54 protein-coding genes (1 of these 54 running past the window's edge) are annotated in these 57,671 nt (G+C 50.4%); 37 read left to right on the forward strand and 17 right to left on the reverse strand.

Annotated features, from left to right (window positions below):
- Positions 1-6,232 (forward strand): cadherin-like domain-containing protein (locus LG219_RS12705; protein ID WP_226764857.1); only part of this gene is annotated, 6,232 nt, incomplete at its 5' end.
- A gap of 127 nt (positions 6,233-6,359) precedes the next feature.
- Here LG219_RS12705 and LG219_RS12710 read toward each other — a convergent pair.
- Both LG219_RS12710 and LG219_RS12715 read right to left on the reverse strand, forming a co-directional pair.
- Positions 6,360-8,267: a bifunctional diguanylate cyclase/phosphodiesterase gene (locus LG219_RS12710; protein WP_226764858.1), complete on the reverse strand. Its 1,908-nt coding sequence runs from the start codon at positions 8,265-8,267 to the stop codon at positions 6,360-6,362.
- 4 nt (positions 8,268-8,271) lie between these two features.
- Positions 8,272-8,958 carry a transglutaminase-like cysteine peptidase gene (locus LG219_RS12715; protein WP_226764859.1) on the reverse strand — a complete coding sequence of 229 codons (687 nt, stop codon included), beginning with the start codon at positions 8,956-8,958 and terminating at the stop codon, positions 8,272-8,274.
- A gap of 137 nt (positions 8,959-9,095) precedes the next feature.
- On the opposite strand from LG219_RS12715, the gene LG219_RS12720 reads away from it, so the two are divergent.
- Entirely contained in the window at positions 9,096-10,907 is a 1,812-nt protein-coding gene (locus tag LG219_RS12720; protein ID WP_226764860.1) for a TolC family outer membrane protein, read from the forward strand.
- Here LG219_RS12720 and LG219_RS12725 read toward each other — a convergent pair.
- On the reverse strand, positions 10,885-11,046 hold the full coding sequence (locus LG219_RS12725; RefSeq protein WP_226764861.1) for a hypothetical protein: 162 nt from the start codon (positions 11,044-11,046) through the stop codon (positions 10,885-10,887). The genes LG219_RS12720 and LG219_RS12725 overlap by 23 nt on opposite strands.
- Positions 11,047-11,351: 305 nt before the next feature.
- Here LG219_RS12725 and ccmA point away from each other — a divergent pair, with 305 nt between their 5' ends.
- From ccmA to LG219_RS12780, 11 genes are all read left to right on the forward strand, one after another.
- Entirely contained in the window at positions 11,352-11,975 is a 624-nt protein-coding gene (gene ccmA, locus LG219_RS12730) for a cytochrome c biogenesis heme-transporting ATPase CcmA (protein WP_226764862.1), read from the forward strand.
- A complete protein-coding gene (gene ccmB, locus LG219_RS12735) occupies positions 11,972-12,646 on the forward strand; it encodes a heme exporter protein CcmB (RefSeq protein WP_226764863.1) in 675 nt (224 codons plus the stop codon). Before ccmA ends, ccmB begins: the two co-directional genes overlap by 4 nt.
- 25 nt (positions 12,647-12,671) lie before the next feature.
- Complete coding sequence (gene ccmC / locus LG219_RS12740; protein WP_226764864.1) at positions 12,672-13,445, forward strand: heme ABC transporter permease CcmC; 774 nt, start codon at positions 12,672-12,674, stop codon at positions 13,443-13,445.
- A gap of 8 nt (positions 13,446-13,453) precedes the next feature.
- The gene (ccmD, locus tag LG219_RS12745; protein WP_226764865.1) at positions 13,454-13,663 is read left to right on the forward strand and encodes a heme exporter protein CcmD; all 210 of its coding nucleotides are present in this window, start codon (positions 13,454-13,456) and stop codon (positions 13,661-13,663) included.
- Complete coding sequence (ccmE, locus tag LG219_RS12750; RefSeq protein WP_226764866.1) at positions 13,660-14,139, forward strand: cytochrome c maturation protein CcmE; 480 nt, start codon at positions 13,660-13,662, stop codon at positions 14,137-14,139. Before ccmD ends, ccmE begins: the two co-directional genes overlap by 4 nt.
- Positions 14,136-16,103, forward strand: coding sequence for a heme lyase CcmF/NrfE family subunit (locus LG219_RS12755; RefSeq protein WP_226764867.1), 1,968 nt, complete (start codon positions 14,136-14,138; stop codon positions 16,101-16,103). Before ccmE ends, LG219_RS12755 begins: the two co-directional genes overlap by 4 nt.
- Entirely contained in the window at positions 16,100-16,618 is a 519-nt protein-coding gene (locus LG219_RS12760; RefSeq protein WP_226764868.1) for a DsbE family thiol:disulfide interchange protein, read from the forward strand. The genes LG219_RS12755 and LG219_RS12760 overlap by 4 nt, the downstream gene beginning before the upstream one ends.
- Positions 16,615-17,097, forward strand: a complete 483-nt coding sequence (locus tag LG219_RS12765) for a cytochrome c-type biogenesis protein (RefSeq protein ID WP_226764869.1) — start codon at positions 16,615-16,617, stop codon at positions 17,095-17,097. The genes LG219_RS12760 and LG219_RS12765 overlap by 4 nt, the downstream gene beginning before the upstream one ends.
- Positions 17,084-17,953, forward strand: a complete 870-nt coding sequence (ccmI, locus tag LG219_RS12770; RefSeq protein WP_226764870.1) for a c-type cytochrome biogenesis protein CcmI — start codon at positions 17,084-17,086, stop codon at positions 17,951-17,953. Before LG219_RS12765 ends, ccmI begins: the two co-directional genes overlap by 14 nt.
- A 163-nt stretch (positions 17,954-18,116) precedes the next feature.
- Positions 18,117-18,818 (forward strand): phosphatase PAP2 family protein, encoded by a 702-nt coding sequence (locus LG219_RS12775; RefSeq protein WP_226764871.1) that lies wholly within the window; start codon positions 18,117-18,119, stop codon positions 18,816-18,818.
- Positions 18,811-20,439 carry a phosphoethanolamine transferase gene (locus tag LG219_RS12780; protein WP_226764872.1) on the forward strand — a complete coding sequence of 543 codons (1,629 nt, stop codon included), beginning with the start codon at positions 18,811-18,813 and terminating at the stop codon, positions 20,437-20,439. Before LG219_RS12775 ends, LG219_RS12780 begins: the two co-directional genes overlap by 8 nt.
- Before the next feature lie 474 nt (positions 20,440-20,913).
- Here LG219_RS12780 and narL read toward each other — a convergent pair whose 3' ends face one another.
- Together narL and LG219_RS12790 are read right to left on the reverse strand one after the other, a co-directional pair.
- On the reverse strand, positions 20,914-21,561 hold the full coding sequence (narL, locus tag LG219_RS12785) for a two-component system response regulator NarL (protein ID WP_221021551.1): 648 nt from the start codon (positions 21,559-21,561) through the stop codon (positions 20,914-20,916).
- Positions 21,562-21,572: 11 nt separating this feature from the next.
- Positions 21,573-23,411: a HAMP domain-containing protein gene (locus LG219_RS12790; RefSeq protein WP_226764873.1), complete on the reverse strand. Its 1,839-nt coding sequence runs from the start codon at positions 23,409-23,411 to the stop codon at positions 21,573-21,575.
- A 323-nt stretch (positions 23,412-23,734) separates the two neighbouring features.
- On the opposite strand from LG219_RS12790, the gene napF reads away from it, so the two are divergent.
- From napF to LG219_RS12825, 7 genes are all read left to right on the forward strand, one after another.
- Positions 23,735-24,214: a ferredoxin-type protein NapF gene (gene napF / locus LG219_RS12795; protein WP_226764874.1), complete on the forward strand. Its 480-nt coding sequence runs from the start codon at positions 23,735-23,737 to the stop codon at positions 24,212-24,214.
- The gene (locus LG219_RS12800; protein WP_226764875.1) at positions 24,211-24,474 is read left to right on the forward strand and encodes a chaperone NapD; all 264 of its coding nucleotides are present in this window, start codon (positions 24,211-24,213) and stop codon (positions 24,472-24,474) included. Before napF ends, LG219_RS12800 begins: the two co-directional genes overlap by 4 nt.
- A 2-nt stretch (positions 24,475-24,476) precedes the next feature.
- Positions 24,477-27,020 (forward strand): nitrate reductase catalytic subunit NapA, encoded by a 2,544-nt coding sequence (napA, locus tag LG219_RS12805; protein ID WP_226764876.1) that lies wholly within the window; start codon positions 24,477-24,479, stop codon positions 27,018-27,020.
- Positions 27,021-27,084: 64 nt separating this feature from the next.
- Positions 27,085-27,834, forward strand: coding sequence for a ferredoxin-type protein NapG (gene napG, locus LG219_RS12810; RefSeq protein WP_226764877.1), 750 nt, complete (start codon positions 27,085-27,087; stop codon positions 27,832-27,834).
- On the forward strand, positions 27,831-28,655 hold the full coding sequence (napH, locus tag LG219_RS12815; protein WP_226764878.1) for a quinol dehydrogenase ferredoxin subunit NapH: 825 nt from the start codon (positions 27,831-27,833) through the stop codon (positions 28,653-28,655). The genes napG and napH overlap by 4 nt, the downstream gene beginning before the upstream one ends.
- Before the next feature lie 12 nt (positions 28,656-28,667).
- Entirely contained in the window at positions 28,668-29,108 is a 441-nt protein-coding gene (locus LG219_RS12820) for a nitrate reductase cytochrome c-type subunit (protein WP_226764879.1), read from the forward strand.
- Between the two features lie 25 nt (positions 29,109-29,133).
- Entirely contained in the window at positions 29,134-29,826 is a 693-nt protein-coding gene (locus LG219_RS12825; RefSeq protein ID WP_284691692.1) for a NapC/NirT family cytochrome c, read from the forward strand.
- Between the two features lie 67 nt (positions 29,827-29,893).
- Here the strand turns inward: LG219_RS12825 and LG219_RS12830 are convergent, their stop codons facing one another.
- Positions 29,894-30,574: a type 1 glutamine amidotransferase domain-containing protein gene (locus tag LG219_RS12830; protein ID WP_226764880.1), complete on the reverse strand. Its 681-nt coding sequence runs from the start codon at positions 30,572-30,574 to the stop codon at positions 29,894-29,896.
- 120 nt (positions 30,575-30,694) lie between these two features.
- Between LG219_RS12830 and LG219_RS12835 the strand changes: the two genes are divergently transcribed.
- The 4 genes from LG219_RS12835 to LG219_RS12850 all read left to right on the forward strand — a co-directional run bounded on the left by LG219_RS12835 (position 30,695) and on the right by LG219_RS12850 (position 33,821).
- On the forward strand, positions 30,695-31,489 hold the full coding sequence (locus tag LG219_RS12835; RefSeq protein ID WP_373314873.1) for a ferritin-like domain-containing protein: 795 nt from the start codon (positions 30,695-30,697) through the stop codon (positions 31,487-31,489).
- Between the two features lie 280 nt (positions 31,490-31,769).
- Entirely contained in the window at positions 31,770-32,129 is a 360-nt protein-coding gene (locus LG219_RS12840) for a GntR family transcriptional regulator (RefSeq protein WP_226764882.1), read from the forward strand.
- Positions 32,126-33,001 carry an ABC transporter ATP-binding protein gene (locus tag LG219_RS12845; protein WP_226764883.1) on the forward strand — a complete coding sequence of 292 codons (876 nt, stop codon included), beginning with the start codon at positions 32,126-32,128 and terminating at the stop codon, positions 32,999-33,001. The genes LG219_RS12840 and LG219_RS12845 overlap by 4 nt, the downstream gene beginning before the upstream one ends.
- Positions 32,988-33,821: a hypothetical protein gene (locus LG219_RS12850; RefSeq protein ID WP_226764884.1), complete on the forward strand. Its 834-nt coding sequence runs from the start codon at positions 32,988-32,990 to the stop codon at positions 33,819-33,821. The genes LG219_RS12845 and LG219_RS12850 overlap by 14 nt, the downstream gene beginning before the upstream one ends.
- Positions 33,822-34,098: 277 nt before the next feature.
- Here LG219_RS12850 and LG219_RS12855 read toward each other — a convergent pair whose 3' ends face one another.
- The gene (locus LG219_RS12855; RefSeq protein ID WP_226764885.1) at positions 34,099-35,403 is read right to left on the reverse strand and encodes a carbohydrate-binding protein; all 1,305 of its coding nucleotides are present in this window, start codon (positions 35,401-35,403) and stop codon (positions 34,099-34,101) included.
- A 122-nt stretch (positions 35,404-35,525) separates the two neighbouring features.
- Here LG219_RS12855 and LG219_RS12860 point away from each other — a divergent pair, with 122 nt between their 5' ends.
- The 4 genes from LG219_RS12860 to LG219_RS12875 all read left to right on the forward strand — a co-directional run bounded on the left by LG219_RS12860 (position 35,526) and on the right by LG219_RS12875 (position 39,035).
- Positions 35,526-36,419: a helix-turn-helix transcriptional regulator gene (locus LG219_RS12860; protein WP_226764886.1), complete on the forward strand. Its 894-nt coding sequence runs from the start codon at positions 35,526-35,528 to the stop codon at positions 36,417-36,419.
- A 161-nt stretch (positions 36,420-36,580) separates the two neighbouring features.
- Entirely contained in the window at positions 36,581-36,826 is a 246-nt protein-coding gene (locus LG219_RS12865) for a hypothetical protein (protein WP_226764887.1), read from the forward strand.
- Positions 36,827-36,936: 110 nt separating this feature from the next.
- Positions 36,937-38,247, forward strand: a complete 1,311-nt coding sequence (gene paeA / locus LG219_RS12870) for a polyamine export protein PaeA (RefSeq protein WP_226764888.1) — start codon at positions 36,937-36,939, stop codon at positions 38,245-38,247.
- Positions 38,248-38,474: 227 nt separating this feature from the next.
- Positions 38,475-39,035, forward strand: coding sequence for an RBBP9/YdeN family alpha/beta hydrolase (locus LG219_RS12875; RefSeq protein ID WP_226764889.1), 561 nt, complete (start codon positions 38,475-38,477; stop codon positions 39,033-39,035).
- A 72-nt stretch (positions 39,036-39,107) separates the two neighbouring features.
- Here LG219_RS12875 and LG219_RS12880 read toward each other — a convergent pair whose 3' ends face one another.
- The 5 genes from LG219_RS12880 to LG219_RS12900 form a co-directional block, all read right to left on the reverse strand.
- Complete coding sequence (locus tag LG219_RS12880; protein ID WP_226764890.1) at positions 39,108-39,638, reverse strand: YfaZ family outer membrane protein; 531 nt, start codon at positions 39,636-39,638, stop codon at positions 39,108-39,110.
- 104 nt (positions 39,639-39,742) lie between these two features.
- Complete coding sequence (gene cyoE, locus LG219_RS12885) at positions 39,743-40,642, reverse strand: heme o synthase (RefSeq protein ID WP_226764891.1); 900 nt, start codon at positions 40,640-40,642, stop codon at positions 39,743-39,745.
- The gene (locus tag LG219_RS12890) at positions 40,639-41,643 is read right to left on the reverse strand and encodes a COX15/CtaA family protein (protein WP_226764892.1); all 1,005 of its coding nucleotides are present in this window, start codon (positions 41,641-41,643) and stop codon (positions 40,639-40,641) included. The genes cyoE and LG219_RS12890 overlap by 4 nt, the downstream gene beginning before the upstream one ends.
- A gap of 97 nt (positions 41,644-41,740) precedes the next feature.
- Entirely contained in the window at positions 41,741-42,178 is a 438-nt protein-coding gene (locus tag LG219_RS12895) for a hypothetical protein (RefSeq protein ID WP_226764893.1), read from the reverse strand.
- 13 nt (positions 42,179-42,191) lie between these two features.
- The gene (locus LG219_RS12900) at positions 42,192-42,923 is read right to left on the reverse strand and encodes an SURF1 family protein (RefSeq protein ID WP_226764894.1); all 732 of its coding nucleotides are present in this window, start codon (positions 42,921-42,923) and stop codon (positions 42,192-42,194) included.
- Between LG219_RS12900 and LG219_RS12905 the strand changes: the two genes are divergently transcribed.
- Complete coding sequence (locus LG219_RS12905) at positions 42,907-43,095, forward strand: DUF2909 family protein (RefSeq protein WP_226764895.1); 189 nt, start codon at positions 42,907-42,909, stop codon at positions 43,093-43,095. The two genes, LG219_RS12900 and LG219_RS12905, sit on opposite strands and share 17 nt — an antisense overlap.
- A gap of 60 nt (positions 43,096-43,155) precedes the next feature.
- On the opposite strand, the gene LG219_RS12910 is transcribed toward LG219_RS12905, so the two are convergent.
- The 5 genes from LG219_RS12910 to coxB form a co-directional block, all read right to left on the reverse strand.
- Positions 43,156-44,022, reverse strand: coding sequence for a cytochrome c oxidase subunit 3 (locus LG219_RS12910; RefSeq protein ID WP_226764896.1), 867 nt, complete (start codon positions 44,020-44,022; stop codon positions 43,156-43,158).
- Complete coding sequence (locus LG219_RS12915; RefSeq protein WP_226764897.1) at positions 44,019-44,204, reverse strand: DUF2970 domain-containing protein; 186 nt, start codon at positions 44,202-44,204, stop codon at positions 44,019-44,021. Before LG219_RS12915 ends, LG219_RS12910 begins: the two co-directional genes overlap by 4 nt.
- Positions 44,201-44,704, reverse strand: a complete 504-nt coding sequence (locus LG219_RS12920) for a cytochrome c oxidase assembly protein (protein WP_226764898.1) — start codon at positions 44,702-44,704, stop codon at positions 44,201-44,203. The genes LG219_RS12915 and LG219_RS12920 overlap by 4 nt, the downstream gene beginning before the upstream one ends.
- Positions 44,705-44,822: 118 nt before the next feature.
- Complete coding sequence (gene ctaD, locus LG219_RS12925; RefSeq protein WP_308444086.1) at positions 44,823-46,445, reverse strand: cytochrome c oxidase subunit I; 1,623 nt, start codon at positions 46,443-46,445, stop codon at positions 44,823-44,825.
- Positions 46,445-47,560, reverse strand: a complete 1,116-nt coding sequence (gene coxB / locus LG219_RS12930; RefSeq protein WP_226764900.1) for a cytochrome c oxidase subunit II — start codon at positions 47,558-47,560, stop codon at positions 46,445-46,447. The genes ctaD and coxB overlap by 1 nt, the downstream gene beginning before the upstream one ends.
- A 79-nt stretch (positions 47,561-47,639) precedes the next feature.
- Between coxB and LG219_RS12935 the strand changes: the two genes are divergently transcribed.
- From LG219_RS12935 to LG219_RS12970, 8 genes are all read left to right on the forward strand, one after another.
- A complete protein-coding gene (locus LG219_RS12935; protein ID WP_226764901.1) occupies positions 47,640-48,512 on the forward strand; it encodes a DUF2189 domain-containing protein in 873 nt (290 codons plus the stop codon).
- Positions 48,513-48,663: 151 nt separating this feature from the next.
- On the forward strand, positions 48,664-50,262 hold the full coding sequence (locus LG219_RS12940) for an ABC transporter substrate-binding protein (RefSeq protein ID WP_226764902.1): 1,599 nt from the start codon (positions 48,664-48,666) through the stop codon (positions 50,260-50,262).
- Between the two features lie 92 nt (positions 50,263-50,354).
- Positions 50,355-51,365 carry an ABC transporter permease subunit gene (locus LG219_RS12945; RefSeq protein ID WP_226764903.1) on the forward strand — a complete coding sequence of 337 codons (1,011 nt, stop codon included), beginning with the start codon at positions 50,355-50,357 and terminating at the stop codon, positions 51,363-51,365.
- 6 nt (positions 51,366-51,371) lie between these two features.
- On the forward strand, positions 51,372-52,277 hold the full coding sequence (locus LG219_RS12950) for an ABC transporter permease subunit (protein WP_226764904.1): 906 nt from the start codon (positions 51,372-51,374) through the stop codon (positions 52,275-52,277).
- 8 nt (positions 52,278-52,285) lie between these two features.
- Positions 52,286-53,269 (forward strand): ABC transporter ATP-binding protein, encoded by a 984-nt coding sequence (locus tag LG219_RS12955; protein WP_226764905.1) that lies wholly within the window; start codon positions 52,286-52,288, stop codon positions 53,267-53,269.
- Complete coding sequence (locus LG219_RS12960) at positions 53,262-54,242, forward strand: peptide ABC transporter ATP-binding protein (protein ID WP_226764906.1); 981 nt, start codon at positions 53,262-53,264, stop codon at positions 54,240-54,242. Before LG219_RS12955 ends, LG219_RS12960 begins: the two co-directional genes overlap by 8 nt.
- Positions 54,243-54,463: 221 nt before the next feature.
- Complete coding sequence (locus tag LG219_RS12965) at positions 54,464-57,532, forward strand: glycoside hydrolase 5 family protein (RefSeq protein ID WP_226764907.1); 3,069 nt, start codon at positions 54,464-54,466, stop codon at positions 57,530-57,532.
- Positions 57,529-57,671 carry the start of a glycoside hydrolase family 125 protein gene (locus LG219_RS12970; protein ID WP_226764908.1) on the forward strand. Its footprint extends 1,258 nt past the window's final position, so the window shows 143 of its 1,401 coding nt (coding positions 1-143); the start codon lies at positions 57,529-57,531; the stop codon falls past the right edge of the window. The genes LG219_RS12965 and LG219_RS12970 overlap by 4 nt, the downstream gene beginning before the upstream one ends.

The raw sequence follows: 57,671 nt of genomic DNA on the forward strand, positions 1-57,671 counted from the left end.
GAACGGTAGCTACACCTATACGCCAAACCTCGACTACATCGGTAGCGACAGCTTTACCGTCACCGTCTCCGACGGCAAAGGCGGTACCGCCTTGGCGACGGTGAACATCAACCTCACGCCCGCCTCTGATCCAGCGATCATCGGTGGGGTGAAGCAAGGTGAAGTCACTGAAGACGTCGCAGTTGTCGGCAATGAAATCAAAACCCAAGGTCAGTTAACCATTACCGACCCGGATGCCGGCGAAGCCGTATTCCAGACCCAAAATACCACGGGCAAGTATGGCCAGTTTGCCGTCAATGACGCTGGCTTGTGGACGTATACCGTCGACAATAGCCAAGGCATTGTGCAAGGCTTGGACGATAAAGAATCCCTCACTGAAAGCTTCACGGTCTTGTCCAAAGACGGTACGCCAGTGACGATTACGGTCGTGGTGAATGGCACGAATGATGCGCCTGTCGCAACCGCTGCAACGCTCAATGTGAAAGAAGACGACGCGCTGGTGAATGGTCAATTGATCGCCACCGACGTGGATGTTGAGAAACTCACCTTCGCCGCTAAAAACCCATTGCCTGCAGGCTTAACGCTCAACGCCGACGGCAGCTACAGCTTTAACCCAGCCGATCCTGCGTACAACAGCCTCAAAGCCGGTGAAGAACTTAAAATCACCGTACCGTACACCGTCACCGATGGCACAGTGACGGTGGATAGCACCTTGTCACTGACCATTACCGGCACCAACGACAAACCGGTGGTCACCCCACCGACTGAACCAGTACCACCGACGGTTAACTTCGACCCGAACACCGGTACCTATACGCACAATGTGCCGGAAGACACGATTGTGATCGGTAAAGTCAACGGCACCGATGTGGATGGCGACACCTTGTCGTTCACGCAAGCGAGCAACCCAGCGCACGGTACTGTGGTGCTCAACCCGAACGGTAGCTACACCTATACGCCAAACCTCGACTACATCGGTAGCGACAGCTTTACCGTCACCGTCTCCGACGGCAAAGGCGGTACCGCCTTGGCGACCGTCAACATCAACCTCACGCCCGTTGACGACGCCAGTATCTTACGGGCCGATAGCCAAACGGTCCTTGAAGACACGCCAGCCACCGGCAATGTGCTGACCAACGATCGCGATGTTGATAATGCTTTAACCGTCGCGACCTTCTCGGTAGACGGCCGCAACTACACCGCAGGCCAAACCGCAACGATCGCCAATGTCGGTACATTGACCCTTGGCAGCAACGGTGAATACACCTTTAGCCCTGCGCCAAACTGGAATGGCGTGATGCCGCAAGCGACTTATGTTACCAACACCGGCAGCAGCAGTACGCTCGACGTGAAAGTGACCCCGGTTGACGACGCCAGTGTCTTGCAAGCCGACAGCCAAACTGTCCTTGAAGACTCGCCAGCCACCGGCAATGTGCTGACTAATGATAGCGATGTTGATAGCGCTTTAACCGTCGCGACCTTCTCGGTAGGTGGCAGCAATTACACTGCGGGACAAACGGCAACGATTGCTAACGTAGGTACATTGACCATTAGCAGCAACGGTGAATACACCTTTACCCCAGCGCCGAATTGGAATGGCGCGATGCCGCAGGCGACTTATGTCACCAACACCGGCAGCAGCAGTACGCTCGACGTGAAAGTGACCCCTGTCAACGACGCACCAACGCTCGATCTTGATGCCAGCATGGAAGATACGAGTTTTATTACCACGTATACCGAAAATGGGAGTGGTATTCCGATTGCAGACATCGATAGCTTGATTAACGATGTGGACAACGCCAATTTACAAAGCGCGAAGATTGTCTTGACCAACGCTCAGTTGGGCGATGTATTGACGACCGTCGGTTTACCCAATGGGATTGTTGCAGCACAAAGCGTCGTTAATGGGCAAATTGTATTAACGCTCACGGGCAATGCCTCTAAAGCGGATTACGAGACCGCCATCGAATCGATTCGCTTTAGCAGCACCAGCGAAAATCCGAGCACGGTTGATCGTATTTTAAATGTGACCGTGAATGATGGCCTAGCCAATAGCAATACTGCGATTAGTACGGTTCATGTTGTGGCGGTAAACGACGCACCAGAAACCAATGCAACCACCGCGACTGGTGATGAAGACACCCTCATCGCCGTCAACCTCAGCGGTAGTGACGTTGATGGCAGCGTCGCCAACTTCAAAGTGACGGCCTTGCCAGCAAACGGCACGTTCTATAGCGATGCAGCCGGTACCATTGCGATCACAGCGGCCAGCGTGATTACGGCGACCAATAATGGCGCAACCATCTACTTCAAACCCAATGCCAACTGGAATGGCGATACAACATTCCAATACGCTGCGACGGATAATTCGGGTTTGGCCGATAGCACCCCGGCCAATGGCAAAATCACCGTTAAAGCAGTGAATGATGCGCCCGATGCCATCGATGATCCTGCGACAACGACCGGCCTTAAATCCGAATATTTCGTGTATCACGAAGGCAGCAATCTTGATGGCAGTAATTTAACTTCGCTAGCGATGGTGAAGGCTTTTATTGATAGCCACAGTGCTGCGGCGGTCTTTACGGCGAAAACTTTTAATTACAATCTTGGCAATGGTGATTTGGGCGGGAATAATAATCTACAAACCTTCCTTGGTAGTGATGCGGCATCACTCAATACCGATCCTGAGAACTCCTCTGATGCCATCATTCGCATGACCGGCAATATCACTTTGGCAGCTGGGACTTACAACTTTAAAGTCCTCGCCGATGATGGTTATGTAATTTATGTTGATGGTAAAAAAGTCGCTGAAGTTGATAAGATTCAATCACCAACCGGTACTGAGCATGCTTCATTTACCATCGCGACGGGCGGTAATCATACGATTGAGATCGTATATTGGGATCAAGGCGGCCAAGCCGTATTTAAGCCCGAACTACGTCAAGGCGCAGACGCTTACCAATCTTTAGGCAACTTCATTCTTACTAGCCCGGTACCTTACTCAACAGTAGAAGATACGCGGCTGACCATCACTAGTGCGGCTTTACTCGCTAATGATAAAGACCCTGATGGCGATGTATTAACGATTACCTCCGTTCAAGGTGCGACTAACGGTAGCGTGGCGCTCGTTAATGGCAATGTGGTGTTTACTCCGGCACCGAACTACACCGGCCCAGCAAGTTTTACCTACACCATTAGCGATGGTAAGGGCGGGGTAGATACAGCGACGGTTTCACTGCATGTCACGGCAGTGAACGACGCGCCAGATACCGCGATGATTACGGCCAGCGGTGCAGAAGACACCTTAATTACCGTTAACCTCAGCGGCAGTGATGTGGATGGCTCGGTGCGCAGTTTTAATCTGACGACCTTGCCAAGCAATGGCACTTTTTATAGTGATGCGGCAGGTACGGTGGCCATCACCGCAGCAACGGTGATTGCCGCAACCGCGAATGGCGCAACGATTTACTTCAAACCCAATGCAAATTGGAATGGCATTCAAACTTTCGAATATGCCGCAAAAGATGTTTATGGGCTGGTTGATACAACGCCAGCGACTGGCACAATCACCGTGAATCCGGTCAATGATGCCCCCACTTTTGTTTCTAGCACGCCAGTCACCGTTTCAGAAGAAGGCTTGAAAGGCGGCATTGCAGATACCACAGGCACATCAGATACAAGCAATGCCACCACTGCAATAGGAACGGTGATCTTTAATGATGTCGACAACACCGCACTCACCTACACCTTAACTGCGCCAACAGGTTTAACCTCAGGTGGCCAAGCGATTAATTGGAGCGGCAATGGCACAGGTGCGCTGGTTGGCACGGTTGGCAATCAAACGATTGCCACGATCTCGATTGATGGCACGGGCAAATACACCGTGACGTTATCGGGCCCAGTTGATCATGTCGATAAAACCGCTGAAGACGTGAAATCGTTCAATGTAACGGTGAGTGCATCAGATGGTAAGTTATCAAGTTCGGGTCAAGTTACGATCAATATTGAAGATGATGCGCCGGTAGGCCAAAGCACGACGGCAACGGTGCAAATGCCATACATCAATACCAATTTAATCCTGACTTTGGATACCTCGGGCAGCATGGCCGATGCGAGCGGAATTGCGGGCAAAACTCGCTTACAAGTGGCTAAAGAGGCGTTAACACAACTCATCAACGATTACGATAATGTGGGTGACGTTAAGATCATGTTGGTTGGCTTTAGCTCAACGGCCACCACCCAACTCGCTAATGGCAATACTTGGCTTACCGCTGCAGAGGCCAAAGCCATATTGGCAAACTTTACTGCAGATGGCGGAACCAATTACGACGCTGGCGTTGCTCAAGTCATGACGCATTTTGACGATGCTGGCAAACTGGTCGGTGGCCAAAACGTCGGGTATTTCTTCTCTGATGGTGTGCCTGGCACAGGTCTTGGTTTAGATAGCACCGAAACAAAAACATGGACTGACTTCTTAAATAGCAAAGACATTAACTCACTGGCGATTGGCTTAGGCACTGGCGTAGCAGGCACCAATCTTGACCCTCTCGCTTACAACGGTACAGGTTCAGGCACCGAAGCCAACTCGATTATCGTCACTGATTTGGCGCAATTGCCACCGATTTTGCGCGACACCATCCTTACGCCAACAGCAGGTAATATCACCGGCGGACTGGTTGGCTCGGCGGTCGCAGGTTTTGGTGCCGATGGCGGTCACATCAACGACATCACGGTCAATGGGGTGAAATACACCTTTAACACTGCGGGCAATAGCATCACCACCACCGCCAATGGCAGCACTTATACCTTTGACCCAGTGAGCCATACTTTAAAAGTCACTACGACCTTGGGTGGACAATTCATCATTGATTTGGATGATGGTAAATACACTTACACGCCGCCAGTGACTTTACAAAGCAATGCCAGCGAGAATATTGGCTTTACCTTGATTGACAACGATGGTGATCTGGATAAATCCAATAGCACATTAACCATCAATGTCATTCCGCCACGCTATAACACCGCGCCGGTACTGGTCGATGACTTTAGCTTTACCAAGGCCAATCAAGCGATTTCACTCGATGTGCTGGCCAACGATAAAGACTTGCAAGGCGATAAATTAACGCTCACTGGCACGCCAACGCTCACGTCTGGGCAAGGTGTGGTCACCATTGATCCGAAAACGGGCTTGCCAGTCTTTACACCAGACGCCAACTTCATCGGTGAAGCCACCATCCGCTACACCGTAAGCGATGGTTTCGGAGGCACATCCAGTGCGATTTGGACGGTCAAAGTAGTCCCCAACAGCAATGTTTTATCTGGTGGCGCAGGTGTTGATTTATTTACGGTTGTTAATGGCAGCGCGGACAGCTCGGGCTTAACCGTAGAAATGAAATCTGCTGGTGATTGGGACTACTCGACCAATCCTCCGACACTTATACCGGGGGTGAATACATCGGTCACTACGGCATCACATGATCAAGTTTTTGTCATGGACTATCGAAATGACCATGTTGAAGCTGGTGCAGGCAATGACCTCATCTATATGGGCGGCACTGAAAATAATGTAACGCAAACTAGTAATACCTTAATGGCACTGGAGATCATGAATATTGCAACGACCGGCATTGAAGGCACAGACTTACGCACACTTTCAAACCTTTCTTCACCAACTCAATCCATTTCGGATTATGCCAATGCGGGCAGTGGTGATGACGTTGTCTTTGGTGAACAAGGTTCAGATGTCCTTTATGGTGGCAGCGGGAATGACAAATTATTTGGCGGCTCTGAAAATGATGCGCTGCGTGGCGGCTTAGGCAACGATTTACTTGTTGGCGGAAGTGGCTCAGATATTCTGCGCGGCGATGCCGGATCAGACACCTTTAAATGGACGCTGGGCGACCAAGGTACTGTTGGCGCACCTGCCCGTGATGTGGTGATGGACTTCAACAACGCCAAATCAGGCAATGCTGTGGGCGATGTGGATAAACTCGATCTGCGCGACTTACTACAAGGCGAAAATAGCGGCAGCCTCACGCAGTATCTGCACTTTGAGAAGTCGGGCACAGACACGATTGTTCACGTCAGCAGCAAAGGTGAATTTAGCAATGGCAATTGGACCACGAAAGAAGACCAAGTCATTACCTTACAAGGTGTTGATCTCACCACGTCAGGTAATGATCAAGCCATCATTAATGAGCTACTGAGCAAAGGAAAATTGATTACAGACTAGGCTCTGTTCACGTTTGGTTTGGCGGTAGGCAAACCCAATGTCAACAGACCCGATGAACTAAAGCAGCAATAAAAAAAGGCCAGAGATTGAATCTGGCCTTTTTTTACATCCAATCGATAGACTTAAATTATTTTAATTTATCTTTAGTAATCAACCCCGTTACACCGCTCAAACCGAGTTCTTTTAATTTACTCCACTCCGCTTCAGTGCGAACTTGTTCTGCAATTGTCAATATGCCCAGGCTATCGGCCATACGAACGACTTCTTTTAATAAGCGTTGATTGCCAGTATGTTGATCAATATCGAGGATATAACTGCCATCAATTTTTAAATACGCCAACGGTAAATCGTATAAGCGCAGCATGCTGCTCACCGCGCGGCCAAAATGCTCAATCCCCACTTTGACATTCAATTGATTCATCTCAGCCGCAAAAGTAGCCAGCGTTTCAAATTCTTGCGTAAAACTATTGCCATTAATATCAAACCACAGGCGAGCACGCGTTTCAGGGCTGAGACCTTGCAAAATTTTGACTAGCTCAGCGCGAAATGGCAGATTGCTCAATGATTCGATATCTAAATTGACCGCAAAATGCGTGGAATGCTGTGTTAATTCTTTGACTGCCAAGCGAACCGCGGCCAAATCTAGCTCTGCAGTTAAGCCAAAACGCTTGGCAAATGGCATAAAGACACCGGCACTCAATAAATGATCACGACCCACCTCAGGCAAACGCAACATCAGCTCTTGATGAATCACCTTGCCCTGCCAATCTAGTGCTGGATATTGCGCAGCAACAAATTGCTGTGACTGCACAGCTTGCTGCAAACATTCGCGCCAATAGGTATTAGGGTGACTCACAAACGCAACATCAATCGTCGCCGCGACAGCACTAATCACGCCTTGGTTTTCTGCTTGCGCCATGGCCGCATCGGTTCTTGCTAGCAAAGCGCCAATCGATTCACCTTGAATAAATTCGCTATAACCGATGTGAATAAAGTTTTCCATGCTACTTAATTCAGTCAACGACGCGAGTAGTTGGGCGACAAATTCGGCTGGATTTTCTAAATCTGGCGTTGTTAAAGCAAAATCACAGCCATTTAATCGGGCAGCCACCCATTCTTCACCTTGATCATCCCAACGCGCCAAACACGTTGCAATCTGGCTGAGTAATTGATCCGTTGCTTGTCGACCTAGATTTTGATTAATCTCAGCCAAATCTTTTAATCGCAATAGCAATAAAAAACCATGGCCACTGCGATCTTCATCATTAAGCAAACCCGATAAACGTCCCATAAAAAAAGCACGATTAACTAAGCCAGTCACTTTGTCTCGATTCACATCTTGATGCAGCTGATCAATGCGCTCTGATTGTTCATCAAACATTTGCTTGATTCGCACCACCATACTATTCATTGCACCAACGACTCGGCGTAATTCAATATACGGTGGCTCGGCAATGGTAATAAATCGCCGCTCGCTAATCGCTTCGGCCTGCGCAATCATTTGAGAAATCGGCTGACGTACTCGATTAAATAGCGCCCACACTAATAAGGCCACCAATACCCCGCCGCCAATAATCCAGAAGAATAATTTAACTACGCCACTCCATAATGACTCGTAAGCGAATTTACTATGCGCACGAACCTCGACAGCACCCGCCTGCTGCCAGCCTTTATTGACTAAAGCTTGCCCCGAAGCCACATCAATCGGAAACAATTGCATAAACCAACTGGGCACATGACTGGGCAGCTCTTTATTTTTGAGTTCGATGATTATTTTTTTATGCGGATCACGAAAACGAATTAATTCAAAATGCCCAGAATCAAACAACGCCGAGGTCATTAACTCAATCATCGCCGGATCTTCAGCCTGCTGCGATAAAGACAAAGCCAAAGACGATGCATTATCACTACTTTGTGTGAATAATTGTTGCTGCAAATAATCTCGCGCGCTCAATGTGCTCACAATTAAACTCACCATAAAGGCCAGCAACGTTGAGATGATGATTAATAATAATACCTGCCGAATTAAAGACACTCTGTTATTCCTTATTGTCAATGCCATCTGCTTGCATACGTAATAAAACATCCTTCCAGCGTGACAAACGATCAATCGATGCTGATGGCTGTTTACCACTTCCTGCAAATACGCCTTCATGATTAAAACTAAATACGGGGGTTAAATCAGGACGGCGACTTGCTGGACGAATTTCAGTAATTAAATTATCCAAAACTAAAGGCTCCGCATCAGGTTCGCTATAATAAGTCAATACCATATGTGCCTGACTAATTGTACTATTATTGCCACCAATTTTGGCTTTTACATAACTCAGCCTTAATTTATCAGTAGAAACCCCAGCATCTTTTAATGCCATATATTTAATAATGGCAAAGTCTTCACAATCACCCGCTGATTTACCCATCATTTCAAGTGGTGTCGCCCAATAATCGGCTTGGTTCCACAAAACCTGATCTTCAACAAACTGAAATCTACGATTGATATACTCATTAATTCTTTTTAGTTTATCGGCTTCAGGCAATGTTTTACTGGCAAGTAATAGTTGCTGCATTTCTGCCACAGTTTTAACCGTATTTGCAGCATAACGTTGCTGCGCCAACTTAAGCAAACGATCAAAATCCCAGGCAGAAAAAACGGGGAATGCCCAAAGCATTGTGAGCAACAGTAAGCTGCAAATCCATCCGTAATCAGGACGCTGCAAATTGAACATTTCGATCTTTTCTCGACGATTTGGCTATAGTAGGAATTGTTAATACTAGAGCATTAATGAAATCATTTAGGTAAACTAGACAACAATCAACGCGCTTATAACTTTAATACATCATCCTAAATTGGACATTGAGAAATATGAAGCTAAAAACAATTGCAATTTTATTCCTTACTCTCAGTAGCGCCACTAGCTTTGCGGCCGCGACATTACGCGATGCCGTCGAACAAACCGTATTACGCAATCCAGAAATTCGCGCTAAATGGCTAGAATTTCGCGCGTCAGGAAAAGAACAAGATGTTGCGCGTGGTGGATACTACCCACAGATCAATATCCAAGGTATTGCAAGCGCAGAAAATCTGCAAGATCCAAAAAATAAAACCGGTAATTTCAATCACCCTAGCTACAATATTGAATTTCGCCAAATGCTGTTCGACGGTTTTGCGACTTCTGAAGAAGTTCGCCGTCTCGGCTATGGTAGCCTCACTCGTTATTATGATTTATTGGCCACCAGCGATGCTGCTGCGCTTGAAACCACCAATGCTTATTTAGATGTATTACGCTATCGCAAATTAGTTGAACTAGCGAGCGACAATTATGCAATTCACAAAGAAACCTACAACCAAATTGTAGAGCGCGTCGAAGCCGGCGTAGGTCGCCGCGTTGATTTAGAAATGGCAACAGGTCGTTTGGCATTAGCCGAATCCAATTGGCTGACCGAATCATCCAATTTACTCGATGTTTCTGCCCGCTATGAACGCCTTACTGGCGTAGCGCCTGATGCAATCATGAATGATGCGCCTGATTTAGGCTCATTTAGCCCAAAAGATTTAAATCACCTTAAAGAGGGTTTACGTAATAACCCGAGTTTTTTAGCGGCGATTTATAATATCCGTGGCGCTCGTGCCGCGGCCACGGCCAAAAAGAGCGGTTTTTATCCACAACTCTATTTCCGCGCCGCGCATGGCTACGATAAAAATCGCGATAATATCGACGGTAATTATCGTGATAGCAAAGCGCAGCTAATCGTTGATTACAATATTTTCCGAGGTGGCAGCGATGTGGCTTTAGCCAGTCAATATGCTGACCAGCTCAATATCACCTATGAATTACGCGATAAAACTTGCCGTGATTTACGCCAAACCACTCAAATTGCGTGGAATGATACTTATCGCCTCACCGAGCAACGTAAATACCTCGATCAACACGTACTCTCAACCGAAAAAGCGCGTGATGCATTCCGCCGACAATTTGATATTGGCCAACGCTCATTACTCGACTTATTAGATACCGAAAACGAGTTATTTGAAGCCAAACGCGCGCTGGTACGCGCTGAATACGATCATCAACTATCGTATGCTCGCGTACTGACTCAAGCGCATGAATTGCTGGCTGCACTGCAAATCTCACCACTGGAAAACATTGCGCCCAATTCTGATCTTGGCGGCGCTGAAGCAGAGGACGACAAAGCTAATTGTTTAGGCGCTTTGATTCCAACCGTGCCACTTGATCGTGAAGCGGCCCTCGCTGGTCGACCACCACGTATTGCCACCCCAGTGATTCCTGCCACACCAGAAACACCTGCGAGCAATAATAGCTGCGATAAATCGATTACCGAGATGGTAGAAAGCTGGCGCAGCCAATGGGCCGAGAAAAAGGTCGATGCGTATTTAGCACAATATGCCAGCCAATTTGAAGCCTCAGGCAAGCGAACTCGCGCCGATTGGGAAAACAAACGCCGTAGCCGCTTAAGTAAAGAAGGTGCGATTACCTTGAAATTTGATAACTTAAGCTGCAGCAATGTCAGCAAAGATCAAGCCAAAGTCACCTTTAAACAAAGCTACAGCTCAAGCAACTATCAAGACAACGTTGAAAAAACCCTTGATCTCGTATCTGAAGGCGGCAAGTGGAAAATCAAACGCGAACAAGTCACCAGCGGACGTAGCGAATAAAGCCAAGTTCACCAGCCAACAGCCCGTTAATCGACGGGCTGTTTTTATTTTTACCTAGGGTCTGTTGACGTTTGGTTTGCCAACCGCGTTTGCGCGGATTTTGGCCTGAGGCAAGGCACGAAGCGCGCAACGTAGTCATTCTACGCCAGCGCTTTGTAACGCAGCATCAGGCCAAAAGCCGCCAAACCCTGCGGGCTGGGCGCTTTTCGCGGCGACTCTGTGTTGTAGCAAGCTCACATAGAATGACTATGCATCGCTTACTACACCTTGATTCGCCGCGAAAAACACTCCAGCGCGGCGGGAAACCAAACGTCAGCAGCCCCTAAGCACTATAAAATACTTTTTTTAACCCGCCGCTTGTATTAAGGACTACCTCTTTGGAGGTGGGTCGAGATAGAACCAAATACCCGCTTGTTCTAAACAGTGAATCCGTATACTAAACCTATGATTTTAATCGACCAAATTGCTGCTCAGCGCGGTGATCGACGCCTGTTTTCGGATCTTTCTTTCGCCCTCCACGCGGGGGATTGCGTTCATTTGCGCGGCGAAAATGGCATTGGTAAAACCAGTTTACTTAAAATGCTGGCCGGTCTTTCGCAGCCTGATCAAGGGCAAATTCTGTGGCAAGGCCAAGCGCTGACTGCGCTTGGCGACGATTACCACTGCCAGCTGCATTATTTGGGTCATAAAGATGCGCTCAAAGACTTGCTCAGTCCATATCAAAATTTACATTGGGCGGCGCAAATCGCTGGAAATCATTTATCAGAGGCGGCAATTTTGCACACTTTGGCCAAAGTGGGCTTATTGCAGCAATGTGATCTACCCGTGCGTAGCTTGTCGCAAGGGCAAAAAAAACGCGCCGCCTTAGCCAGATTACTGGCCACGCCACGGCCATTGTGGTTGCTCGACGAGCCATTTGTCGCGCTCGATACTGCGGCACAAAGCGAGCTGGGTGAATGGATTAACAGCCATTGCCAGCAAGGTGGATTGGTGCTTTTAACTTCGCACCAACAGCTACCCGCCACCATCCAACACGTGACCGAGCTCACCCTGACGAGGCCAGTATGAGTAGCTGGACTTTTTTTAGCACAGTGATCCGGCGGGATTTATTTTTGGCTTGGCAACAGCGCGGCGATTTATTGGTCGGGCTGGTGTTTTTTGTCTTGGTCGCGTGTTTGTTTCCGTTGGCGATTGGCCCTGAGTCCAAATTATTAACGCGCATTGGCCCCGGTGTTTTATGGGTTGCCGCGATTTTGGCCAATTTGCTGGCCTTACCACGGTTATTTCAAGCCGATTGGCAAGACGGCACGCTAGAGCAATTACTGCTCGCCCCCGCGCCAGCGAGCATGATGGTGGCCGGCAAAATTGTCGCCCATTGGCTCACTACCGGTGTGCCGCTCACCCTTATCGCCCCTTTACTCGGCGTGCAATACGGCTTAAGTAGCGATTTATTGTTGATGTTAATGGCGAGCCTATTGATCGGTACGCCGGTACTTAGCGCACTGGGCAGTATCGGCGCGGCGCTGACTTTAGGCGTGCGCCAAGGCGATATGCTGCTGGCGCTGCTGGTCTTGCCGCTGTATGCGCCGGTGTTGATTTTTGGCAGTGGTGCGGTGGCGGCCGTCGCTGGTGGCTTAAACGGCTACGCCGAACTCTCTTTGCTGGCGGCGATTGCCTGCGGGGCACTGTTTTTAGCGCCTTGGCTGGCAGCGATGGCGATTAAATTGGCGGTGGAATAATGCCAAATACAACTTTAGGACTGCAATGAAACCGAATACCGATGGGCCACGTTGGCTCAATATTTTTCATTTTGCTTCGCCATATCAGTTTTACCCTTTAGCCGGTCGCTTGATTCCGCTGTTTGCAACGCTGGCGGTGCTGTTGGCCATGGCGGGTCTGTGGTTGGGCTTTGCGATTGCGCCGGCTGATGCCCAGCAAGGTGAAGGTTATCGGATTATTTTCTTGCACGTGCCGACCAGTTGGATGGCGATGCTGATTTATGTGGCAATGGCTTTTTGGTCGGTGATGCATTTGATTTTACGCACACGGTTATCGGCCATGATGGCGCAAGCCTTGGCACCGACGGGCGCTTTAATGGCGTTTTTATCGCTGTTCACCGGTGCGCTCTGGGGCAAGCCGATGTGGGGAACATGGTGGGTTTGGGATGCACGGCTAACGTCGATGTTGCTGCTGTTTTTCCTGTATCTGGGTTTTATCGCCCTCACCCGCAGTATTGATGAGCCCGATCGCGCGGATAAAGCCGGTTCGGTGCTGGCGATTGTCGGCGTATTTAATGTGCCGGTGATTTATTTCTCGGTGAAATGGTGGAATACGCTGCATCAAGGCGCGTCGATTTCAATGGAAAAAGGCAGCACCATGGCCAGCACCATGCTCATTGCCATGCTGCTGATGTCGCTCGCGGCGTGGATGTATTCAATCACCACCACGCTCAGCCGAGTGCGTAATTTGATTTTGCAGCGCGAAGCGCGCACACGCTGGGTGCAAGAATTGCTCGCCATCCCCGCGCATAAAGCCTAGGAGTTGCTATGTATTGGAATAATTTAAGTGATTTTATAGCCATGGGAAGCCATGGGGTATATGTATGGGGCTCTTTTTTTGCATGCGCTGCAGCCTTATGCCTAGAGTGGGTATTTATTAAAACCCAGCGTCGCAGCATTGTGCGGCAAATCCGCCGAGCGGCGACGATTCAACACATCAACCCAAACCCACCCGCAGTCAGCAAGGATGCATCATGACCCCCAGACGTAAACGCGCCGCATGGATTATCGGCGCGCTCATTGCATTGAGCTTAGTGACTTTTTTTGTTGTGAACGCATTCCGACAAAATCTAGTGTTCTTTTATTCGCCGACGCAAATTATCGCCGGTGAAGCGCCACAAAATAGCGCATTTCGCGTTGGCGGCATGGTGGCCGAAAACAGCCTTGCGCGTGCTGCCGATGGCGTAACCATGCAATTTGTCATCACCGATACCGCGCAAAATATCCCCGTGCAATATCGCGGCATCTTGCCGGATTTATTTAAAGAAGGTAAAGGCGTCGTAGCGCAAGGGCGCTGGGAAAATGGCACGTTTATCGCCAGCGAAGTGCTCGCCAAACATGACGAAAACTATATGCCGCCCGAAGCGCAAGAAGCCGTCAATCAAGCACATCAAGCCGCAGCCAAAAACCGCGCCGCAAGTCAGGCCTCACAGCACAATAAGGAACAACAATGATTGGTGAACTCGGTAGCTTTGCGCTGATCTTGGCGCTGCTGGTGGCAATTGCCCAAGGCACACTCGGTATTTGGGGTGGTATTCATAATAATTTGCCGCTGATGCGCGTTGCGCGGCCGGCGGCGGTCTTGCAGTTGCTGCTCACCAGCATCGCCTTTGCGCTATTGGCGACGGCTTTTTTGCAAGACGACTTTTCGATTCGCTATGTGGTTCGACAATCCAATAGCCTGTTGCCGGTGTTTTACAAATTCGCCGCCGTCTGGGGTGGCCATGAAGGCTCGCTATTATTGTGGGTATTGATGCTGGCAGGCTGGGGTGCGGCGGTCGCGGTGTTTGCGAAAAACTTGCCGCTATCAGTGCAAGCCTTGGTCGGCGGCGTTTTAGGCTGGATTGGCTCGGGGCTGTATTTATTTATTTTATTCACCTCCAATCCATTTACCCGTCAATTGCCTGCGGCGGCTGATGGCGCGGATTTAAACCCACTCTTGCAAGATTTAGGGCTGATTTTCCATCCGCCATTGCTGTATATGGGTTATGTCGGTTTTTCGGTGGCGTTTGCTTTTGCCGTGGCGGCGCTGATTTCCGGGCGCTTAGACGCCAGTTGGGCGCGTTGGAGTCGACCTTGGACTTTGGCCGCTTGGGTTTCGCTGACTTTGGGCATTATGCTCGGCAGCGCTTGGGCGTATTACGAGCTAGGTTGGGGCGGCTGGTGGTTTTGGGATCCGGTCGAAAACGCGTCATTTATGCCGTGGTTAGCCGGTACCGCCTTGATTCACTCTTTAGCCGTGGCCGAAAAGCGCAATGCCTTTAAGCATTGGACGGTGTTGCTGGCGATTGGTACGTTCTCTCTATCATTACTCGGCACCTTTTTAGTTCGCTCCGGCGTTTTAACCTCGGTGCATGCTTTTGCTACTGATCCGGCGCGCGGCTTGTTTATCCTGATTTTCTTATGCTTGGTGATTGGGACTTCTTTGGCGCTGTACGCTTGGCGTGCGCCGCTACTGGAAGGCGGTGGTGCATTTAGCTGGCGCTCTCGCGAGGCTTTATTGCTGGCCAATAATGTGATTTTGATTGTCGCTTGCTCAACGGTGTTTCTGGGCACGCTCTACCCATTGCTGATTGATGCGCTGGGGCAAGGCAAACTCTCGGTTGGCCCGCCGTATTTTAATAGTGTGTTTATTCCATTAATGATGCCGGCGCTCATCCTTATGGGATTGAGTGGCACGGTGCGCTGGAAATACCAAGACGCGCATACTTTATGGCTGGCAATTCAATTGCCGTTGATTTTGGCCTTGGTCGGCGGCGCACTCTTACCACTGTTGTGGGGTGAATGGCGTTGGGGCGTAGCGGTGGCTCTGGCGATTGCGCTGTGGATTGCGCTCACCGCATTGCGTGATTGGAGCTTACGTTTAATCAGCCATCATCGGCATGGCGCTTCTTGGTGGCAAGCGCTGTGCAAAGTACCGGCGGCATTCTCGGGCATGCATATTGCCCATCTGGGGATGGCGGTGTTTGTGGCTGGCGTGACGATTGTATCGAGCTATGAGCACGAAGATGATTTACGCATGGCCATGGGCGATACGCATCCAATCTCAGGCTATACCTTGCGCTTTGACGCGGTGAATTCCGCCCGAGCGAGTAATTATTCAGCCTTGGTTGGGCGATTAACGCTCAGCAAAAATGATCGGGTTGAAAGCGTTTTGCTGCCAGAAAAACGGCAGTATTTCTCCAGCCAAATGCCGATGACTGAAGCGGCGATTCATCACACGCCGATTAAAGATATTTATGTTTCCCTCGGCGAGCCTTTGGGCAAAGATCCGTTTAAAGACGACTGGTTAATTCGCGTTCACTACAAACCGCTGGTGGGCTGGATTTGGTATGGCTGCATTTTAATGGGCTTGGGCGGCATCATTGCGCTGAGTGATCGCCGTTACCGGCAAAAAAAATGGGGTAAAACCGCATGAAGCGCTACCTACCCCTGATGATTTTCTTTAGCTTGGCCGTGCTGCTGGGGATTGGGCTCACGCTCAATCCGCGTGAACTGCCTTCGGTGTTAATCGGTAAACCCGCGCCGCAATTTGAGCTAGATCGACTGGATAAGTCCGGCCAGTTTTCGCCAAGTGAGCTGCAAGGCAAGGCGTGGCTACTGAATGTATGGGCCTCATGGTGCAGCGCTTGTATTCAAGAACACCCGGTACTCAACGACATCGCCAAATCGTATGACTTCCCGATTGTTGGTTTGAATTATAAAGACCAAGATCGCGATGCCAAAGATTGGCTGGCATTGCGCGGCAATCCGTATAGCGTTGTCGTTGCCGACCGTGAAGGCCGCGTTGGCGTGGATTATGGCGTGTACGGCGTACCAGAAACCTTTGTCATCGATAAAGCCGGTCGCATTGTGTACAAACACATCGGTCCAGTCACCCAGCAAGTATTTAAAGACAAACTCTTGCCCGAGCTACAAAAGGCCCAACGATGAAACGCTCTTTTTACTGGCTCATGCCAATATTGCTGGCGCTCTCGCTGACGGTGTCGGCCAAAACCGCCTCATCGATTACCAGCAATCCCATCGCCGAAGCACGACTGGTTGAACTCTCTGCCGAGCTGCGTTGCCTAGTTTGCCAAAACGAAAGCCTAGCCAGCTCGCAAGCACCATTAGCAGAAGACTTGCGCCGCGAAGTGCGCGAGCAAATCGCACTGGGCAAAAATAACTCAGAAATCATCAATTATCTAACCGACCGCTACGGCGACTTTGTCACCTACCGCCCTCCTTTTAAAGCGCGCACGCTGTTGCTGTGGTTGTTGCCGCCGGTGTTATTGCTGATGGGCTTGGTTTTATTGTGGCTACGTCTTCGCCGCGCATCGCCGCCAGCGCCAAAGACCGATGCCGACAGCGATGCCGACGCGATCAAAGCATTACAACAAGAATTTGACGGGAAGAATCATGAACGCGACTAATATTGGCATTTTCACTTTCATCTGCGCGCTACTACTGATTACTTGCTTGCTGATGTTGCTCTGGCCTTTATTGCGTGGCCGCTCTGCCGCCGGTGATATTCGCCGTTCACGCTACGCTTTGCACGAAACGATTTTAGCAGAGCTTGACGACGATTTACGCGATGGCCGTTTAAGCCAAGATGATTTTGCTGCAGCAAAACAAGAAGCCCAAGCACGGCTAGTGGCCGAAGTCGGCCGAGCCGATGCCAGCAGCGCGCAGCAAAAAACCCTCCCCGCAAACAAGATTGCTTTGATTCTGGCCATTGTTTTACCACTGGCGGCAGCGGGGTTGTATTTTAAAATTGGCACGCCTGCGGCGCTCGATCCAAGCACGCATCAAAGCCCGAATGTTGGCCCAGCCGAAGTCGATAGCATGGTGAAAAAACTCGAAGCCAGAATGGCGCTCGAGCCCAATGACACCGCCGGTTGGTTGATGCTGGCACGCAGCTATCGCGCACAAGCGCGTTACACTGAGGCGGCACAAGCGTATGAAAAATCATGGCCTTTGCTCGAAAAAGACCCCGGCGAGCTCGCCCGATTTGCCGGCGTATTGGCAATTGAAAACAATGGCTTTACCGGACGACCGACTGAGCTACTGGTGAAATCACTGGATTTAAATGCCAGCGAGCCCGATGCGCTAATGCTCGCGGGGAGCGCTGCTGTTGAGCGCGGTGATGATGCTTCGGCCATCCGTTGGTGGAACAAATTACTGGCTTTACTCGATCCGGGTTCAGAAGACGAAGTCTGGCTCAAAGGCGAAATTCGCACACTGCAAGATCGCCAAGCCTCTGGCCCCGCCGTTGCGGCTCATCCCTAAAATCAGCGCTATTTCAATGGCACAGCGACCACGCTGTGCCATTTTTTTTGCCCATCCAAATCAGCGTATATTTAGATACAATATTTTTATGACACGCTAGCAACAGTCTCGCTACACTGAGCGCCTCTTTCTTTGCCAAGCTTGGCTGACAAGCCAAATAAATATGCGTCAGCGTCTCCTATTTTTGCCATGGCACTGGCTCATTGCCCTGGTGAGTGGCGTATTTCTCGCCCTGATTTACCCGCAAACGCAATGGGATCATGCGCTCATCGCGCCGTATTTTGACTCGGTGCAACAGCGTTTTTTCCTCAAAGATCAGGCTTTTCTAACCCAATTTATGCATCAAGGGTTAAAAAATCTAATGATATTGCTGGCGCTCATCTTGCTCGCCGCATGGGCCGCGAGCTGGAAATACCCAAAACTACAAACCCAGCGCCGGCGGATTGGCTGGATTTTATGCGGCATGGGGCTAGCCACACTGACCATCTCGATTTTTAAATCTTTCAGCAATCATGCCTGTCCGTGGGATTTAAGTCTTTACGGTGGCGATGCCGCTGAAATTCCTTTGTGGGGCGCACTGCCTATCGGCGCTAAACCCGGGCAATGCATGCCCGGTGGTCATGCATCGGGTGGTTATGCTTTGTTAGCGTTTTATTTTGGCTTACTCGATCTGAATCGGCGCTGGGCTTATGTCGGCTTGGCTGCGGGTTTAATCTTTGGCACGGCCATGGGTTGGGCGCAAATGATGCGCGGCGCGCACTTTTTGTCGCACAATTTATGGACGCTGTGGACCATTTGGGTGGTCTTATTAATTTGGTACTGCGTATGGCCACCGGCACGCAAAATGGAATCAACACATGTTTAAATTTAAAGCCTTAACCAGCGAAAAACTCACCCTGATTGCCACGGTGTTTTTTGTTTTTGCCTGCAATCATGTTTTTTGGCAGCAACTATATACGATACAAAATCCAGATAATGCAGCCGGTTGGCTGTTTATGTTGATTGGCGCGAGCTTTTTAATTTTGGTGCTCAATCTCATACTCACGCTATTGGCACTCCCCTATGTGATGAAGCCCATCTTGAGCGTATTGCTGGTGATTACGCCGCTGGTGGTGTATTTCATGTCGCAATTTGGCATCATGATCAACGCTGGCATGCTGCGTAATGCCGCGCAAACCAATCTGACCGAGACCTTAGATTTACTCACCCTAAAAATGGCCTTGTATTGGCTGGTTTTAGGTGGTTTGCCACTGTATTTACTGTGGAAAACGCCGATTCAATACCGACCATTGCGCCGCGAAGCCATGGTTAAAACCAGTGTGATTGTGGGCAGTATTGTGCTGCTGTTGCTGGTGAGCTTTGGCTTTTATAAAGAATTTGCTTCGGTGTTTCGCAATAACCGCGAATTGCGTTATTTAATTACCCCGATGAATTTTATTCAAGCCAGTTCCAGCTATTTAAAGCACAACGTGAATATCAAGCCGATTGTTGTTGCCGAAATTGGCGCTGACGCCAAGCATACACATCCACCGCAAAGTCGCCCTAAACTCACTATTATCATTGTCGGTGAAACCGCCAGAGCGGCTAATTTTTCACTCAATGGCTATAGCCGAGACACCAATCCGCTGCTGAAACAACAAGCCGGTTTGATTAATCTGCCGCAAGTCAGCTCGTGCGGCACCGATACCGCCGTTTCGCTGCCGTGTATGTTCTCTAAATTTGGCAAAGCCAATTACAACGAAAACCAAGCCAAAAGCCACCAAGGTTTGCTCGACGTGGTGCAAAGAGCCGGTTATCAAGTGCTGTGGCGCGACAATCAATCGGGCTGCAAAGGCACGTGTGATCGGGTTCCCAATGAAACCATGATCGCGACCGCCGACCCCAAACTGTGTAAAGACGGCGAATGCTGGGATGAAGCCTTACTCACTGGGCTGCAAGAAAAAATCGACGCCCAACAACAAGATGCAGTCATTGTGCTGCATATGATGGGCAGCCATGGTCCGGCTTATTTCAAACGCTATCCACCGGCGTTTGCCAAATTTCAACCAACGTGTGATGACAAACAGCTCAATCGTTGCAGCCGAGAACAGATTCTCAATAGCTACGACAATTCGCTGCTGTATACCGACTATGTGTTGTCGAATGTGATTGATCTATTGCGCAAAAACAGCCATCGCGTAGATACCGCCATGATGTATCTGTCTGACCACGGCGAATCTCTTGGCGAGAACGGCCTATACCTACATGGCGCGCCGTATATGCTGGCGCCGAGCGAGCAAACGCATGTGCCTGCGATGCTGTGGCTGTCGCCTGAATTTGCCCAACAAGCCAAGATCGACCTAGGCTGCATGCAAAAGAAAGCGGGCCAAGCGTATTCGCACGACAATCTATTTCACTCGACCTTAGGCTTACTCGACATTAAAACGTCGCTGTATCAAACCGAGCTCGATTGGTTCGCCGCGTGCAAAGCCAAAACCGCGCAATAAATGCGCGGCTTAGGGCGAGTTAACCCAGAGAATAACCAGCTTAAACGTCAGCAGACTCTTGGGTCTGTTAACGTTTGGTTTGCAGCCGCTGCTTATGCGCTTTTCAAGATTGAGGGCGGTAGACACCCATACAAAGCGCGGTATTTGTAGGAGCGGGCTCGCCCGCGAATGCGAGCTCAGAGAACCTTCGCTGGCAAGCCAGCTCCTACGCTGCTCTTCTGTAGCAGAGACATCAACAGCTATATCGTTTCGACGCTGGGTGCAGGGCTCACAAAGGAGCTGGGCGAGATCAAAATCGCCTTTCTTTTCCCCTAACTCTTTGACGAACAAAGAGCTAGGGTTTCCGCCACTGACTGCGACTGTAAACAGCCGTGCCGCAGGCACTTAAACCCATCAACACGCCATCTGAATACTATCGCTTTTTATTAGGTATTTAATCAAAAAGCATATACAGCATGCTCTGCATTTATATACCTACTTAATACCCAACTCCACCGCCCAAATAGCCGCTTCAAGGCGTGAACGAAAGCTGAGTTTTCTGAGCAAGCTTTTTACATGCACCTTGACCGTGCCCTCGGCAATGCCGAGCTCACGGCCAACTAATTTATTCGATAGTCCATGCGCCAAGCACACTAAGATTTCGCGCTCGCGATCAGTGAGAGACGCCAGCATCGCATTGCGCTCACTGCCATCGTCTTCCCGCAAAGCCAAAGCCAACGCGCGGCCCAAGCGTTCTGGAATCGCCATTTGCCCATCAAGTGCTTCGGCCAAACGCGCGACGATTTCTTCTGGCTCCATGTCTTTTAATAAATAACCATCCGCACCAGCGCGCACCGCAGCGACCAAATCGGAGGATTGATCTGATACCGTGAGCATCACAATGCGCGAATCAATATCGAGCTCCTTCATCGCGCGCAGCGTGGCAATGCCGTCCATGCCTTTCATATTCAGATCTAAAATCACTAAATCCGGATTGTGTTCTTGCACCAACAGTAGCCCTTCTGCGCCGCTGGCCGCTTCGCCCACCACGACAAATCGTGGATCGAGTGCCAACAGCTGCACCACCCCTTTACGAAACAGCGGGTGATCATCGATTACGATGACATTAAATTGTTCGTTCATTTTCTCGATTCTCAAGACGATTGCGTTGAATTAGACGCCGCAAACGGCGTAGTCGGAATAAAGCGTAGTTCTATCAGTGTGCCACACGGCTCACGGTGTAAAAATTGTAATTCACCATTTAAATTGGTCGCGCGATCGCGCATGATGCCCAAACCATAATGCTGCTTACGCTCCGGATGATTGGCTAAACCCACGCCATCATCGGCGATTTTGACCACAATCTGCGCATTGTCCCACGCCAAACTCACCCAAGCATGCTGCGCCTCGGCATGGCGCTCTATATTGACTAAGGCTTCACGCACAATTTGCAAAATATGAATTTCTTCATGCGCTGCCAATTCAACGCCGAGTAAGCGGTTATCCAAAATAATGCTGTGCTGCGCCCGTTCGACAAATTCACTGACGGTTTTCTCCAGCGCATCGGCTAAACCACGCTCGTTCATTTGTAAGCGAAAAGTATTGAGTAGCTCGCGCAATTGTCGATAAGCGCCATTTAGGCCTTCACGCAATTCAAACAATGCGGCATTGGCAGTGTCACTGCGCTGCGCTTCAGGAAACTGATTTTGCAAACGCACCACTTGAATTTTTAAATACGACAGCGATTGCGCCAAAGAGTCATGCAATTCCCGCGCAATCACACTGCGCTCGTCATGCAGCGCCAAGCGATGCAAATCTTGTTTGCGTTTGGCATTGGCCAGCGCCGTACCAATTTGCCGCGCGACGGCTTCGAGTAACTGCTGCTGCCAATCGAGCAAGGCTTGCTGCGTTTTGAGCTGAATCGGCATAATGCCGTAATTGTTTAAGCCATCGGTGAGTTGAAACACCGGTTTATTATTCGATTGCGCTGGTGCATTCACCCCTTCAACACAGTTGGCACAATCATCTTTTTCACAGCTTTCTGCTTCCGTGTTCAGCATTAAGGCCAACCGGAACGCTTTTGGGGCTTGCTCGGTTTCGGTAAGGCAAATCGCCGCGTGTTCCAGCTCGATCAAGGCCCCCACATCCACCAACACCTGATCAAACGTCGCTTGATTGGGCTCTTGGTCGGACAATAACTGCTTGGTGCTATACAGCAGCTCTAAGCTGCGCTGATTTTGCGATAAGGCTTGGGTTTTTTCCGCCACCCGCGCTTCAAGCACTTCGATACCAAGTGCTAGCTCAGCCACCATATGATTCATCGCTTGGCCCAATAGCGTAATCTCACCCGCGCCGTCTTCAGGGGCTTGAACGCTTAAATCGCCTTGTTTAATTTTTTTGGCCGCGGCGGCCATCGCGACTAAAGGCCGAGTCACTCGCCGAGTGAGCCACAACAAAGTCAACACAAAGACCAGCGCCATGCTGCCCATCGCAATCCATTGAATCTGCCCCAACCACTGTAAACGTGCCTCGTGTTTGGCTTCGATGGCTTGCACATAGGTATCAATCAAATCCACAAAATGCACTGCTCTAGAGAGCAAATTATCATCGGTGTGCGGTGCGGCTAAAATGCCTTTTACCTCAGTACGCCACGCATTTTCTAGTTGATCATACGCATGGCGCACGGCGTCGCTCGGGTCGGTCGATAAGTTTTTAAGTAATTCGGGGCCGTATAAATTGCGCTCAAATTCTTGCACTGCTTGCTGCAATGCCGGCATATTGCTCGAGACATGCGATGGCGAAGCCAAATGGGTGGCCACAATCAGATAGGTTTGCTTACGCAGCGAGCCGGCGACATTGATCGCAGTGCCCTCTCCTGTCGAATACACCACAGTAACCCAACTTAAAAATAAAGCTAAAAAAGCGGGTAAAACCATAAACAGCAAGGCTTGTGTAATAAATCGCAAAATTGAAGCGTGCCGAAAATAATTCATGATGCGCAAAAACCATACCTCCTAATTTCCATGCTCGCGATAATTGGCGGATTCAACGCCAAAAACAATCGTCAATCTAGATTGCCATTGGCATAAACACTAGCGCTAAAGCGCGATAGCGGCGCTGCCCAAGCATGAGAAGAACAGCAAAACCCAAGTACACCACGTCACTCCACTTTAGGCAAACCGCCAAACCCACCTCACTACCCACAAAGCGGTACTTTCATAGCAAAAAATAAACCCTACCCCCTTAAGGGGATTGTCCGCTTACGCGTCGCCGAATACCCTAATTTTTATCTAATTTAATAGGGTTGGATGCTGCAGTGGATGGATCACGCCGCAATCTATTACGAGGTCGCCGTCCACAAACGTCGATCACACCTGCGCCGCCATGGTCAGCTGAGGACTTTTTTACTCGCTGTACGCGTTGTGGCGACTGCGTCAAGGCTTGCCCCAGTCAGATTATTCAACTGGGCAGCGGTGGTTTTCCGACGATTGATTTTTCACGCGGTGAATGCACTTTTTGTGCTGATTGCACCACAGCGTGCCACAGCAAGGCGCTCGATTTAGATCGTTGCACGCCTTGGCATTTGCGCGCCAGCATTGATGATCGCTGCCTCGCGCAACACGGTGTTGATTGCCGAATTTGCGGCGAAAGTTGTGATGCCAAAGCCATCCACTTTGAACTGGCCATCGGCAAAGTAGCGCAGCCGCGCATTCAAACCGAGCAATGCACTGGTTGCGGTGCGTGCTTTGCACCTTGCCCCAGCCAAAGCATCCAAATAAGGGAGTGTCTTGTATGAATATTTTCAGCCTCGTGATCCGTGCCGTTCCCGGCCAACTTGACGCAGTTAAAGCCGCTGTCATCCAAGTGCCCGGCGTTGAAATCCACGTTGAGCATGAAGGCAAGCTGATTATCACCGTTGAAGACGTACCCGGAGTGCGCTGCACCGAAATGCTAACCCGAATTCAAAACATCCCCAACGTCGCCTCAGCCACGTTGGCCTACGAATATTGCGACGAAGAAAACGCGCCGCCAAAAATATTAAAACAGGAGCAATGAGCATGAGTTTAGATCGCCGTGACTTTATTAAAATATCTGCAGTCGCCGCCGCTGCGGCCAGTGCCGGTATTCCACTAGCACAAGCTGCCCCCGCCAAAACCCTACCTGCAACAGCGGGCGATGGCAAAGACGCCATTCGTTGGGATAAAGCCCCTTGTCGTTTCTGTGGCACGGGCTGTGCGGTCTTGGTCGGCACGCAAAATGGCCGCGTGGTGGCCACTCAGGGCGACCCTGATGCCGAAGTCAATCGCGGCTTAAACTGCATCAAAGGCTATTTCCTTTCTAAAATCATGTACGGCTCGGATCGCTTAACTCAGCCGCTACTGCGAAAGAAAAACGGTAAATACGATAAAAACGGTGAATTCACGCCAGTGAGCTGGAATGAAGCGTTCGACATCATGGAATTGAAATGGAAAGACGCGCTCAAAACCAGCGGTCCAGAATCGATTGCGATGTTTGGCTCTGGCCAGTGGACTGTTTGGGAAGGCTATGCCGCTTCCAAACTCATGAAAGCCGGTTTTCGCAGCAATAATATTGACCCCAACGCCCGCCACTGTATGGCCTCGGCAGTGACCGGCTTTATGCGTACCTTTGGTATGGATGAGCCGATGGGCTGTTATGACGATATCGAAGCGGCCGACGCGTTTGTATTGTGGGGCTCGAATATGGCCGAAATGCATCCGATCTTATGGAGCCGCATTACCGACCGCCGTTTATCTAATCCGAAGGTCAAAGTATCGGTCCTTTCGACTTACGAGCATCGCTCGTTTGAGTTGGCCGACACCGGTTATGGCATGGTCTTCACGCCACAAACCGATTTGGCGATGATGAATTTTATTTGCCATCACATCATCTCGACCGGTCGAGTGAATCAAAACTTTGTTAAAGCGCATTGTAATTTCAAGCTTGGCGTCGATGATATTGGCTACGGCTTGCGTCCAAATAATCCACTCGAAACCAAGGCCAAAGAAAACGGTTATGCCGGGGCCGATGGTCAGCCTAAGGGCAATCCAAATGAGATGAAAGATTACTCATTTGAGCAATTTGCTAAATTTGTTGCTGATTATCCGGTGGATAAAGTCAGTAAATTATGTGGCATTCCGCAAGACCGTTTGATTGCTTTGGCTGAACTCTACGCCAATCCAAAAATCAAAGTGACCTCGTTCTGGACCATGGGCTTTAACCAGCACACCCGTGGTACTTGGGCGAACAATATGATTTACAACATTCATTTGCTCACCGGCAAAATCGCCGAGCCGGGCAATAGCCCATTCTCACTGACTGGCCAGCCTTCAGCCTGTGGTACTGCGCGTGAAGTCGGTACGTTTGCGCATCGCTTGCCCGCCGATTTGGTGGTCACCAACCCAGAACATCGCAAAACTGCCGAAAAAATCTGGAAGCTGCCCGATGGCACGATTCCGGGCAAGATCGGTTTGCACGCCGTAGCTATGGCGCGCGCGATTAAAGATGGCAAGGTCAAAGTGTATTGGCAAATGTGTAATAACAATATGCAAGCTGGCCCGAATATTAACGAAGAACTCTATCCGGGCTGGCGTCGTCCTGACACCTTTATCGTGGTGTCGGATCCGTATCCAACCGCGTCGACTTTGGCGGCCGATTTGATCTTACCAACCGCGATGTGGGTAGAAAAAGAAGGCGCATTTGGTAATGCCGAGCGCCGCACGCAATTCTGGCGGCAACAAGTGAATGCACCGGGCGAAGCACAATCTGATTTGTGGCAGCTGATGCAATTTGCGAAACGCTTCAAAGTAGAAGACGTCTGGCCGGCCGATTTGATCGCCAAACAAAGCAGCGTCAAAGGCAAAACCTTATACGACATCTTGTTTGTCAACGGTCAGGTGAATCAGTTTAAAAACGCCGACTTGCAAAAAGGCTTTGAAAACTTTGAAGCCAAGCTGGCTGGTTTTTACGTGCAAAAAGGCTTGTTTGAAGAATACGCCCAGTTTGGTCGCGGCCACGCCCATGACTTAGCGCCGTTTGATCTCTACCACCAAGCGCGCGGCTTGCGCTGGCCGGTGGTGAACGGCAAAGAAACCAAATGGCGCTACCGTGAAGGCTATGACGTTTATGTGAAAAAAGGCGAAGGCGTACGCTTTTATGGCAATAAAGACGGCAAGGCCAACATCATTGCGCTGCCTTACCAAGCGCCACCCGAAATGCCCGATGCCAATTTTGACATGTGGCTGTGTACCGGTCGTGTGCTGGAACATTGGCATACCGGCACGATGACGCGCCGCGTGCCTGAGCTGCATAAAGCAGTGCCAGAAGCGATGGTATTTATGAATCCAAACGACGCCAAAAAACGCGGTTTGCAACGCGGCATGGTGGTTAAAGTGGCGTCACGTCGCGGTGAAATCAAAGCGCGCCTCGAAACGCGCGGTCGCAATAAACCGCCAGTGGGTTTGATCTTCATTCCATTTTTTGACGAAGGCCGTTTGGTCAACAAGTTGACATTGGATGCAACGTGTCCAATTTCAAAACAAACCGACTACAAAAAATGTGCGGTTAAAGTCGTCAAAGCTTAATGGGGGATGGGTATTGCCTTCTAGATCTTGCTTGCAATGATCTAGAAGGCAATACCCTATAAAAATGACAGCAACACCAAATCGACGACAGTTTATAAAAAATAGTGCAGCCGCCTGTGGTGGCGCCCTAGTGCTGTCTAGCGGCTTGGGGGTTTTGGCCAGTCAACAAGCGACAGCACTGCCGGTACAAGCGTTACGTCCGCCCGGTGCTTTGCCTGAGACGCAGTTTCAAAGTGCTTGCGTGCGCTGCGGTTTATGCGTGCGCGATTGTCCTTACGACACCTTGAAACTCGCCAGCTTAGGGCAAGGCATAGGCTGGGGAACGCCGTATTTTGCTGCACGAAATATTCCTTGCGAAATGTGTGAGGATATTCCCTGCGTCAAAGTCTGCCCAACTGGGGCTTTAGATCACCAGCTCACCGAGATTAACGCCGCGCGAATGGGCTTGGCCGTGCTGCACGACCAAGAAACGTGTTTGAATTTTCTCGGCCTGCGCTGCGACGTGTGTTATCGCGTTTGTCCGGTGATTGATCAAGCCATTACCTTAGAAACCATACATAACCCACGCTCAGACCGGCATGCGATGTTGATTCCAACCGTGCATTCCGATTTTTGCACCGGCTGCGGCAAGTGCGAGCAAGCGTGTGTGCTGCCCAAAGCGGCGATCAGCGTGTTACCGCGCTCAGTCGCCAAAGGACAGGCAGCCGAGCATTACCGTCAAGGCTGGGAAGAAAAAGCCAATGCCGGCGGCCAATCGTTAATCGGACCACAAATTGCCTTACCGCCCAATCTGCCTGAAAAGGCGTCGCCATGAGGTCATTTTGGCAACGCAATCGATGGCTGATGTTACGGCGTAGTAGCCAACTTTTGATTTTGGCGCTGTTTTTAATCGGCCCGCTGCTGGGCATTTGGTGGGTCAAAGGCACGCTGGCGTCGAGTTTTAGTTTTGACTTTTTACCACTGACCGACCCGATGATTTTGCTGCAAACGTGGCTCGCTGGGCATACGCCCGAGCGGCAAGCCGTGATCGGTGCTGCGCTGGTACTTGGCGTGTATTTGATTGTGGGGGGCCGAGTGTTTTGTAGCTGGGTTTGTCCGGTCAATTTAATCACCGATTTGGCCCACTGGTGTCGTCGCCGATGGGGTTTAAAAGCCGGGCAGCAAGTGACCAAAAATAGCCGTTATTGGCTATTGGCTGGGGTCTTGCTGCTGTCATTCATCACGCAAACAGTGGCTTGGGAATGGGTGAATCCGGTGACGGGGCTGCAGCGCGGCATGCTGTTTGGCATGGGCTTAGCGTGGACGATGGCGTTGGCCATTTTTGTCTACGACACTTTTTTGGTGAGCCGTGGCTGGTGTGGGCATTGGTGTCCGGTGGGCGCGTTTTATGGCTTGCTTGGCAAAGTGGCCTTACTGCGAGTTACTGCCCCCAAACGCCACGCTTGTGATGACTGCATGCAGTGCTTTTATGTCTGCCCTGAGCCGCAAGTGATTCGTACTGCGCTCAAAGGCCAAGGCAGCCCGGTGATTGTCGCCGGAGAATGCAGCAATTGCGCGCGCTGCATCGATGTTTGTGATCAAAACGTTTTCAAAATTAGCCATCGCTTTAATCAACATACTGATTTACCACTTTAAGGGAGAAATACAATGAAAAAACTAGCCTGTATTTTAGGAATGCTGCTGGCCTTTGGCCTTGGCGCGATTGGCGTGCAAGCCGATGAACTCAAATCACTGCGCGGCACAGAAGCCGTGAGTGGTGACGTTGCCCCTGAGCATTACCGTTGGGAGCGCGATAGTCGCCCGCTGCCACGCCAGTTTGTACAGCAACCGCCGTTGATTCCGCATTCGACCAAAGGCTATTCAGTCACGACTGAATACAATAAATGCCTCGATTGCCATAGCTGGGATCGCACCGCAGAAACCGGCGCGACCAAAATCTCGATTACCCACTTTAAAACCCGCAACGGCACTGAGTTGACCAATATTTCTCCACGCCGTTATTTCTGCCAGCAATGCCATGTACCGCAAACCGATGCTAAACCGCTGGTGGGTAGCTCGTTTAAACCTGCCAATGGCTTAGTGAAATAATTCGCCCAATAAGGAAAGACGCATCATGAGCGAAAGCAAACCCAGCCTTAAAGCACGACTGTGCGAGCGACTCAAAAAACTACGCACGATTAAAATCGGTGTCGTTGGCATTGTGATTGCCTTTGTCGTTGGGATTATGTTTTGGGGCGGTTTTAACACCGCGCTAGAGATGACCAATACCGAAAAATTCTGCCTGTCTTGTCATGAGATGGCCGACAATGTGTATCCGGAATATCAAGAAACGATTCATTACACCAACCGTTCCGGCGTGCGGGCCACGTGTCCCGATTGCCATGTGCCGCATGAGTGGGGGCCAAAAATGATTCGTAAGATTGAAGCGTCCAAAGAAGTCTGGGGCATGCTCACGGGTACCATTAATACCCGCGAAAAATTCCTAGAAAAACGCGAACACTTAGCGCAAAACGAATGGAAGCGAATGAAGGCCAATGATTCGCAAGCCTGCCGCAATTGCCATAATTATGAGTATTTTGACTATATGGAGCAAAACTCACGTTCCGCCACCGCTCACCAAAAAGGCTTTGCTGAAGGCGCAACGTGTATTGACTGCCATAAAGGGATCGCCCATCAATTGCCAGCGGTACACCAAAATGTACGTGCTGGCGAAAAAGGCGTAACGGCTGAAGTGATGCATCCAACCCGCAATAAAGCCAGTGCCGCCAGTGCGGTGGACGATGATGATTTTGCTGGGATTGAATAAGATTTAAACCGCCATCCATATAAAACGGGGCTCGATTGAGCCCCGTTTTTTTATGTCGATACCATGACTAGGCTTGCAGTTGCGCCAATAATTTTTGTGCCACAAGCTCCGACGACGCCGGATTTTGCCCAGTAATCAAATGACCGGCACTCACGGCATACGGCTGCCAATCTTCGCCTTTAGAATACACGCCGCCTTTGGCAATCAGTTCATCCTCTAATAAAAACGGCACCACATTGGTTAAACCAACGGCAGCTTCTTCAGAATCACTAAAGCCGGTCACTGCTTTGCCCGCCACCAAAGGTTGACCATCGGGTGCTTTTACATGCCGCAACGCCGCGGGTGCATGACACACTAAGGCAACGGGTTTGCCTGCCGCATACATGGTTTCTAATAAGGCAATCGATTGTGCGTCTTCGGCTAAATCCCACATTGGGCCATGGCCGCCGGGATAAAACACCGCGTCGTAATCGCTGGCTTTCACCTCAGCTAATTTGAGCGTTTTGGCCAAAGCCGCTTGTGCAGCAACATCTTGTTTAAACCGCGCCGTGGCGGCGGTTTGAAAATCAGCTGCATCACTTTTAGGATCCAGCGGTGGCTGCCCGCCAAGTGGCGACGCCAACACCAGCTCAGCGCCAGCATCGAGTAGCAAATAATACGGTGCGGCAAATTCCTCAAGCCAAAAGCCGGTTTTCTGGCCGGTGTTGCCCAGTTGATCGTGCGAAGTCAGTACCAATAAAATTTTCATTGCGCCTCTCCAAACCATCTCACGCTGGCGGATGCCAGTCGTGTTTCACCCTGTTGATCTTAGACCCGAATACGCTTGCCAGCCCGCCATCAGCGCGTAATACTGGCGCTGCTTTTATCTTTGGAATCCGCCGTGTTTGCTGCTGCCTTTGCTGCCTTAATTGAATCGAACCCCCAGATTAAAATCGCCAAATTGGCCGAAATTCATCTCGCGCAACGCGATCCACTTGACCCCACGCCGATTATTCCAATTGAAAGCCCCGGCCGACCGGCCCAGCCAGAATTAGTCGCCCCCAAAGATTTACCTCGACGCCGCAATTTGGCCGAAGCCGAAAACCGCGCGGCGCTGTTGCATGCCTTTGCGCATATTGAATTTAACGCCATCAATCTGGCGCTGGATGCACTGTATCGGTTTCGCCAGATGCCCGCGCAATATTATGCCGATTGGCTCAAAATTGCCGTTGAAGAAGCGTATCACTTTAATCTGCTGTGCGAGCATCTACAAACGCTCGGTTTTGCTTACGGTGATTTTCCTGCGCATAACAGCTTATGGGAAATGGCAGTCAAAACCGACGCCGACGTCATGGCCAGAATGGCTTTAGTGCCGCGAATTTTAGAAGCGCGCGGGCTCGATGCCGTGCCGCCGATTCGACAAAAACTCGCCAATATCGGCGATCAGCGCGCCTGTGAAATTCTGGATATTATTCTGGCCGATGAAATCGGCCATGTGCGCATTGGCAATTATTGGTATCACTGGTGTTGTGAAGAGCGCCAGCTCGACCCGATTGCCACATTTGTTGCGCTACTGCGCGATTATGAAGCGCCCGTATTTCGCGGCACCCTCAACCACATTGCCCGCCAAGCGGCTGGATTTACTGCTGAGGAAATGGCTTTAATTGAGTCGTTAAAAGAATAGGTAAATAACCAACCAAGCCCACCAATCGGCTTGGTTCAAATTACGTATTGATGTTTTTTAAGTGCCTGCGGCACAGCATTAACCCAAGCTAAAGATCTTAAAGATGACGTATTGCCTTGTATCCATTTAAATAAAAAGCATACAAGGCAATACCCTATAAAATTTTGCCTGTTTTTTTACCTTTTACCGCCCCACTCTCCACAATAATCCATCACACCACTTGCCAATCGCTAAACTCACACCTATAGTGTGCTACATACCTAACACACAAGCACAGAATATGGCCGACTGGAATAATCAATCGCCCATCTATTTGCAGCTGGCTGAGCACTTAAGCCAAGCCTTGCTCGATGGACAGCCACAAGAAGGGCAAGCGATGCCTTCGGTGCGGCTATTGGCTGCTGAATATGGCCTGAACCCCCTCACGGTGAATCGTGCCTTACAAGCGATGGTGGAAGCCGGTTTGCTCGAAAGCCGCCGTGGCTTGGGCATGTTTGTTTTACCGCAAGCGAGCGAGCGATTGCGCGCTGCCGATCGTGCGCGTTTTTTGAGCCAAGAATGGCCGCTACTGCGCGCCAAATTGCAACGTTTAGGCATTAGCGCCAGCGATTTAGACTGGCACGCCAAGGAGTCCGCATGAACGACTTAGTCAAAGTCAGTGATTTAAGCATTCGCTACGGCAATAAAACCGCGGTCAAGCAGATCTCGTTTGCTTTACCTGCTGGGCAAATTGTCGGTCTATTGGGCAGTAATGGCGCCGGGAAAACCTCGCTGATGCAGGCGATGATGGGCTTGATACCTTACCAAGGCAACATTGAAATCTTGGGCTTTAATCCGCAAACTCAGCGCGAGGCGATGTTAGAACACGTTTGCTACATCCCTGATGTGGCGATTTTGCCGCCGTGGATTGTCGTTGCCGATTTACTCCAATTGATGTGTGGCCTGCATCCAAAATTTAAGCTTGAATTGGCGCAACAAAAACTAGCGCAAACGATTATTCCGCTCAACGCCAAGGTCAAACAACTGTCGCGCGGCATGATTGTGCAACTGCATTTGGCCATCATTAGCGCCATTGATGCCCAGCTGATGATTTTGGACGAGCCCACGCTAGGGCTAGATATTCCCGCCCGAAAAGCGTTTTACGATATGTTGATTAACGATTGGTGCTCTGACACACGCACAGTGCTGATTGCCACGCATCAAGTCGATGAGATCGAAAATCTACTCTCCAATGTGATGATGATGAATCACGGGCAATTGGTGCTGAACGACAGCATTAGCCATCTGGATGAGCGCTTTATCGGCGTGCGTTATGGTCTAGACACCGCCGCGCAAATCGAAGCGGCCGCACCGCTACACCGCTTTCGGCAAATGGGCGGGGAATGCGCGATTTTTGCTGGTAATGCGCCCGCCAATATTGATCAACTCGGCCAAACCTTCCGCGTTGAACTCGCCGATTTATTTGTCGCCTTAGCGCAACCGAGCATGGAGAAACCACATGCAACAGTTTAAAACCCTAATGCTGCGCGAATGGCTGCAGCAACGTCAATCTTGGTTAAGAATGGCGATTTTGATTCCGTTGATTGGCTGGGCCATTCTGTATTTGTTTGTGCTTAAACTGGGTATCCCCGTTGGCTTTTATGCCAATCATCAGCCGCTATTTAATTTGGCCATATTTGGCTTAGTCGGCCAATCCAGCCTGATAGCGGTTATTTCGCTCATAGGTGTTTTGATTCATATCCCCAGTCTGGCTTATCGCGATATTGATGACAAATCATTGGCATTTTGGCGCTCACTTCCTGTCAATGATGGCCAAGCCGTAGCCGCCCCTTTATTGATGAATGCGATTGTGCTGCCATTACTCAGCATCAGTACCGCCTTTGCGCTCGGCCTATTTTTGTCGGCACCGCTGTGGTTAAGTGGCTTGCAATCGGACCATATTCAGTCGGTTTTACTGGCGTTTACGCGTGTGATTTGGGGCGCAGCGCTGGGTTTAATCTGGTTTTTACCGCTGGTCTTAGTGCTGGCGGTCGGCAATAGCCTAGTGCGCCGTTGGGGAATTTTATTGGCGTTGATCGCGGTTTATGTTTGCAACAACATGATGAGTAATTTGATCGGCATCACCCCAATTGGCAATCAAATTGATGTCAGTATGAGTATGGTGAGTCAGTTACTGCTGCCATTTGAAAATGACCATCCAAGCCTCATCAGCAGCCAATTGAGCCAATTGCCAGCCTATATTTTTAACCTGCATTTTTTGCAAACCATCGTATCAATAATCGCTTTAGTCGCCGTCCTCGTTTGGCAACGCCAACGCGGTATAACCGCTTAATGTCGATTTAAAACCAAAAGGATTTTATATGCGCCAATGGCTGCTTCCGGTCGCTATGCTCATCGTTTTATTACTCGGGATTGGCGTCGTTTGGCGATTCCATCACGACCCAGCAGGATCAATGATGCAGATGAATCAAAATTTTGAATGGCATTTTAGTCGCAGTCATTAAAGCGATTGCACGCCCGTAAAAGCAAACATCACTATATCGCCGAAAAAAAATGGGTATCTCCACCTAGCTCATTAATATCAATGCCTAGGCAGAGATACCCTTAGATTAACGAATGTTTTTCACTGCGGCGAGCCCTTGCTGGCGCAATTGCTGAACTTGCGCTTGTACTTCGCTGGTGCTCAATTGTTGATCTTGGCGGTGGTAAACCCAATCAATGTCTTCTTGGTATTCACGCAGTTCATTACTCTGAATCAGCCCGCTGCCGTTAAACCACAATTGAAACGACAGATACATCGGATGGTCTGGCTGCGCTTTGCCACGGTAGCTTTGCACTAAACGGTCGTCGACATAGAAGCGAATCTCGTCGTTGTGCACATTCATCACGAGCGTATGCCAGCCGGCAAAGCTTTTTTGCGTGGCAACGGCGACGTGATTTTCCGGATCGTACGCAGCAATGGCGTAGGTGCCGCTCCACATGGTTGGCGCTGCAATCCCCCAGCCACCATTAGGTAGGTATTCAAAATCGATTTCGCTATACGGCTCTGCGCCTTCGATGTAGCGCGTGATGCCAAAGAAGGTTTGCACTACAGAATCACCATCGGGTCCTTGCACTGACGCATCGGTAAAGTACATCCGCGCGGCCCAAGTACCATTTTGATAACGCGCTTCGGTCGTCATCAGCTCAACTTGCGAGCTTTGCCCACCATTGGCTCGGTTGCCAACGACTTGGTCGGCGCTGATATTGCTGCTGGCTTTTAAGCGCATCAGCGTATTGCCCGGCTGCGCGGTGTCGCTCAAGAACGAGATATTGTTCGGACTCCACTGGCCATTACTCAATCCCGGACCACCATCCCAACTGCGTAATAGCCAGCCATTATTCGCCAATTGGGTGGTATTGCTATAGCTAAAGTCATCAAACAATAAGCCCACGGTGGAAACCGGCTCGGTTTGCTTACACGCGCCTAAATCCAGCCAACCTCCCCAAGTGTCTTGGCTTTGCGGTGCGCGATCAACCCACCATTTAGCCGTGAAGTTATGTCCTTGATAACTGACATTGGCACCAGCGGTATACACCTTGCCGCTCTCCCAAGGCGTATTGCAAACACCATTCGGTGCGGGGCTTGGGCTTGGGCTTGGGCTTGGGCTTGGGCTTGGGCTTGGGCTTGGGCTTGGCAGAGTACTGCCGCTAACCCCCAAGTCAAGCCAAAGCGTCGCAGAAACCGCTGGATTCCAACCCGTCCCAACATAGGCGGTATGCGCGGTAATGGCCTGATAAATATGGTTTTGATAACTCACCCGCTGGCCCAGCGAGTAGGTTTTTCCTTCTTGCCACACTGGATCTGCAGCATATGCAACACTTGCCACGCTCAAAATCGTGGCCGCCAAGACAGCCCTGTTAAACTCATTCATCTTGTCTCCATCCTATTGATTTTTATGCGTCACCGTCTCAAGTGCAGTGACCGATCCACACTAAACGATGAGGAAGAATGACGAAATAGCAGAATGACACTTGCATTTTGTCCAGATCGAACATGTCGATGATCTATCAAGAATTATTTGAGATTGGCCCTGAAGCGCAGCAAATGAGCGTGGGCGTTCGGCCGTTTCATCACCCGCAGCTCAGCAGCCTTGCCGAGCATCATATTCACTTTATGGGTGTGTCTGAGGCGCGTGGCCAATTTCATGTCGAACGAATGGGCGCGCCATTTCATATTTTATTAATCGGCGTCGAAGGCCAAGGCGAAATCATTGATGGCGAGCGCCGGCTAATTTTGGGGCCCAATCAGTTGGCGGTGCTACCGGCATACGGGCATCGTGGTTTTCAGCGGCGCAGTGAGCATTGGCGCTTTGCTTGGCTCTTACTCGACGATGTGCCGTATTGGAATAAACTGGCTGGCTCGCAAGCGAGCGTGGTGTCGGTGCAATATGCGCACAATCTATTTTATGCGCTGCATACTTTGTGTTTTGAGGCGCGCATTGAACAAAAATCACAGGCCTGCAGCGCTTTACTCTTGGTGATGGCTTTATTGCAGCGCATGCTCAGCGGTGCAGTACCGAGTGCCGCCTTGCCCAATCGCTTGCAACAATTATTTACTGGAATTTTATACGCCCCCACACAAGGCTGGCGTGTTGATGTCCTTGCACAGCAATATGGGGTGAGCGCAGCGCATTTCCAACGATTGTGCTTAAAGCATTTGGGCGCAACGCCGCAGCAATTAATTATTCAACATCGCATGCAAAGAGCGCATCAATTGCTTTCAAGTGGTAATCACAGTGTGAGCGATGTCGCGATCATGGTGGGTTATGAAGAAGTTGCGAGTTTTTCGCGGCGCTTTCGCAGTCACTTTGGTTTACCGCCGGGTGAGATTAGTCGCGCGCAACATCGCAAACAAAGCGATACCCACCCAAGCATAACGCCAAACTGACAGTGAACTCGGTAGTCTCAATCGCTCACCATTCAAATGCAGCCCAGCCTCACGGCTGAGGCTCATTCACGGTATAAATACCGTAACACTATGGCGTTTTTACGCAGAGAATCAATTACTTAAACGATAAGATTAGTAATTACTTATATCTACATCGTGCAATGCCAAGCTTATTTTCTAAACTACTCAATCTTGAGCCCAATGCTGCGGCCAATCCAACTGCTGTAAGTGCCCTAGCACCGAGCAATTCCTACATTGAAGTGCATGAACTTGATGTCGAAAGCTATATCAGCGAGCTATGCCAATTGATCGCCAAGAATAAACTCGACACTGACTTACGCAAAGATTATGAAGCGCAATTGGCGCAAATTGCCCGTCACACGCCTTTGCGTGCGAGGACTCAATAAGCCACAGCGCAGCCACTTGATATTTAATCAGCGGATAAAACTGATTATTTACTGTCGATTTACGACAGAACTCGTTATGCTACAGAGCTTATCATTGTTGGATTTAGCCAATGAATTTACTCAGTAGCACGCTGCTGATTGCCTTGTTGATTGCGATCAGCGCCTTTTTATCGATTTCAGAAATTTCGCTTGCTGCCAGTCGTAAGCTCAAATTAGAGCAAATGCGCGACGAAGGCGACGCCCGCGCCGCTCTGGTTTTGGGCCTACAGTCGCAACCTGGGCACTTTTTTACTGCCGTGCAAATCGGCGTGAATGTGGTGGCTATTTTGGCCGGTGTGCTCGGCGAAAGTGTTTATGCCCAAGCGTTTACCCAATTTTTTAGCCAATACATTCATCCCACGCAGGCGCAAAGTGTGGGTTCGATTGGTTCGTTTCTGATTGTCACCACCGCTTTTATTTTAATTGCCGATCTGATCCCCAAACGAATTGGCATGGCTGCGTCTGAAGCCGTTGCAGTGCGGATTGTGCGACCGATTTTATTTTGCGTCTCTTGCTTACGCCCTTTAGTTTGGTTTTTTAATGGCTTGGCCAATTGGGTGATTCAACGCCTTGGCTTGCCGGCCGCGCGTTTAAATGACATTACCACCGAAGATATTTTGGCATTAGCCAATGCCGGTGCTTTGGCTGGGGTGGTCGCCAAACAAGAACATCAATTGATTGAAAACGTTTTTGAGCTGGAAGAACGCACCGCACCATCGAGCATGACCGCGCGCGAAAACATTATCTGGATTGATCGATTAGAAAGCGACGAGCTGATCAAAAATAAAATCTTGGCCCATCCACACGCCAAGTTTCCGGTGTGTATGGGCAATATTGATCAAGTGATTGGTTACGTTGATTCGCAAGATATTTTAAGTAATGTGTTACGCGGTGAAAGCATTTCATTACGCGGTGATGGCTTATTGCGCAATGCGTTGATTTTGCCCGAATCGCTGACGCTGGCTGAAATCATGGCGCACTTTAAAGCGGCGCGCGAAGACTTTGCCATCATCATCAATGAATATGCCTTAGTCGTTGGTCTGATTACGATGAATGACATTACCGGCATGTTGATGGGGGATCAATATATTGCCCCTGACGAAGAACAAATCGTTCAGCGCGATGAAAACTCTTGGTTGGTGGATGGCATCACTGCGATTGGCGATTTGGAGCGCGTCTTGCACATCGAAGCCTTTCCCGATGATGACCAATACGAAACCATTGCCGGTTTTATGATGTATATCTTACGCAAAGTCCCCAAGCGCACCGATTGCGTGATTCATGCCGGGTTTAAATTTGAAGTGGTCGATATTGATCATTATAAAATTGACCAATTGCTCGTCACCCGCGTTTTGAGCGAGCCGCCAAACACAGCAGTTTAATCCTCACCAGCAGCAAGGCTTTGCTTTGCTGCTGCGTCACACTTAACCCACCCTCTCTAAATCGAGTGCCATGCCTGTGGCTAAATTTACGCACAAAAATATTTTCGTGTAATTTACCTTACAAATTAATCATTAATAATATACTATTTATCTAACAATATGCTGAGCCGCTATGCAATGCGTATTACAGGACTGGCAGGGATTTGGGATTTCAAAAAGGATAGAGAATGAATTTTCTGATTGTGCCGGGCTTGGGTGATTCAAGTGAGGCTCACTGGCAAAGTCGCTGGGAAAAAACCAATGCCAACTTTAGCCGCGTTGAGCAAGCCAGCTGGGGTTATCCGCAGCATGATGCTTGGCTGGCCAATTTAGACGCAGCAGTACAACGCTCGGGGCCAGAGACCATACTCATCGCCCATAGTTTAGGCTGCTTACTCGTTGCCAATTGGGCGGCACAAACCACTAAATCAATCCGAGGTGCTTTTTTGGTCGCACCACCCGATCCACATCATCCAAATTTCCCAAAGACTGCGAGCGGTTTTGAGCACCTTTCGCAAGCGCCACTGCCCTTTCCCAGCATGGTTGTCACCAGCAGCAATGATCCTTATGCCTCATTAGAATTTGCAATTCGTACCGCAACGGCGTGGGGTAGTAGCTGGAAAAACCTTGGCGCGTATGGCCATATTAATGTGGAGAGTGGCTTTGGCGACTGGCCCGCTGGACTCGCTTTACTCAATCAATTACTCAGCCAATGCCAACAACAGGAATTGAGCGCTAATTTAGCGTGAAATTCACCGGCAAAAATAAAGCGAGCGCCATTAGCGCTCGCTTTATTCATTCTCAAAGCAAAATGAATTCAATTAGAATTTCAAACCAACACCAGCGTACAAGCCATCCGCTACAGTACGGGTGTAACGATCGTTAAATTCAGCTTGGCTAAAGCGATAGCCAAAATCAACGGCGATGGGTTTACTGATATTAAAACGAACACCCACTGAAGAATCAACATAGCTGGTCAAGCTACCTGAAGACGCAAAGCTTGGCGCCCAGTAAGCGCTACCATAAATTGAAAATTGCTGGGTCAATGGGATAGTCAGATCACCACCAAAAGACAGCGCATATTCAGTATCGCTGTAATTAAAGTCGAGCAAATTAGCCTTCGCGCCAACAGTCAAGGTATTGTCACCAAGCGGAATATTCTGACCAAAGCCGATATTGGCAATCGTATTTTCGTGATCGTAGTTGTATAACAAATCGGCAGAAAGCTTGAATTGATTGATGTTATTGTTGTAATGCACACCGACGTATTCATGACCAATTGAAGATGAAAAATCGCTTGCATGAACGCCAGCAGAAAGTGCTAACGCACAGGCAGTGATATAAAAACGCATGAAAAGAGTATCCAGCAGATAAATTGGCCGCCAAGCTTACAATTTTTATGCGCGTCGCCGCTATGTACAAATGTACAGATCAGCAGGCCTTACTGAATTTAGCGTCAAAACCACGGCCAACGCTGGCAATAATGATCCAATAACAAAGCGGCAAATAGCCATGCCAAATATTGAATCGAATAGCGAAACAGCGCTTTGGCCAATGCATCACTAGGCTGACGATACAATTGCCACGCACGGCGCAAAAATCCGGTATTGAGCCAAATCGCGACCAAAGCATAAACACCGGTAGAAAAACCCAAAGCCAATGGCAGTAAAGTCGTCGCCGCCAAAATCCATGAATACAGCCAAATCGCCAATTGCGTAAACGCGCGGCCATGCGTCACCGGCAACATGGGCAAACCAGCACGGCGATAATCATCTAGTCGATACAAAGCTAAAGCCCAAAAATGCGGTGGCGTCCACGCATAAATAATCAAAAACAACACTGCCGCCTCTGGTGAAACTGAATTGGTCATTGCCGCCCAACCCAGCACTGGCGGCATCGCGCCCGCAGCGCCACCAATCACGATGTTTTGCGGCGTTAATGGTTTTAACCAATGGGTATACACCACTGAATAAGCAAAAAAGGTAGCTAGCGTTAAATACATGGTGAGTGTATTGACAAACAAGCCCAATATCATTAAACCCAAGCAGGTGCAAAACAGCGCATACACCGCCGCCCACTGCCAAGATAAATGCCCTTGCGGCAAAGGACGTAAATGTGTTCTCACCATTAAGGCATCACGCTGGCGCTCCAAAATACAATTGGCAGCCGCGGCACCCGTCGCCACCAAACCAATGCCAATACACGCAGCCAACAACACCGACCACTGCATACTACTGGGCATGGCCAATAGCATCCCAATCAAGGCGCAAAACACAATCAGTGCCACTACCCGTGGCTTACCCAAACGCAATAAATCACTGCCGCGATGCGAAACAACTAAAGCCAAGCTATTCATAGCAAACTCCTTACCCACGTTGCATTAAGTCGCGCAGTCGCAGTGTATTGAGCCGCCGGCAAGCGGACAGTGATAAAAACTAATATCGCTAACAACAGTGCAGCGCCGCCGTTATGCGCCACCGCCAATGGCAGAGGTAATGAAAACAGCACATTACTCATTCCCAGACCAATCTGTAGCAATAATGCCGCCGCCAACGGCAACGCCAAACGACTAGAGCGCTGATGCAATACATAAATTAAGCGCCCAACCACCAGCAGCACCAGCATGGCACCCAAGCGATGCAGGCTTTGGATCGCCGCTAAATGCGCCAAGCTTAAAGACGCGCCATCGGCCGTTTGCCCCAATACGCGATCAGGGCGAAACGCATCCCATACACTGTGATTGCCAGCGAGCTCGTTTTGACACAACACTGAAGTGGCGCACGCCAAACCGGCGTAATTAGTCGAAACCCAACCGCCTAAAACAATCTGTCCAGTCAGCAGCAATAGCGCCAGATAGCAACAAGATCTCACCCCAGAAAATGTCGTCGGCAGCGGGGTGGCGATTCGGCCCGCCATCGCTACCAATAAAGCACACAAAATCATGCCCCCCAATAAATGCGCGGTGACCACCGCTGGCATGAGTTTTAAAGTTACCGTCCACATCCCAAGCAGCGCTTGAAAAACAATCAGCAATACCGGCAAAACAATCAACCACCTTGGCAAACGCTCTGGCCGTTGCCGCCACAATACCATCGCCAAAGCCAACACCAACACGCCTAAACCGGCGGCCACATAGCGGTGCAGCATTTCTTTACTGCCTTTGCCGGCATGCACTTCCCCACCAAAGGTTTGCTCAGCCTGAGTAATCTCGTGCGGCTCATCGGGTGCGGTGAGTTGACCATAACAACCGGGCCAATCTGGACAACCCAAACCCGCATCCGATAACCGCACATACGCGCCCAGCATGATGAGGGTGAACGTCCAAAGGATGGTCAGTAGCAATAGCGCTCGAATCATCTTTCACCTCAAGTTAAGTCGATAGACAAAGGTTTTCTTACATCATTGTTTCAATTTATCGGACTAAAGTGCGGCCTGCGGCTTGGATGCCTTGCCATTACGCTTTTGTGCTGAGACTTAAACCACGATTGTTTTTTAAAATCGTCGCAATTTCTTGAATGGTTTTTTGCCGTCCTGCGACGTCTTGCAACAACGTTGGCGGATAAAAAATCACCGCATTGCCATGCGGATCGATCAGATATAAACCCAATGCAAAGTGCGCCGGCAATCGCATTGAACACGCCGCAACACTGCGAATCCGCCCACGCTCGCGGCCCTGGGCGATTTGCAATTGCTGGGCGCTCATCATCAATTGCGTGGCCACATTGCTGCAGCCAGCAGGATCATGCGCCACCAAGCGCCATTGCTGATCGGCTGCAACAACCGGTTGCGCCAATAACTGCCCGTAGCTTTCGCCGCCTTTCACGCCGCCGCTCAGCCAAAACCATTGCGCCAATAGCACCGGTGAGATACATAGGGCTAGTATCGATATCAAAACAAATCTAGATCTAGCCTTTACTGACATACCCCCTCCTTGCTGCCAAGTAAAACTGCCACCATAGATATGCGCCCAAAGCACTCATCAACCACCAACTGAGTGCATACGCCAAATGCCGCGCAACCCCCATCGGTCGATCTACCGTTAAAGGATAAATCCCTGCAGGAGCATCTTGAGCAACACCATAAGCAATTGGCATCGGTAAATGCGCCCAAGCGGCAAAACGGCCAAGATCTAAATTTTGAAATACCCGCCCCTGAATCGGCGTAGCGCCCAATTCAATAAAGCGCGGCCATGGCTGAATCGTCACCCGCGGCATGTCTTGAGCGATTGGCGGCAACACCCGCTCGCCCGGTGACCACCAACCTCGATTCACCATCACAATCGAGCCGTCTTTTAAACGAAAAGGCGTAATCAAGTGATAACCCAACTTGCCATCTAAAACCCGCTGGTCAAGCATCATCTCAGCTTGATTTAACCACTCACCATCGAGCAATAGCACCCGCCAAGTCGGTGGTACGCCTTGCGACCAGCTTAACTCTGGCAAATGCTGTTGAGCAGCGATTTGCTCAATTAAGTTTTGTTTTTGATTCGCCCGCCACAGCTGCCAAGCGCCCAAAGCAACAGTTAAACACACTAATCCAGCAAGAAAAATCAGCGCCGCGTACTGCCGTTTGCGCAAAATCTGCTGATTTGGCTTAAGCTGATGAGCTGGAGGATCGGGAATGAAAATCATACTCATAGGACTACTCCTAACCATCATGGCACTGCTTGCTCTGGCTTTGACTCAGCTCATCCGTGGTAAATCACAACGCTTATTGACCCTACTCGCATGGCGAGTGGCTTTGTCGATTGGCTTATTTTTACTCCTGATCCTCAGCGGCCGAATGGGCTGGATTACGCCTAATTTTTAAGCCATGACGCCAAGCATCGATCAAGCCGCTTTGGGTTTACGCAGGCGATAGCCTGCCCACTTAGAGCCAATACACCAAAATAAACAGCAATAACCACACCACATCGACAAAATGCCAATACCAAATCGCCGCCTCAAAACCAAAATGGGCTTGCGGGGTAAAGTGCCCTTTTTGTACCCGAAACCACATTACTGCCAAAATAATCGTTCCCACCAAAACGTGCATGCCATGAAACCCAGTGAGCATATAAAAGGTCGCGCCATAAGCGCCTGAAGCCAAGGTTAAATGCAGCTCATTCCACGCATGACGATACTCATACGCCTGCAAGCATAAGAACAGCGAGCCGAGCAAAATGGTAATGCCCAAACCAAGGCTGAGCTGCTGCCGTTTGTTTTGCATTAATGCCCAATGCGCCCAGGTTAACGTTAGGCCCGACGTCAATAAAATCCCGGTATTGAGCGCAGGTAAGCCCATCGCACCCATCACATGATAAGCCGCAATTTTGGGGCCGGTTGCCATCGGCCAATCGGCCTTAAAAGCCGGCCACAGCAAACTTTGCGTATCGCTAAAAAAGCCCAATTCGGGAACAGAAATCACCCGGGTATAAAATAAAGCGCCAAAAAATGCGGCAAAAAACATCACTTCAGAAAAAATAAACCAGCTCATTCCCCAGCGAAACGAATAATCCACCTGCTGACCATATTGCTGGGCCGTCGACTCCTTCACCACATCGCCAAACCAGCCAAATAGCATCCAAATTAAAATCGCCAAGCCCAGTAATAAACTCCAAGTACCAAACGAAACCTGATTCAGACTCAATGCCGCACCCAGGCCAATAAAAAACAACGCTACCGCCCCCACCACTGGCCAGCGCGAGGGGGACGGTACAAAATAATGCGCATCGTGAACGCCATTCTCTACATTCATACTCCACCTCTCACTAAATACCGCGCCAAAGCCAGTAATAGCGCCGCTAACAGTAGCGCGCACAGCACCGCAGCGGCGATTAAATACGGCAATTTAAGCGGCGCTTGCTCGGCGTTTTTACGACTTCTCACGCCAAAAAACCCCGCCAGCACCGCCAAGATCGTCGCCCATAAGGTGTTCATGGCTGGGCCATTTTTTGCAAACTATACGACAAGGTCGCCGCGCCCATTTCAGCCGGCAATTGATCCGCCACTAATAGCACCACGGTCACTTCACGCCGCTCTTTGGCCGCTATTTGCAATTGATCAAAACAAAAGCATTCTAATTTTTGTAATAAACCCGCCGCCCGAACTGGGGCAAAACTCGGCACGGCGCGCACCTGTAATACTTGATCGGATTCATTTTGCAATACAAAGCGCGCTTTCACGACACCGCCCGCTTTGGCCATCACCACCGGATCTAAAGCTTGCATCGTCATCGGCAAATCGGCAGCCACATTGCTATCAAACTCTAAGCGCAATGCCGCGCCCGGCTGGGTAATGGCCGCCTGCGCCCGATCCAAGCCGATGGCTTTACAAAATGCGCTATACAGCGGCGACAAGGCATAGCCAAATCCAAACATCAACATCGCAACTGCCATTAAGCGCAGCGCCAAACGCTGATTTTTTTGCGTTAAATCCATCGTTGATCCTTGCTGATGCGAGGTCAAACCGTGAAATACACCTGTCTAAGCATCACGGCGATAAAAAACAGCGCCGCGAGCAAGACCAGTTTTAGGGCGGTTTTATGATTACGTGTCATCAATCGTTCTCCAAACCTTGCGCGCGTAAACCGCGCTGCACGGTGGCTAAATCCGGCGGCGTTTCCCACGTATGATGCGGTGCAGGCGAAGGCACTTCCCATTCCAAGGTGTTACCGCCTTCCCATGGTCGACTCGGTGCCGGGCCTACGCCACCACGAATGGTGTGAATCACATTGAATAAAAAGAACACCTGACCAAGACCAAAACACAGCGCGCCGACGCTGGCGATGGCATTAAAGTCCGTAAATTGCAGCGCATAATCTGGAATTCGCCGTGGCATGCCAGCTAGCCCCAAAAAATGCATCGGGAAAAACGTCACGTTAAACCACAGCATTGACCACCAAAAATGAAACTTGCCCCGTCCCTCGTGGTACATAAAGCCGGTCCATTTCGGCAACCAGTAGTATGTGGCTGCAAACAAGCTAAATAGAGCGCCAGCGACCAATACATAGTGAAAATGAGCCACGACATAATAGGTATCTTGCATTTGCGTATCGACTGGCGCAATCGACAAAATCAAGCCGGAAAAGCCACCCACGGTAAACAAGCAAACAAAACCAATCGCAAACAACATTGGCGTTTCAAACGTCATACTGCCTTGCCACATTGTCGCAATCCAGTTGAAGACTTTGACCCCAGTCGGCACCGCGATCAGCATGGTTAAAAACATAAAAAACAACTGGGCAGTGGCCGGCATACCGACGGCAAACATATGGTGACCCCACACCATAAACGACAAAATCGCAATCGAGCAGGTGGCATAGACCATTGAAACGTAGCCAAACAAAGGTTTTCGTGCGAATACGGGGATGATTTGGCTGACAATCCCAAACGCCGGCAGCGCCATGATGTACACCTCGGGATGGCCAAAAAACCAGAAAATATGCTGAAACAGCACCGGGTCGCCACCACCCGCTGCTTTAAAAAAATGCGTGCCAAAATGCCGATCCGTCAGCAACATCGTGACCGCCCCCGCCAAAACCGGCGCAACGGCAATTAATAAATACGCCGTTACCAATGACGTCCAAGCAAACAAAGGCATTTTCAACAGCGGCATTCCCGGTGCGCGCATATTTAAAACGGTGGTAATAATATTAATCGAGCCCATAATCGACGATAAACCGAGCAAATGAATGCTAAAAATCGCCAAATCCATGCCCATGCCACTTTGAATCGATAGTGGCGGATATAAAGTCCAGCCACCACCAGCGGCACCGCCGGGCACCAATAAAGAAATCAGCAACAAAGCCGCCGCAGGCGGTAACAACCAAAAACTCCAGTTATTCATCCGCGCAAATGCCATATCTGGCGCGCCGAGCATTAAAGGCAGCATCCAATTGGCCAAACCGGTAAATGCCGGCATAATCGCGCCAAAAACCATGATAATGCCGTGTAATGTGGTCAGTTGATTAAAAAACTCGGGTTGCCAATACTGCAATCCCGGCTGAAATAATTCCGCCCGAATACACAAAGCCATCACACCGCCGACAAAAAACATCGATAAAGCAAAAAATAAATACAACGTGCCGATGTCTTTATGATTGGTGGCATACAGCCAGCGTCGCCAGCCATGATCCATCGCATGGTGGCCATGATTTAAATGCTCAGTTGCTGTCGTCATCATTCACCCTTTGTTCGCGCTGCACGAATTTCTGCTGGCATCACCAGATCCGCCCGATTACCCCAAGCCGTACGCTCGTAGCTAATTGCCGCGGCCAGCTCAACATCTGACAAAGTGACCCAACTTGGCATGGCATTTTTCCCATGGAGCACAATACGGATATGCTCAGCTTTCGCGCCGTTAGCGATTTTGGACCCCGCCAAAGCAGGAAATGCACCACCACCCGCACCATCGACTTTATGGCAAGCAGCGCAATTGGCCTCATAGACTTGCTTGCCACGCAGCAATAACTCATCACGGGTCCAGACTTTATTCGGATCATCGCGGGCGGCTTTAGCTCTGGCTTGCTGCTGCGCTAACCACCGATCAAAATCCGCCTGTGACACCACATTGACCACAATTGGCATAAAGCCGTGATCTTTTCCACACAGCTCAACACATTGCCCGCGATAAGTACCGATCTTGTCAGCTTTAAACCAGGTATCACGAATAAACCCCGGGATCGCATCTTGCTTCACCCCAAATGCGGGCACACCCCAGCTATGAATCACATCGTTGCTGGTGGTTAAAATCCGGATTTTTTTACCAACCGGCACCACTAAAGGCTGATCGACCTCAAGCAAGTAGTGTGGATTTTTTGCGTCACCTTGACTCTGATAGTTCTCGATTTGCCCACGTGGCGTCGCCAATTTACTTTTAAAACCAAAACCATGATCCAAATAGTCATACGCCCAATACCACTGATGACCAGTGGCTTTGATCGTAAAATCAGCATCGTGAGTGTTTTTTTGCGCCAGAATCACGCTGGCAGCCGGCCAAGCCATGCCCAATAAAATGAGCGCTGGAATCAGCGTCCATAAAATTTCGACCAGAGTATTTTCATGAAACGGTTTGGCTACATGGCCTAATGATTTTCTATGCCGCAAAATGGCATAAAACATAAACCCAAAAACCAAGATAAAAATCAATAAAATCAATAACATCAACCAGCTATGTAAGGATTCTATTTGTTGGGCAATCCCGGTAACGGGCGGCTGAAATGTCCAAAACTCACCACTTGCGGTGGCATTGTTAGTCAATAGCGCGGCCATTACCGCCAATAAACACCAAGGCATTGATTTTCCCCATCCCAACTCATGCTTTCACACTAGCCGAGTTTTACTTAGGTGCAAGTCAGCAAAGGCAAATAAAAATATGCGGCGCAGCAAAATCCGCCTATCTGAAAGCAATGCCAATCACGTCAAAACTGACTATGAAAAAATAGCTGTTTTTTACACTGCGACTTGGGAGAGCCTCACCATGGACTTACATTTAAATAAGCTAGATCAGCATTTCACGTTGCCGGTAACGCGAAAAGTCGGCTTTCTGCGCCCTTTAGCTTGGATTAAAATGGGCTGGCAAGACCTCATCAAACACCCCGCTCCTAGCTTGCTGTATGGGCTGATTATTTCAATCACCGGCGCTTTATTGCTACTGTTTACCCTGCAAGACGTACACCTCTATACCACCGCAATCACTGGCTTTTTATTACTGGCACCACTCGGTGCGGCCGGTATTTATGAACTCACCAGCGAACGAGAAGAAGGCCGAGAAACGTCCTTTATGCAATCAATTCACGACCTATATAAAAATGGCAGTCAACTGGCTTTTTTAGGCCTTGTGTTGGCGTTTATCGCCATCTCTTGGGAACGCACTTCGGCCGTCTTATTTGCGTTAATGTACTCAGGGCAAATCATTGAAAAACAATCCATTGTTCAGGCCTTAAGCGGTGAATTTCTACCCTTTACACTGGCATGGATGGCGGGCGGTTTTGTGCTCGCTTGCTTTGTCTTTGCACTCACCGCGATCTCAATTCCACTGCTGGCTGATCGAGAATTAGATAGCGTCACGGCGATGATGACCAGCTTGCGCGCAGTGGCCGAAAACCTCCCCGCAATGGCCTTATGGGCAGCCCTACTCGTGGGATTCACTGCACTGGGTTTTGCCACATTTTTAATCGGCTTAATCGTGATCTTTCCCTTACTAGGACATGCCACTTGGTATGCTTACAAAGAACTGATAGAGTAAAATTACACCAATACTGCATCTTGACGTAAATTAAAATCACTGAAGCAGTGCGGGATAATCCTGATGTGGAGTTCTCTACTTAGCCATTAGCATGGGCCGTAAGATTGTTATCAATCTACGGCTCATTTTCTTTTAAGCGGAGTAATACTCAATGCATCTCGAAGTACGCAAACTGATGTTAGCCACAACACTGGCCCTGATGGCTGGTGCCAGCATGGCAGCGAATAAAACGTTGATTTATTGCTCCGAAGCCAGCCCATCCGGTTTTGACCCAACTCGTTTTGTTTCTAGCAGCGATTTTGACGCCTCAGCCGAAACGATCTTTAACCGCCTTACCGAGTTCGAACGTGGCTCGACGCAAATTCGTCCTGGCCTAGCGGAGAAATGGGAAGTCGCACCGGATAATTTGACTTACACCTTCACGCTAAGAAAAGGCGTTAAATTCCACACCACGCCGTATTTCAAACCAAGCCGTGATTTTAATGCCGATGACGTGATCTTTACCGTGCAACGAATGATTGATAAAAATCATCCATTCAATAAAGCTGCGCCGGCCGATTTCCCTTATGTTTCTGACATGAGTCTCGATACCAATATTGCCTCAGTCGAAAAAGTCGACGCCAATACCGTCCGCATCAAACTCAAAACCGTCGACGCCGCTTTCTTGCAAAACTTGGCAATGTCATTTGCCTCGATTCATTCTGCTGAATACGCTGATCAATTGCTCAAGTCAGGCAAAGCCAATCAAATCAATACCCAGCCGATTGGTACTGGCCCTTTTGTATTTCGCAGCTACCAAAAAGACGCCAATATCCGCTTTGACGGCAATAGCCAATATTGGCGCAAAGGCGAAGTTCAGCTGGATAAATTGATTTTTGCCATTACCACTGACGCGTCGGTTCGTTATCAAAAACTGCAAAAAGATGAATGCCAAGTGATGGCCTACCCACGCCCGGCAGACATCAAGGCGATTCAAGCCAATCCTAAACTCAACTTGCTACAACAAGCAGGTTTTAACCTCGGCTGGCTCAGCTACAACGTGCAGAAAAAACCATTTGATAAGCTTGAAGTACGCCAAGCACTCGATATGGCGATCAATAAACCCGCCATTTTAGCGGCGGTGTATCAAGGCGCTGGGCAAGCTGCAACCAATCCAATGGCACCAACGCAATGGTCTTACAATAAAAAACTCAAAGACGCGCCATTTGATCCAGCCAAAGCCAAAGCGTTACTCGCCAAAGCTGGCGTGGCCGAAGGCACTGAGATCACCCTGTGGGCGATGCCAGTACAACGCGCCTACAATCCCAATGCCAAATTAATGGCCGAAATGATTCAAGCCGATTGGGCAAAAGTCGGCATTAAAGCCAAGATTGTCAGCTACGAATGGGGTGAATACATCAAGCGCGCTAAAGCCGGTGAGCACGATTCATTGATGATTGGTTGGACTGGTGACAATGGCGATCCTGATAATTGGCTTGGTGTGAACTTAGGCTGCGAAGCGGTTGGCGGCAATAATTATTCACGCTGGTGCAATAAAGAATTTGATAGTTTAGTGGTTAAAGCACGCACGCTGAGCAATCAAGCCGAGCGCACTAAGCTGTACGAAAAAGCCCAAGAAGTATTCAAGCGTGAGTTGCCATTTACCCCCATCGCTCACTCGACGGTATATCAACCACTCAGCAAATCAGTGCAAGGCTTTAAAGTCAGCCCATTTGGTCTGAATTCCTTTTATGGTGTGACCGTCAAATAATCTGCAATGCGCCCAGTCTAAATGATTTTAGGCTGGGCTTTCTCCGTCCTATTGCCTAACCGCCCGTGCTTTTTTTCACGGGGAGAATGCCCATGTTCAGCTTTATCATTAAGCGTATTTCAGTCGCAATCCCCACCTTTTTGGGCGTCACGCTACTGGCTTTCGCCCTCATTCATATGATCCCCGGTGATCCGGTGTTACTGCTGGTTGGTGAACGCCGACTAGACCCCGAATTTTATCGCGCCGCCATGCAGCGCCTTGGTCTTGATCAACCACTCTACGTGCAATATTGGGATTATTTGCGCCAATTGCTGCAAGGCAATTTAGGCGAATCGATCGTGACGCACGAGCCGGTGATGAGCGAGTTTCTTAAATTATTCCCCGCCACCGTCGAGCTATCGATGGCAGCAATGCTGTTTGCCGTGGTTTGTGGCCTCGCTGCCGGCATGCTGGCGGCGACCAAACGCGGTACGGTGATTGATCATTCCGTGATGGGTGCGGCACTCACTGGCTATTCCATGCCGATTTTTTGGTGGGGGCTGATTCTGATTATGGTGTTTTCAGTTCACCTAGACTGGACGCCGGTTTCTGGCCGCATCGCCTTGGAATACGACATCCCAACCGTGACCGGCTTTATGCTGATTGACACTTTGCTCTCCGGTGAAGCAGGCGCGTTTAAATCCGCCGTCATGCATTTGCTGTTACCTGCGATTGTTTTAGGCACCATTCCAATGGCAGTAATCGCTCGGATGACGCGCTCGTCGATGCTCGAAGTTTTGCGCGAAGACTATATCCGCACCGCGCGCGCCAAAGGGCTCAGCCGCTCGCGGATTATTATTGTGCACGCACTACGCAATGCCTTAATTCCCGTCGTCACCGTGATTGGTCTGCAAGTGGGCACCTTGCTCGCTGGCGCCGTGCTCACCGAGACGATTTTTTCTTGGCCGGGCATTGGCAAATGGCTGATTGATTCGATTTCTCGCCGTGATTATCCGGTGGTGCAAGGCGGTATTTTGCTGATCGCCACGCTGATTATTTTTGTTAACTTGCTGGTCGACATCCTCTATGGGGTGATCAATCCACGTATTCGCCATTCGAGATAAGCTTTTATGAATACCCCGACCACTGTTATTGAAGCCCCGTTTTCTCATCCATCACCATGGACTGAGTTCTGGCAAGCGTTTCGCGCCAATCGCGGCGCGCTGATTGCGTTAATTTATTTTGTTAGCTTGGTTTTAGTGGCGGTATTTGCCCCTATCCTTGCCCCACACAGCCCTATCGAGCAATACCGTGATGCGTTTTTAACGCCGCCGGCGTGGCTAGCAGGCGGCTCGTGGCAATTTATTTTGGGCACGGATGAAGTCGGCCGCGATATTTTATCGCGCCTGATGTATGGCGCACGGCTCTCGCTCACCATTGGCTTGGTGTCGGTGTTGCTGTCGTTAATTCCCGGTGTGATTTTGGGGCTGATTGCGGCGTTTTATCCCGGAAAAATTGGCGACGCCATTATGCGTTTCATGGATGTGATGTTGGCCTTGCCGTCATTGCTACTCGCCGTAGCGATTGTGGCGGTACTTGGCCCTGGCCTCACCAATACCATGCTGGCGATTGCCGTGGTGTCTTTGCCATCGTATGTGCGCTTAGCGCGCGCTTCAGCGATGACCGAGCTACACAAAGACTACGTGATTGCCAGCCGCTTAGCTGGCGCCGGCCAATTGCGTTTGATGTTTAACACCGTGTTGCCGAACTGTATGGCGCCGTTAATTGTGCAAGCGACGCTCGGGTTTTCGGCGGCAATTTTGGATGCTGCTGCGCTGGGCTTTTTGGGTTTAGGTGCGCAACCACCGCTACCGGAATGGGGCACGATGCTCGCCTCGGCGCGTGATTACATCGAAAGCGCTTGGTGGGTGGTCACCATGCCCGGACTCACGATCTTGATTACCGTGATTGCCTTAAATCTGATGGGCGACGGGCTGCGCGATGCGCTTGATCCTAAATTAAAAAAATTAGCGTAAGGCAAGGTATGAGTTTATTAGACATTCGCAAGCTCAACGTGACCTTTGGCCACGGCAGCAATCCATTTCGGGCGGTATCTGGGCTCGATCTGAGCATCAATAGTGGTGAGATTTTAGGTATCGTCGGCGAATCAGGCTCGGGTAAATCGGTCACCATGCTGGCGATGATGGGCCTGATTGACGCGCCCGGCATCGTCACCGCCGATACTTTAAGTTTTGCCGATCAAGATTTAATTGGCATGAAACCAGCGCAAAAAAGACAAATCATTGGCCGCGATATTGCGATGATTTTTCAAGACGCGCTCACCAGTCTTAACCCAGCGTATACCGTGGGCGACCAATTAATAGAAACGCTCAAGCAGCATACCCCACTACGCGGGGCAGCGTTAAAAGCGCGTGCTTTAGAATTACTTGAGCAAGTTGAAATCCCCGACGCCAAATCGCGCCTCAATGCCTACCCGCATCAACTCTCGGGCGGGATGAGCCAGCGCGTGATGATTGCAATGGCGATTGCCTGTAAGCCCAAATTGCTGATTGCCGATGAGCCCACCACCGCGCTCGACGTGACGGTGCAAGCGCAGATTATGGAATTACTCGTTAATCTGCAAAAGCAAAACGATATGGCGCTGATTTTAATCACCCACGATCTGGCCGTGGTGGCTGAAATCGCGCAAAAAATGGTCGTTATGTACGCCGGTGAAGTCGTCGAAACCAGCGCCACCGACACGCTATTTGCCACGCCGCGACATCCGTATACCCAAGCGCTACTGAGCTCGATTCCAGAACACAGCAAAGGCGCACGGCGCTTAAATACCCTCGCTGGCGTGGTGCCGGGGCAATACGATAGGCCGGCAGGTTGCCTACTTAGCCCGCGCTGCCTGTATGCCAGCGCACACTGTGTATCGCAGCATCCGCCCTTAATACCTATGGCAGGTACCAGCGTGCGCTGCTTTACTCCATTAGATTCCAACGGTATACCTAGCCATGAGTGAAATTAACTTAAGCCCTATTCTGCGCGCTGAACATTTATCGCGGCACTATCAAGTCGGCGGCGGGCTCTGGCAAAGCGCCGCCACCGTCAAAGCACTCAATGATGTTTCATTTGAACTGTTTGCCGGTAAAACACTGGCCGTGGTTGGCGAATCGGGCTGTGGTAAATCCACGCTGGCACGCCAGCTCACCTTAATTGAAAGCCCGAGCGCCGGTCATTTAATGATCGACGGCATTGATATTGCCAGCGCCGATGCCAGCCAGCTCAAAACACTGCGCCCTAAAGTGCAAATGGTGTTTCAAAACCCTTTCGCCAGCTTAAACCCGCGCAAAACCATTGGTGACATGCTCAGCGAGCCTTTGTTACTCAATACCGAGCTGACTGCCAGCGAGCGCAAAGCCCGCGTGCACGACATGCTCAAAACCGTCGGCCTGCGCCCAGAGCACTATCATCGCTACCCGCATATGTTTTCGGGCGGCCAGCGCCAACGCGTGGCGATTGCCCGCGCCATGATGCTGCAACCGGCGATTTTGGTCGCCGACGAGCCTACCTCGGCGCTCGACGTTTCCATCCAAGCGCAAATTCTGAATCTATTTATGGATTTGCAAGAGCAGCTAGGCACCGCCTATGTGTTTGTCAGCCACAATCTGGCGGTGGTTGAGCACGTCGCCGACGATGTGATGGTGATGTACTTTGGCAGCACCGTTGAATACGGCCCCAAAACCAGTATTTTTGAGCAGCCTTTACACCCGTATACCCGCGCTTTGATGTCGGCAACGCCAGCGATTCGCCCAGAAAATCGGCGCGAAAAAGTCAAACTGATCGGCGAGCTGCCATCGCCAATCAATCCGCCATCGGGTTGCACTTTCCATACGCGTTGCCCCTATGCCAACGCCCACTGCCAAAGCGCCGTCCCCGAATTACGCCCCGTTGCCGGCAGAATGATCGCCTGCCACCGCGTAGAAGAAATCTAAACCCCACCCGCCGCGCAACCCGCGGCGGCTCCGGCGCATTCCGCACTCCCCAATCCACTCCCCAATCCCCAATCCACTCCCCAATCCCCTCCCCACTCCCGGCAATATTCACATTTTCAATTCATCCGACTGCACTTGCTGTCTTGAATGGCAAGGTGCAGAATGTGTTTTGTTTAGTTAAAAATTCAAATAACTAAACACCATTACAAAGGGATGTAATCATGGCAATGCTGGCTTTTTACGACGTAGATTTTCCTTTTTGGGGCGTGAGGCCTAGCCACATGCCGCAGCAGGCCGTGATGCATTGCGCCGACACCCTGAGCGACGCCTTAAATCGCGCAACGATGCCGGCGGTTTTTGTGCATTTACATGGCCGTTATTTCCCAGCAGCAGCGTGGCCAGCCCTGCTCGATTTTCTGCATCGCGGCGGCAATATGCTCACTTTAGGCCAAGCGGTGTTTAGCCAGCCGGTGGGCGCCAATGGCCAGCATCAACCGCAAGCGGCGCTATTTCGCCAGCTCGATATTCATGAAATCCAAAATGTAGACGCAGCGCACAGCAGCCACCTTGCTGCCGGAGCCAACTTCCCTTGGTTGAGCGAGCACCTTGAAGAGCTCGATTTAAATCTAAGCGCCAGCACCGACAGCTTGGTACTGATGCCGACCAAAACCAAAGATCAGCCACTTGATTCCGGCTCAGCGGGGCCGATGGATGCGCGGATTTATCCCTTGCTGATGGCGCTGGATGCCCAGCAACAGCACATCGCCAGCCCGATTGTATTGATTGAACGCTTACGCGGCGCAATGGCCGGATCGCGGCAAGTGTTTGCCAATATCACGCCGGACGAACAATTTTGGCAGCAAGGTGGCATGGCGCTGCTCGAACAACTCGCCACGCATGCCGCTTATGGCGTGACCGAATGCTGGCTCAAACCGGACTTTGCCTGCTATGAACCGGGCGAGCACGCGACGCTCACCTTGCAAGCCGAAGCCCTTGGCCAAGCCCAAGGCCAAAACTGGACCGCGACCATCACCACGAGGTATCGCGACGCAGTCATTGATCACAAAGCGCTACAGCTCAATACCCATCATGCTGGTCTGCAAAGCCTGCGCTTTACTTTACCGCACGCGATTGCAGCGGGGCTGTATACGCTGCAGGTCGAGCTGCGTAGCGAACAAGGCGACGTGATTGATTTGCAGCAAGGCTTTTGGGGGCGCGATGCCGAACTACTCGCACGCGGTACGCGAATGCGCGCTGGCCGCGATTACTTTATTCGCGACGGCAAAACTACGCCGATTGTCGGCATGACGTATATGGCGGGCGATGTGCATCGCAAATTCCTGCACCTGCCCAATGTCGCGCTGTGGCAACAAGAGATGGGCACGCTGGCCAGCATGGGCGTGAATTATTTGCGTACCGGCATTTGGTCGGCGTGGCGGCAATTGATGTTTGTCGATGGCCACGCCAATGAAGCGCTACTACGCGCCATTGATGCGTTTATTTTGACCGCCGCCAGCCATGATTTGGAATGCTGCTTTACCTTTTTTGCATTTACGCCCGAGGCGTGGGAAGGCCGTAATCCTTACCTCGATCCGCGCAGCCGCAGCGCGCAAAAACGCTTTATCCGCAGCATTGTCAGCCGCCACACTGACACCAAACGTGTGCATTGGGATCTGATCAACGAACCATCGCTGTTTGATCCGCAGCGAATTTTTGTTGGCCCGCGCAGCTTGGGCGATGCATTAGAAACCCGTGCTTTTATCCAGCACTTACAAGCCATCAACCCCGATCTTGGCCATTGGCAACGCGCTTGGGATTTAAGCCCGGCGCAGCTGGCCGATTGGTCGGCAGTTCGCCCACCACAGCCGGAGGACATTGGCTTTAACACCACCGAAATCGCCGTTAAACAGCATGGCATCTGGCTGGATTACGCGCTCTTTACGCAGGCGGTACACCGCGAATGGGCCGCCGATTTGGCCGCCAGCATTAAGGCGTTAATTCCAGACGTGATGGTTTGCGTTGGCCAAGACGAAGCGCTCGGCCAGCAGCGGCCTTCGCCGTTTTTCTTTGCCGATGCCGTCGATTACACCAGCGTGCACAGTTGGTGGCTGAACGATGCGCTGGGCTGGGACAGCTTGTTTAGCAAAACCCCCAACACGCCAAACTTAATCCAAGAAACCGGCATCATGCACGTCGCACGCGCCAATGGCCGCTCGCGCCGTACTGAGGCCGAGCTGATGCAGCTATTAGAGCGTAAATACGCTTATGCCTACAGCTACGGCAATGCCGGTGCGGTGCAATGGATTTGGAATTGCAACTACCATATGGACAATATCAACGAGTCGCATATCGGCGCTTGCCGTGCTGATGGCTCGCAAAAACCCGAAGCCGCCATCACCGCCGCCTTTGGACAATTCATTAAAAATACTGGGGTATGGCTAGAGAACCGACAATTGGCCAATATTGCCGTCGTATACCCATTTAGTAATGACTACAGCAATCGCCGCACTACACTCGCTGCTACGCAAGCGATGGTGCGTAATCTGGCATTTGAATTTGGCGCCAATCTGCGCGCAGTGGGCGAGCATGATTTAAGTAGCCTATTTGCTGCACCGCCGCAGTTGCTATTGCTACCTTGCCCGCAAAACATGGATGCCACTTGCTGGCAACAGATCGAGCAATTACTCGCAGAGCACCCGATTACCGTATTGCTGACGGGGCCAGCGACGCTAGATCGCTATTTTAATCCTTGCCAGCGCGCACCTTTTCACCACGCCAACATTCGCAATTTAAGCCGCGAAGAAACACTGCACATCGCCGATGCCACGTATCGCGCCAGCTATATTGGCGAAGCCAGCGCGCAGCTCGATACCGGTTGCGATGCCGCCGGTCTTGCCGAGCAAATCGAACACTTCTCGCTCGGCCAAGGGCAAGTCATTTGGTGCCCGCTGCCGCTAGAACTCAATGCCAATTCAGGCACCTTAAGCGCGCTGTATCAATACGCCATGAACGCCGCCGGCATTCAAGCGGCATGGCACTGGATTGAAGCCGAAACCGGTAAGCAAATCGCTCCAGCACCAGCGGGTATTTTCCTGCAGCAACAGCCATTTGCCGCACATACACTGTGGATTGCCGTCAACGAAAGCAGTCGCGCCCGCACGCTGCATTGGCAAGCGGGCGAACACCGCTACCGCACCGAGCTCGCCGCTGGCCGCGCACTGCTGTGGCTCACCGATCAACACGGCGTCGTCATCGATAGCCTCTGGCAACACCCGGTAGAAAAATTATGAACTTACCCGCCAAGCAGTTAATTCAGACCCATCCGGCCGCGACGCGGCCAAGCGTGCGGCGTTTTTCATCCCCCGCCGTCGAGGCCAAAATTGCCACGATCAGCGCGCAAATCAGCGATCTGCAATTGCGCGAGCTATT

The sequence above is a fragment of the Deefgea salmonis genome (assembly GCF_020531905.1).
Lineage (GTDB): Bacteria > Pseudomonadota > Gammaproteobacteria > Burkholderiales > Chitinibacteraceae > Deefgea > Deefgea salmonis.

Bases quoted from the DNA above. Each gene is read 5' to 3' on its own strand.
- LG219_RS12715 (WP_226764859.1), bottom strand. From the start codon at position 8,958: ATGTTCAATTTGCAGCGTCCTGATTACGGATGGATTTGCAGCTTACTG.
- LG219_RS12720 (WP_226764860.1), top strand. From the start codon at position 9,096: ATGAAGCTAAAAACAATTGCAATTTTATTCCTTACTCTCAGTAGCGCC.
- LG219_RS12725 (WP_226764861.1), bottom strand. From the start codon at position 11,046: ATGACTACGTTGCGCGCTTCGTGCCTTGCCTCAGGCCAAAATCCGCGC.
- ccmA (WP_226764862.1), top strand. From the start codon at position 11,352: ATGATTTTAATCGACCAAATTGCTGCTCAGCGCGGTGATCGACGCCTG.
- ccmB (WP_226764863.1), top strand. From the start codon at position 11,972: ATGAGTAGCTGGACTTTTTTTAGCACAGTGATCCGGCGGGATTTATTT.
- ccmC (WP_226764864.1), top strand. From the start codon at position 12,672: ATGAAACCGAATACCGATGGGCCACGTTGGCTCAATATTTTTCATTTT.
- ccmD (WP_226764865.1), top strand. From the start codon at position 13,454: ATGTATTGGAATAATTTAAGTGATTTTATAGCCATGGGAAGCCATGGG.
- ccmE (WP_226764866.1), top strand. From the start codon at position 13,660: ATGACCCCCAGACGTAAACGCGCCGCATGGATTATCGGCGCGCTCATT.
- LG219_RS12755 (WP_226764867.1), top strand. From the start codon at position 14,136: ATGATTGGTGAACTCGGTAGCTTTGCGCTGATCTTGGCGCTGCTGGTG.
- LG219_RS12760 (WP_226764868.1), top strand. From the start codon at position 16,100: ATGAAGCGCTACCTACCCCTGATGATTTTCTTTAGCTTGGCCGTGCTG.
- LG219_RS12765 (WP_226764869.1), top strand. From the start codon at position 16,615: ATGAAACGCTCTTTTTACTGGCTCATGCCAATATTGCTGGCGCTCTCG.
- ccmI (WP_226764870.1), top strand. From the start codon at position 17,084: ATGAACGCGACTAATATTGGCATTTTCACTTTCATCTGCGCGCTACTA.
- LG219_RS12775 (WP_226764871.1), top strand. From the start codon at position 18,117: ATGCGTCAGCGTCTCCTATTTTTGCCATGGCACTGGCTCATTGCCCTG.
- LG219_RS12780 (WP_226764872.1), top strand. From the start codon at position 18,811: ATGTTTAAATTTAAAGCCTTAACCAGCGAAAAACTCACCCTGATTGCC.
- narL (WP_221021551.1), bottom strand. From the start codon at position 21,561: ATGAACGAACAATTTAATGTCATCGTAATCGATGATCACCCGCTGTTT.
- LG219_RS12790 (WP_226764873.1), bottom strand. From the start codon at position 23,411: ATGAATTATTTTCGGCACGCTTCAATTTTGCGATTTATTACACAAGCC.
- LG219_RS12800 (WP_226764875.1), top strand. From the start codon at position 24,211: ATGAATATTTTCAGCCTCGTGATCCGTGCCGTTCCCGGCCAACTTGAC.
- napA (WP_226764876.1), top strand. From the start codon at position 24,477: ATGAGTTTAGATCGCCGTGACTTTATTAAAATATCTGCAGTCGCCGCC.
- napG (WP_226764877.1), top strand. From the start codon at position 27,085: ATGACAGCAACACCAAATCGACGACAGTTTATAAAAAATAGTGCAGCC.
- napH (WP_226764878.1), top strand. From the start codon at position 27,831: ATGAGGTCATTTTGGCAACGCAATCGATGGCTGATGTTACGGCGTAGT.
- LG219_RS12820 (WP_226764879.1), top strand. From the start codon at position 28,668: ATGAAAAAACTAGCCTGTATTTTAGGAATGCTGCTGGCCTTTGGCCTT.
- LG219_RS12825 (WP_284691692.1), top strand. From the start codon at position 29,134: ATGAGCGAAAGCAAACCCAGCCTTAAAGCACGACTGTGCGAGCGACTC.
- LG219_RS12830 (WP_226764880.1), bottom strand. From the start codon at position 30,574: ATGAAAATTTTATTGGTACTGACTTCGCACGATCAACTGGGCAACACC.
- LG219_RS12840 (WP_226764882.1), top strand. From the start codon at position 31,770: ATGGCCGACTGGAATAATCAATCGCCCATCTATTTGCAGCTGGCTGAG.
- LG219_RS12845 (WP_226764883.1), top strand. From the start codon at position 32,126: ATGAACGACTTAGTCAAAGTCAGTGATTTAAGCATTCGCTACGGCAAT.
- LG219_RS12850 (WP_226764884.1), top strand. From the start codon at position 32,988: ATGCAACAGTTTAAAACCCTAATGCTGCGCGAATGGCTGCAGCAACGT.
- LG219_RS12855 (WP_226764885.1), bottom strand. From the start codon at position 35,403: ATGAATGAGTTTAACAGGGCTGTCTTGGCGGCCACGATTTTGAGCGTG.
- LG219_RS12860 (WP_226764886.1), top strand. From the start codon at position 35,526: ATGTCGATGATCTATCAAGAATTATTTGAGATTGGCCCTGAAGCGCAG.
- LG219_RS12865 (WP_226764887.1), top strand. From the start codon at position 36,581: ATGCCAAGCTTATTTTCTAAACTACTCAATCTTGAGCCCAATGCTGCG.
- paeA (WP_226764888.1), top strand. From the start codon at position 36,937: ATGAATTTACTCAGTAGCACGCTGCTGATTGCCTTGTTGATTGCGATC.
- LG219_RS12875 (WP_226764889.1), top strand. From the start codon at position 38,475: ATGAATTTTCTGATTGTGCCGGGCTTGGGTGATTCAAGTGAGGCTCAC.
- LG219_RS12880 (WP_226764890.1), bottom strand. From the start codon at position 39,638: ATGCGTTTTTATATCACTGCCTGTGCGTTAGCACTTTCTGCTGGCGTT.
- cyoE (WP_226764891.1), bottom strand. From the start codon at position 40,642: ATGAATAGCTTGGCTTTAGTTGTTTCGCATCGCGGCAGTGATTTATTG.
- LG219_RS12890 (WP_226764892.1), bottom strand. From the start codon at position 41,643: ATGATTCGAGCGCTATTGCTACTGACCATCCTTTGGACGTTCACCCTC.
- LG219_RS12905 (WP_226764895.1), top strand. From the start codon at position 42,907: ATGAAAATCATACTCATAGGACTACTCCTAACCATCATGGCACTGCTT.
- LG219_RS12900 (WP_226764894.1), bottom strand. From the start codon at position 42,923: ATGAGTATGATTTTCATTCCCGATCCTCCAGCTCATCAGCTTAAGCCA.
- LG219_RS12910 (WP_226764896.1), bottom strand. From the start codon at position 44,022: ATGAATGTAGAGAATGGCGTTCACGATGCGCATTATTTTGTACCGTCC.
- LG219_RS12915 (WP_226764897.1), bottom strand. From the start codon at position 44,204: ATGAACACCTTATGGGCGACGATCTTGGCGGTGCTGGCGGGGTTTTTT.
- LG219_RS12920 (WP_226764898.1), bottom strand. From the start codon at position 44,704: ATGGATTTAACGCAAAAAAATCAGCGTTTGGCGCTGCGCTTAATGGCA.
- ctaD (WP_308444086.1), bottom strand. From the start codon at position 46,445: ATGACGACAGCAACTGAGCATTTAAATCATGGCCACCATGCGATGGAT.
- coxB (WP_226764900.1), bottom strand. From the start codon at position 47,560: ATGCCTTGGTGTTTATTGGCGGTAATGGCCGCGCTATTGACTAACAAT.
- LG219_RS12935 (WP_226764901.1), top strand. From the start codon at position 47,640: ATGCGGCGCAGCAAAATCCGCCTATCTGAAAGCAATGCCAATCACGTC.
- LG219_RS12940 (WP_226764902.1), top strand. From the start codon at position 48,664: ATGCATCTCGAAGTACGCAAACTGATGTTAGCCACAACACTGGCCCTG.
- LG219_RS12945 (WP_226764903.1), top strand. From the start codon at position 50,355: ATGTTCAGCTTTATCATTAAGCGTATTTCAGTCGCAATCCCCACCTTT.
- LG219_RS12950 (WP_226764904.1), top strand. From the start codon at position 51,372: ATGAATACCCCGACCACTGTTATTGAAGCCCCGTTTTCTCATCCATCA.
- LG219_RS12955 (WP_226764905.1), top strand. From the start codon at position 52,286: ATGAGTTTATTAGACATTCGCAAGCTCAACGTGACCTTTGGCCACGGC.
- LG219_RS12960 (WP_226764906.1), top strand. From the start codon at position 53,262: ATGAGTGAAATTAACTTAAGCCCTATTCTGCGCGCTGAACATTTATCG.
- LG219_RS12965 (WP_226764907.1), top strand. From the start codon at position 54,464: ATGGCAATGCTGGCTTTTTACGACGTAGATTTTCCTTTTTGGGGCGTG.